Consider the following 57,671-nt stretch of genomic DNA (forward strand, 5'->3'; position numbering starts at 1 on the left):
TGATTGATTTTGATCGTGATGTTTGGGGATATATTTCTTTAAATCATTTCAAACAAAAAACTATTGCCGGTGAAATTGGTTCATCGACCATGCCTCATAAAGTCAATCCCATTGATTTTGAAAATTCTGAAGGCAATTTAGGCATTGCTAATGCAATTATGAATCACTTAGGAAGCAAATTACCTATTTCACGTTTTCAACGCGATTTAACTGATTCCACCGTTTTACGGAACCTAGGGGTTGGTATTGGCTATGCCATAATCGCTTATCAATCCACTCTAAAAGGATTGAATAAATTGGAAGTTAATCAAGAATATCTTCTTGAAGAACTTAACCGCAACTGGGAAGTACTTGCTGAACCAATACAAACTGTCATGCGTCGTTACGGTATTGAAAAACCATATGAAAAGCTCAAAGAGTTAACTCGAGGCAAACGTGTTGGTGCCGAAGATATTAAAAAGTTTATCGATTCTCTAGATCTACCTGAGCACGAAAAAACTCGCTTAAAATTATTAACACCAGCTAATTATATTGGCTATGCTGTTAGTTTTGTCGATAAATTATAATAATTGAATTGACATACCCTGAAACATTTTATACAAATGTTTCAGGGTAATTAACCCAATAATGTAAACTTTTGCAATTATTACATCACTAACAAATCATCCTTGCATAGGTAAAGTCATTAAGCTTGAGTATTAACGTAGGAAAATAGAGTGAAAATTCGCATTGCAACCCGAAAAAGCCCTTTAGCACTTTGGCAGGCTAACTATGTTAAACAAAAACTATTAGCTAGCCATGCAAATTTAGTAGTTGAGTTAATACCTATGGTGACTCAAGGTGATGTTTTGCTAGACAGCCCACTAGCCAAAATTGGTGGTAAAGGTCTGTTTGTAAAAAAACTAGAGCAAGCATTGTTAAATAACGTTGCTGATATTGCGGTTCATTCTATCAAAGATGTTCCCGCCCAATTGCCACCAGGATTAGTATTAGCCACCATTTGTCACCGTGATGAAGTGCGCGATGCCTTTATTTCCAATAAATATGAGAGCTTAGAACACCTACCATATGGAGCCGTCGTAGGTACATCAAGTTTACGTAGACAATGCCAATTACGAGCAAAATATCCCAATATTTTAATCAAAGATTTACGTGGCAATGTTGGTTCACGACTAAATAAACTCGACAACCGAGAATATGATGCCATTATTTTGGCCGCCGTAGGCTTAAAACGCTTGGGTTTAGATAACCGTATTAAACAATACATAGATACGGACATAATATTACCCGCAGTTGGTCAAGGTGCTATCGGCATAGAAACTCGATCCGATGATCAAGTAGTTAAGGATCTATTGGCGCCACTTGAAGATCCTAATAGCCGTTCATGCATTCAAGCAGAAAGAGCAATGAATGAGGCGTTACAAGGTGGTTGTCAAATTCCTATCGCTTGCTATGCTAAATTAACTAACGAAGTATTAACCTTACATGGTTTAGTTGGCCGTGTTGATGGGTCCAAAATTATTCAAGTAAAACTACAAAGTTCAGGAATAGCTGCCGAAGATTTAGGGCGTCAACTAGCAAAACGACTGCTTGAACAAGGTGCCGATGAAATATTACAGGAATTACAAGGCGAATGATTATAGTAACTAGGCCTTCTCCAGAAGGTGAAGACCTAACTAAACAACTTAATCAGGCTCACTTCCCGGCAATGCACTTACCTTTGTTTAATATTATTGCTGGTAATGATTTAGTTAATTTGCAACAACAACTCGATCAACTGTTACCATTAGATATGGTCATCATTTCGTCGCCACAAGTAGCCTATATAATTAAGAAAACTCTAGCTAATTTGTCTTTCCCCAAACACGTTCGTTATTTTGCAATTGGTGAAAAATCTGCCAACCTTTTTGGTCAATTAATTAACCTAACTATCCATTACCCGGAGCAAGAAAATAGCGAAGGCTTATTACAATTACTGGCACGTGAATCATTAAAAAATCGTAATATATTAATTTTACGCGGTAATACTGGTCGGCAATTATTGACAGAAAACCTAACTCTACAACAAGCTAAAGTTAAATTAATTGAGTGTTACCGCCGCCAACCAATTAAATATCCAAATAACATTTTAGCTGATCATATTGCTGAACAAATCATAATTGTTACAAGTGTTGAGCACCTTTTACAATTGGAAGCTTATTGCCATAATACACATAAACACCAAGTTAATTTAATCGTAACCAGTGAACGAATTTTTAATCAAGCTAAACAACTAAAATGGCAAAAAGTCCTTCAAGTTGCTAGTGCGCATAATCAGGATTTATTAACTGCTATTGAGAGACTCTATCCAAACCATATCACTAATAAAGTGTCAAAGAATACTAGTTAACAGATTAACTAATTTAAATATCCTAAACATCTCTAGCTTAATCTAGGTATTGTCTTATAATTATTAAATTAAATAGCCAATAATCTAGTAACACTTAGTAACCTGAAAATAGGTCAAGACAACCAAGTAACCGATGTTAGTTACTAAGATAAACATTAAATTTTATTTAAAACAATGATAAGTATATGTCATAATGCCGTTATTATTGTTTAAAAAATTCTAAATGAGGTAAGTTATGCCATCCCGATATTATGGTGCCAACGCAACACTTTCGACAATAAGTACCACTTCATTTAGCCAACCTTCTATATTAGATACTAAGAATGAAGCGAAAAACACAATGAAAGAGAATAAAAAAGATCCGGTAACTATACCAGCGAGTACTGAGCCAAAACAACAAGTCACTACGCCACCAGTTAAAAATAATCGCAACAAAGCACCGATTTCGAAATTATCTATTGTTGCTATCGCCTTAACAGTTTGCCTTGGTGGGTTTGTTTATTATCATGGTCACCAACAATTTAAAAATCAAAAAAAGACCATTTCAATCTTGCAAACTGAAATCGTAAACTTAAAACAAACCACCAAACAAAGTATTGTTAACGACTTACAAAATAGTATTACTGATGCTGTAAATAAACAAAATCAACAATTCTCATCACTAGAACAACAAGTTGATCGTCAACTTAATGAACAGCAAAAAAGTCAACAACAACTTACTAATCAAGTAAATGACTTATCTAAGTTAAATGAACAAAGTTTGCATAATATTAATGAACGATTAGCGGCGATGTCCACGACAGACAATAATGTTTGGTTAATTTCACAAGCTAATTATTTGGTGCACCTAGCAGGTAGGAAAATTTGGAATGATCAGGATTATACTACGGCTCGCCTACTACTAAAAAATGCTGATGAAAGTTTAGCTCAAGCTAACGATCCTAGTTTATTACCGGCAAGGCAAGCAATAAATAAAGATATTGGTTCTTTATCGCAAGTGAGTTTTATTGATACCGATGGCATTATTATGAAGTTATTAGGTTTGTCGGAATCCTTAACTGAATTACCATTGGTAGGTAATTATAAAGAAGTTGATCTGGGTATGACTCAATACAATGATGACTTACCTAATCCAACAACCAATACTAATACAAACTCAAATGCTACTCCAACTAATGCAGAGGTTACCACCAACCAAAGCAGTGATAATAATACTGGAATAACCTCATCTATTTCTGATTGGTCCAGTAATTTATTAACTAATGCTGAAGCATTTATGCAGAAATTTGTTAGTATCGAGAAACTTGATGAAACCGAAAATAATTTTAATTCTTGCTTAGCTAAAGCAGGTAATGATGAAAAACAAATTGTTCACTGTCAAATTTTAAAAGCTCCATTGTCGTTAGAACAATCACTTTACTTGCGTGAGAATATTCGCTTCCGTTTATTAATTGCCGCACAAGCGGTGCCTAGACATCAAGATCTTATTTACCAACAGGCATTGAATGATGCTTCAATTTGGATTAATGCCTATTTTGATGGCGATGCACCCAGTGTTAAGGCTTTCTTAAATGATCTGGAAAACTTACAAAGTCAATCCATAAGCAATCAATCTGTACCTGATAATTTGGCTAGTCTTGGTGAGTTAGAAAAGTTAATGCAAACCCGCGTCCGTTCAATGTTGACCAAATAGGAGAATAATAATGTTTAGAATATTAATTATTTTCTTAGTGCTTGTAGGTGGTTTTTTTCTAGGCCCTTTACTGCAAGGTCATCAAGGTTCAGCCGTATTTGTGGTTGCTAATTATCGAATCAGCATGTCATTTAATTCTTTTGTGATATTGCTGTTATTGGGGTTACTTTGTCTGTACATTATTTATTGGTTGTTTAAAAAGATTTTTAATTCCAAAACGGCATTAGGTAATTGGTTACGTTCAAAATCACCGCGTAAAGCTATGAAGCGCATTGAACAAGCTCAATTTTCATTACTTGAGGGTGACTACCAACAAGCTAGTAAATTATTTATGAAAAGCGCTAAAGGGGCCCATAATATAACCTTATCTTATCTACTTGCTGCGCAAACCCAAATTGATAATGACCAATTAATCTCAGCTAATCAATCACTAGAACAAGCGGCTAAAACTTGCCAACCTAAGGAGAAATTTGCCTTCCAATTAGTACAAATTCGTTTACAAATAAAAAATCATGAATATGAGGCGGCAAAAGTAGTGATTGAACGCCTATTAAACGAAAAACCTCGCAACCCTGAAGTACTCAGGCTTGCCGATCAAATCTACTATGAAATGAGTAACTTCCAAGCAGTGATTGATTTGATGCCAAGTATGTATAAAACAAAAGCCTATAGTGAATCACAATTAGATCAATTTAAACAAGTAGCTTATATTGGGCGAATCAAACAGTTATCAACAGATGAAGATCCTCTAGCATTAATAAAATGGTGGAAATCGCAACCGAAAGCTATTCTTAATAATCTTGCTTATCAAAAAGCGATGGCTAATTATCTTAAACAACTAGGGCAAACAGCCGAAGCAGAAAAACTTCTGGTTACTATCAATAAAATTGAATCAAAGCAAAAAGATTGAAAAACAGGGCGATGGCCCTGTTTAGCTTTAGCAACGCTCTAGGTTAGATTAAAAAATAGCGAATCATTGCCATAAAAGCCATTCCTGAAACCACAATCCACATCAAATTTCTTGTTAAAACCGCTACAATAATAGTTGGCATAGCAGCTAAACAATATTCCACATTAAAGTTTGGAAACTCACCCAGTTTGGCAACAAACAGATTTTGTACCAATAAGGCAGTTAAAATACAAATAGGCACATAGGATAAAAAACGAATCACAATATCAGGTAATTGCAACTTACGTACTAATATAAACGGAATGACTCTTGGTAACCAAGTGACTAAACCTGAGCCCAAAATAATTAATAAGCTATAAGTTGTCATGCCTTCCGCTCCATGGCTACGCCCATAAAGCAACCAGCAAAAGTACTGATTAAAATGGCCATTTCAGATGATACCCAGCGCATAAGCAGTACCACCATTACTGTCACGGTTAACATTGCAATAATTCGATTCTTAATGCTTTTGCTTTTATCACTATTTAATTGTAAATAAAGTAAACCAATAAACATTGCCACTAAAGCATAATCTAAACCAAATAATGCTGGGTTTGGCAACCATTCACCGATTAAAGCACCAACTAAACAGGCAAGAATCCAAGTAATATAAGCGGTTAAATTTAGTCCATGCATCCAAGCAGGATTAACTGGCACTTTATTGGTTATTGCACTCATCGCCACAGCAAAAGTTTCGTCAGTTAATAAACTACCAATACCGATATTGTTAAATAAAGAGAAGCGTCGAAAAGCCGGAGCTGTAGCCATACTCATTAAAAAATGCCGGGAATTAACTAAAAAAACGGTAAATATGACTGCAGAAATTGGCGTGGCGATGATCATTAATCCGGTAACAATAAATTGAGCGGCACCGGCATAAATAATCACCGCCAATAAAGTCACCTCAATAACTGACAAATTAGAAGCTTTACCGACTGCGCCGGCGGCAATGCCAATACCAATATAACCCAATAAAGTTGGTATACAAGCTTGTACACCATCTTTAAAAGTTAATTGCTCGTTACTTGCTTTCAATCCTAATATCCTCTTATTTCTCTATTTATTATTTTGGTATTTAAATATAAATAATTCATCCAGTAAAGGTGTTTCAGGGTTAACATATATTTTGGCTTTTTCTTCGGATCTAATAAATAACTAATTATATTGCCTAAAATAGCAGCAACAAACTATTATCATTTTTTGATATAATGTTTAGCTAATAATATATTAATAATCAAAATTACAATTTAAATAAAGAGTGACACACTAGCTATGTATACCGGAACGCTATTTATTATTTCTGCGCCAAGTGGAGCAGGTAAATCAAGTTTAATTCGTGCCTATTTACAACAGAAGGATCATCACCCGGCTAAAGTCTCAATTTCCCATACTACTCGGGATCCAAGACCAGGTGAACAACATGGTGAACATTATTATTTTGTCGATCACCAACAATTTGAATCCTTGATCGGTAAACAAGCTTTTGTCGAATACGCTAATGTCTTTGATCACTACTATGGCACCTCGAAATCAGAAATAGAACAGAGTTTAGCCCAAGGCATTAATGTATTTTTAGATATTGATTGGCAAGGTGCTGAACAAGTAAGAGCCAAAATGCCATTAGCTAAAAGTATTTTCATCTTACCCCCTTCCCTCGATGAACTTGAGAATCGCTTGGTAAAAAGGGGACAAGATAATACAGATGTGATTAAAAAAAGAATGTTAAAAGCGCAAGCAGAAATTTCGCATTATAATGAATACGATTATGTAATTATTAATGACGATTTTGCTACCTCATTAGCGGCTTTGAATGCAATTATCACTACAGCTAGCTTAGAACAACCAAAGCAAACTATCATCCATCAGCAATTAATTGACAGATTGTTACAGATTAATAATTAATAGGTATAGTTTTTTATTGATAAACCACAAAATTAAGCACTGTTAATATAAAAATCTCGCCGCTAAACGGCGAGATTTTTATCTAACCACAACCATCTGTTAATTACCTAATGCTTTATCCGCTTGATCGTTTTGAATGAGCTCGATTTTATATCCATCAGGATCTTCAACGAAGGCGATAATGGTAGAGCCACCTTTAACTGGCCCTGCTTCGCGGGTAACTTTACCACCTGCCTGTTTAACGCTTTCACACATTAGAGCAACATTATCCACACCAATAGCTATATGACCAAAAGCATTACCATGTTCATAATGAGTAGTGCCCCAATTGTAAGTTAATTCGATTACTGAGCTGGTAGTTTCATCACCATAGCCGACAAAAGCTAATGAATATTGGTATTCAGTATTTTCACTCGTTCTTAATACTCGCATGCCCATAACCCGAGTATAAAAATCAATTGCACGAGTTAAATCACCGACGCGAATCATAGTATGTAATATGCGCATTGCTTGGTTGTTCCTATTGTTATTAATAAATTGTTGCTATTAAGTTTATAATTTAGCTAGCTTAAAAACAAGTTGCACTTGTTTTAAATGCAAGCAAAATTAATCTAGAAATATTAATTAGAAGATTTAACTACAACAAAGGGTTATATCAGGGCAATAACATGAATTTGTTATTAGTTAATCAAAGAGAAACTAACTTTCACCGGTAATTAACCGGAGAAAGTCAATGATATTAATTACTACTGAAAATTAGAAGTTAACACTTATTTGATAGAGTCATTATTACGCGGTGAAACACTAATTTGTTTACCATTAGTTACTAAGCGTACATTTTGACCGGCATAGAAATCTTTAGTTGAACCTTTTTGGATAATGACAATATTACCGCCGTCTTCACGATTAATTTCTAATTCCACCGCATTGGCTTGGCTGGCTTTATCTTCAATTGCGCCACCGACCATGGCACCACCAATAGCACCAGTTGCTATCGCCAACACTCTACCGGTACCATTACCAATAGTATTACCCAAAACACCACCAAGTGCCGCACCACCTAGTGAACCAATAATATTGTTATTTTTACCATCAGTCGCGTTAGCTTGGATTTTTACTGGTCTAACAGATACAATTGTTCCATAACTAACTTGTTGAACTTGTTTAGCCTGATCGGTAGTATAAACATCGCCAGAATATATATCACTGTTGCTACATCCGGAAAGCAATGCAACTAATACAGCTAAAGTGACGACTTTTTTCATATTTTATTCCTCATATATCTAAATTGTGCACAAGATCACTATATGCTGTTAAGCATAATATCCTTTTGCAATAACGACAATAGTATTTTCATTATTTTATCAATTGCTAATACAATTTTAAGTAATGTTGAGTTATACTCAGCTTAATAATTTATCCACCACATAATATATATATGAAACGGTTATTTTTTCTATTAGTATTATCAGTTATGATAACTGCCTGTCATCATGATGAGCCTGAGCTAATTGCATGCCCAGATGCGAATCCAACACCTAAAACGGAAGAGGTAAAAAACGTTGAACAACCTAATGATGATTGTTTGAATGATCAAGTTGTTAATAATTCACATTCATTAAATAAAATTGCAGTTCTAGGCTGTCCCGTAAAGTAATATAATTTAATAGGTATAAGTAACAGAATGAAAACTATCGAAATCGACGAAGAACTTTATCAATTTATAGCAGGCCAAACCAAACATATAGGGGAAGATGCTTCCAGTATTTTACGGCGTTTGTTAAATATTAATGGTCCCTTACCTAGCCAACCAACTGAAACCCTCCACTCACAAAATCATTATTCGATTTTTACCAATTTATTAACTAGTGACGCTTTTACTACTGAAAAATCAGTCATTAACCGTTTTATATTGTTACTTAGTACTCTGTATAATTATAACCCAGGGCTGTTTTCTATTGCTGCCACTGCCTTACATGGTAGTAAACGGCAATACTTAGCTAAAGATAAACAATCTTTAGAATTATCCGGTAAAAATACCAAACCTCGGGAAATCGTTGGTACCCCATATTGGGTGATTAGTAACACTAATACGGCACGAAAAGTGTATATTATTGAATCTATTATGAGCGATATGGGAATATCGGAAAATATGATAGGGCAAGTTATTAGTGAGTTTTCACCTGCAACTAAATAAATAGTATCTAGACGGTACACATATAAAACAATAAAAGTATCAGTCTATTATAAAAAAAAGAATTTTATGAAAGAGGAGTAAAAAATGGTAAACCACAGCAGAGCCGGGTTATTAGCTGAAGCTTCTGATCTGATCAATATTGAGTCATTACAAAATAACTATTATCAAATCAAACCAGATACTGATAATGCTAGCCAATTAGTTATTTTCGGCACATCAGGTCACCGTGGTAGTTCCAACAAAGGAACTTTTAACGAATCCCATATTTTAGCTATTGCCCAAGCAGTGGCTGAATATCGTAAAGCAAATAACATCACAGGTCCTTGTTTTATTGGTCAAGACACCCATGCTCTGTCTGAACTTGCACTTAAAACTGTACTTGAGGTTTTTGTTGCTAACCAACAAACTATTGTTATGGCTCGTGATTGGGGCTATACCCCAACTCCGGTTATTTCACATGCAATTTTAACCTACAATCAAGGCAAACAATCACAACTGGCTGACGGTATTGTTATTACTCCTTCTCATAATCCGCCTGAAGATGGGGGGATTAAATATAACCCAACTAATGGTGGTCCGGCTGATACGGATATTACCAAACAAATTGAAAATAGAGCTAATGAGTTACTCAAGCATAACTTAAACGGCGTTAAACGCGTTACTTTAGACCAAGCGCTTAAATCTGATTACATTCATACTCGCGAATATGAAACTGATTATGTTAATGATCTGGAAAATATTTTAGATCTTAAGTTAATTAAAAATTCGGCGCTTAAAATTGGTGTTGATCCATTAGGTGGCGCTGGTATCACTTATTGGCCGCGGATTGCTGAAAAATATGGCATTAAACTCGATATTGTTAATAATAAAGTTGATCCAACATTTAGTTTTATGCACCTCGATCATGATGGTGTCATTCGCATGGATTGTTCCAGTCGCTGGGCTATGGCTGGTTTATTAAAATTAAAAGATAAATTTGATTTAGCTTTTGGTAATGATACCGATTTTGACCGTCATGGCATTGTTACACCTAAAGGCTTAATGAATCCAAATGCCTACTTATCCGCTTGTGTTAATTACTTGTTCCAGCACCGCCCACAATGGCATAAAGATATTGCTGTTGGTAAAACTTTAGTTACCAGTTCTATGATTGACCGGGTTGCCAATAGTTTAAATAAAAAATACTTAGAATTCCCTGTCGGTTTTAAATGGTATGCCGATGGTTTATTTAATGGCAGACTAGGTTTTGCTGGTGAAGAAAGTGCCGGCGCCTCATTTTTGAGAACTAACGGGAAAGTATGGGCTACCGATAAAGATGGCATTATTTTATGCTTACTTGCTGCTGAAATGACCGCCAAATTAGGTAAAAACCCACAAGAACAATACCAAGAACTTGAAGCAAAATTTGGGGTTTCTTATTACGGCAGGTTACAAGCTAATGCGACTTTTGCTGAAAAACAAAAACTTGCCAAACTTGATGCTAGCCAATTAACGACTGACCAACTTGGTGGTGAAAAAATCATCCAGTGCTTAACCAAAGCGCCTGCAAATAACGCCCCTATTGGTGGCTTAAAAGTGATCACTGAAAATGGTTGGTTTGCTGCTCGTCCTTCCGGAACTGAGGATGCATACAAAATTTATGCCGAAAGTTTTATTAGTAATGACCATTTAACTCAGTTACAACACGAAGCTCAAGAAATTGTTGCTAAAGCAATTAAATAACTTTTCTCTAAGCCGACCCTAAGGTCGGCGGCTTATACACAATAGATCTCCCTGTACTATTTTCATTTCATTTTAGTCAATTTCATGACTTGTTTAACCAACTTTTATACTGAAACGTGGGGTTCTCAGGAAACATCTTGACAAAATCATTATTAATCTAATTTAGGATGTTGATCGACTAACTTTTGTCGTTGCTGTTGTAAGGTTTCGATTTGTTGTTCAATATCTTCAACTTTTTGTTCGATTGAATCAAAATGTTCAGACAAAATTTCTTTGGCCTCTGAACGGTCTGATGCTGCCGGAGTGGCTCCCCGTAATGGTTTATTGGCAGTTTCTTTCATCTTTAAACCCGTTATTAATCCAACTAATGCGACAACCATTAGGTAATAGGCTGGCATATATAAATTGTTACTTACCTCAACCAACCAAGCAGCAACGGTCGGCGTGGCCCCAGCGATTAATACGGATACATTAAATGCAATTGCTAAGGCACTATAGCGGATACTAACTGGAAAGATAGCCGGTAAAATTGATGCCATCACCCCGGTAAAACAGTTAAGTAACACCGCTAGTATAAGTAACCCTAAAAAGATAAACACGATTACATCACTATTTATCATTACAAATGCCGGATAAGCCAGAATTAATAAGCCAATACTGCCACCGATAATAAATGGTTTGCGGCCTATTTTATCACTGATTAAGCCTATCATTGGTTGTACAAATAACATACCAATCATGATAGCAATAATAATTAATACCCCATGGTCAGGGTTATAATTTAAATTATGTGATAAATAACTTGGCATGTAAGTGAGCAGCATATAATAAGTCACATTAGTAACAATGACTAAACCAACACACACAAAAAAGCTATGCCAGTACTTAGTTATAATCTGTTTTAAGGTTGTTTTTGCAGGGTTGTCATGTGGTCCATGCGCATTTTTATCTTTTACGTCATTTTGTTGTTGGAAAGCAGGCGTTTCCTCTAATGCATGGCGTAAATACAGGCCTATCAAACCTAATGGTAAAGCAAAAAAGAAAGGAATACGCCAACCCCAAGCATGAAACGTTGTTTCCCCTAGCAAACTTGATAACAGCACCACTAAACCGGCACCGATCAAAAATCCGGCAATAGAGCCAAAATCTAACCAACTGCCCATAAAGCCGCGTTTACGGTCAGGAGAGTATTCAGCCACAAAGACAGCCGCCCCAGAATATTCACCACCAATGGAAAAACCTTGAGCTAATTTAGCAAATAATAATAAAATCGGTGCTGCAATGCCTATGCTTGCATAGGATGGAATTAAGCCGATACTGAAAGTACTTAACGACATAATGATAATAGTAATTGAAAGTACTTTTTGGCGACCAAATTTGTCCCCTAAAACCCCAAAAACTAATCCACCTAATGGACGGAATAAAAATGGTACCGAAAATGTTGCTAGCGCCGCCACCATCTGCACACTTGGTGATGCCCCCGAAAAGAATACCTGACCTAAAATATAAGCTAGAAAACCATAGACCCCAAAATCAAACCACTCCATGGCATTACCTAATGCAGCAGCGGTTATCGCTTTTTTCAATTTGCTATCATCAATTATTGTAATATCATTAATATTTAATGGCTTATTTCGGGTCTTCGTTGTTTTTCTCATAATATACCACCTGTTTTCATATAAATACGAAAATGCAATAACGCAACAACATGTTTTTATTAATTTATTTTTACTACTTATGGATAAAAACTATTCTTCAATAAGCATATAAAAATGCTAGTTAGTTAAGTAATAGTGGAGCAAAATCTGGTAAAGATAAAAAATTTGAGGACGAAAAAGTAAAGACTAATCTATTGACGTTAGCTAGCAGACTAGTTACGACAAAACTACTATTAAAAATCAGCTGGGGATTCTAGCAAAATAAGCCTGCATTGTAAAATATAACTAACCTAATTTAGATTATGTTTAGAGCATCGATAGTTAAACGTTAATAGTTTTATACAGCCAGTCATTGATTATAACTTAACCTAGAATCCTTATTTATTATCCATTAGAATAGCTAAACTAAAACTGATGAGGCAAATCCTATGCGTTGGAGAGACCAGAGAGAAAGTGATAACATTGAAGATCGCCGTTCCCAATCAGGCAGTGAAATAGGCACTCGCATCCCCCTAAGTGGCAAAGGTAGAATCGCTTTAATTATTGTGGTATTAGTCGCGGGTTATTATGGCATTGATTTAACTGGTTTAATCGATGCTAATTCAATTGATACCGATAAAAGTGTGCAACAAGCTACTGCCGAAGATGATCCCGATGCAGTCAAATTTACCTCGGTAATCCTTGCTAGTACTGAAGATTATTGGAGCCAAGAATTTCAACGTTTAGGTAAACAATATGTTGCTCCGAAATTAGTGTTATATACAGGATCAACCACAACATCATGTGGTACTGGGCAAGCTTATATGGGGCCGTTCTATTGCAATGTTGATAAAACTGTCTATCTTGATCTATCATTTTATCAAGAAATGCAGCAACAACTTGGTGGTGGCGGTGATTTTGCTCAAGGTTATGTCATTGCTCACGAAGTTGGTCATCATGTTCAAAACTTGTTAGGTACTTTCAATAAAGTCGAACAATTAAAGCTCAATCAATCTGATCTAACCGATAATCAATTGTCAGTTAAACTGGAATTACAAGCCGATTGCTATGCTGGGATGTGGGGTAATGCAATGCAAAAACAAAATATTCTTGAAGTTGGCGATATAGAACAAGCATTGAATACTGCCGAAGCCATTGGCGATGATCGTTTACAACGCCAAAGCAATGGCTATGTTGTTCCTGATAGTTTTACCCATGGTACATCTAAACAGCGTTATACTTGGTTTAAACGTGGATTTGATAGTGGCAATATTAATCAATGTAATACTTTTACCGAATAAGGAAATTATATGTCTAAAAAATTAGTAAATCGCATATTGTTAGTCAATGACGATGGTATTGATGCGCCGGGAATGGTGTTATTAAAAAATATTGCCGAAAGACTTGCCAATGAAGTGTGGATTGTTGCCCCAGCGCTAGATCAAAGTGGGGTTTCTTGTGCTGTAAGTTTGAAAGCCCCCTTTCGCATCGCTAAGCGTTCGCCTACTGAATATGCGGTGTATGGCACGCCGGCTGATTGTTCGCTATTTGCTTTAAAATATTTAATGAAGGATTGCTTGCCTGATTTAGTCCTTTCCGGGATTAATAATGGATCTAATGTCGGTTTTGAAACCATTCTGTCCGGAACTGTGGGTGCCGCGCTGATGGCTATGACTTTAGGGGTACCGGCAATGGCATTAAGTCAACTGTCATCCGAAGATAATAAACCGACAGAATGGGATTCCAGTATTCAGCATGCTGAAGCCGTAATTAGACAGTTACTTGCATTAACAACCCCTAAAAATATAATTTTCAATATTAACTTCCCGGCATGTACTGCTAAACAAGTAAAAGGCACCAAAATAACCAAACAAGGGGCGGCCGACGTAAGTAATTTCATTGTTGCTGCGACCAAAGATCCGGAAGGTGATGATTATTTTTGGTTCAGAGCTAAACGTAATCAACAAGTATTTGATGAAGAAAAAGAACTGGATGCAGCTAATAGTGGCTATATAGCTATCACACCAATTAGCTACGAAAGAACGGATTATTGTTTCTACCAAAAATTACAACAACAATTTGATCATAAATAATGTTGGTTTCGTCTTCCTAATACAGGAAGACGGAATATATTAACTGCAATAGCAGTTCAACCCGCTAATTTTTTGCCTTCTTTTACTAATGCACAAAATAACAAGGAGATGGTTACCATCACTAACGCAATCCAATAAATAATTTCATGCCCATAGTTTTCGGAGAGCACGCCTTGTAGCATTCCGGCTAAAATAATGCTACAAATTATGCCATTATTGAATAATGTTGAAGCTACTCCCATTCTGGTAGGTAGTAAGTCTTGAAAATAAATAATGCCAATATTGGCGACAATACCAATAAATAATGCATTAAAGATCTGAATTACAAATAATGCCAATTCATCAGTAAAGACAATCATGCCTATATAAAATAATATCCCACAAAATACCGCAATAAAAAATAGATTACGTTTACCAAGATAAGGTACTAAATAACCAGCAATTAGCATAGCCGGAATTTCGATCCCAGCGGCTAATCCCATTAATTTACCCGGTAGTGAACTTGAAAGGTGCAACACCGAAAAAACATAAAGCGGCATATCAATTATGTACATCATATTGGCTGTCCACATAAAAATTGTAGCTAGCAAAAGGCAAACAACATTTTTATTTTTAAAAATTGGCTGACTAAGCACTGCTACATCAGCAGGATTATTTAATACTTTAGCAGGGTTCTTTTCAACAGATGGTAAAAAGATAGCTACACTTAGCATCGCTACCATAAACATGCTCATGGCTGTGAGGTACATAGTAGTAAAACCATAATTAATCGCTAAGGCAAAAGATAAAGGTGGACCAATAACCCAAGCAAGGGACATTTGTGCACGGATTAAAGAATTAAATGTTACTACATTACGGCCAGTTTTAACCGCGTATTCCCGAGCAAGCGCAAACATTTGTGGCATAGCTGCCGAAGAAAGTGCAGCAAAAAAAACACCAAAAGTAATTAATACCAAGTATTGGCGTGAAAATGCAAATACAATACTATTGGCTATTCCCATTAAACAACAAAATATAACAATTTTCCTGCGATCGCCTTTTTTATCAGAATATTTGGCTAATAAATAACTACCAATAATACAGGCAGCGGCATTAACTGAATAAAAAACACCTACAAAAGTTGCTTCAGCATGGACTTCAAAAGTCAAAAACTGACTTAATGTGGGTGATTGTAATGCACCGGTAATGCCAATAATAAAAGTGGTAAAAAGAAAAGCAGTAAAAATTATTCCTTTTCCTTTACGAATTAAAGAAATAGTCGACATATCAAATCTCAATTAGCTAATTATTAGTAATTATATACTTAAAATCAAAGTAGAAGTATGACGCAGCCTCAATAACATTTAACAATACGTGTTATCTTTGCATCATCTTTTAGTTCCGTTAATGGTGAATTGTTACTTTTATACTAAAAATAATTCAAAATTCAGCAGATTCGATAAAAAATGATTTCATTTTAGCTATTATGGAGTACAATCAAAATCATCAACAAAACGAGGTAACGTTATGTTATATAATAACAAATCCATGCAACATCAGCATGACCATCATGACCATTGCCACGGTAATTGTCAAAATATTGCCCACAATCATGTCCATTCACCTCACGAAATCTGTTGTGCTCAAGAAACTACACCTAATTGTGGCGGTGATACACATACTACAACCCAAACCAACGAATTTGATGATCCACCTGATGACCCTGACCGGCGAACAGAAAATCAAAAATTAACATGGAAAATTCAGGGGATGGATTGTGCACATTGTGCTCAGAAAATCGAAAACGGACTTAAAACAATCCCTAATGTAAATCAAATAAAAATCACTTTTGCTACTGAGAAACTAATCGTATTAGTTCCCCATAAAGATCAAGAAATTATTAAACTAATTGAAGATAAAGTAATTGAATTGGGTTACAAACCCATCTTAGAATCCTCTCCCCAACATACTCATCAACATGAACACGCACATGGCTTTGATAAAAAAGCCCTTATACCTATTGCCGTATTGGGTGGTCTAATTATTATTAGTTATATAATTTTATTAATTAATCAAAATATTGGTGAATATGCATTCATTATTACTGCTATTATTGGATTAGTGCCTATTGTTAAAGAGGCCATTATGTTAACTCGCAGTGGCACCCCTTTTGCAATCGAAACTCTAATGAGTATTTCGGCAATTGGTGCCTTATTTATTGGCGCTGCGGAAGAAGCAACCATGGTGATTTTCCTGTTTATGATTGGTGAAATGTTAGAAGGTATTGCTACTAGCAAAGCTAAATCGGGAATATCATCATTAGTTGAATTAATGCCTGATGAAACCGTGTTAATTATTGATGGCAAAAGGCACACTGTTGATAGTCATACTTTAAAAGCGGGTGATATCATTGAAATTTCATCCGGTGGCCGATTGCCTGCCGATGTCATTTTAATTAGTGAACAAGCTAGTATTGATGAAAGTGCACTTACCGGCGAATCCATTCCCGTTAATTATGTTTGTGGTGATAAGATCCTAGCAGGCTCACTAGTTGTTGATACCACTATTCAATTTAAAGTCATCTCCGAAACTGGCCAAAATGCTGTTGATCGTATTTTACAGCTGATAGAAGATGCCGAAGAACGCAAAGCCCCAATCGAACGCTTTATTGATAAATTTAGTCGTTATTACACACCATCTATTGCAATATTTGCTTTATTTGTCATTATTATTCCACCACTATTAATGCATGCTGATTGGTACACATGGTTTTATCGTGGGCTAACCTTATTATTAATTGGTTGCCCATGTGCGCTAGTTATTTCCACTCCGGCAGTTGTTACTTCAGCACTGTCAAGTGCGGCTAAACAAGGAGTATTAATCAAAGGTGGGGCGGCATTAGAACGTATAGGTGCCGTCAAAATGATTGCCTTCGATAAAACCGGTACTCTTACTGCGGGTAAACCTCAAGTTACCGATATTATTCAACATGAAATAACCAGAGAACAATTGTTAGCTATTGTTGCCGCTATTGAAAGTGGTTCACACCATCCACTTGCTAAAACAATCATCGATTATGCCCAGCAAAACCAGATTAATTTTGTTGAAGCCAATAATCGTAAAGCGATTGCAGGGGTGGGGATTCAAGGTGATATTGAGCAACAAACGTTCTATATTGTATCTCCCAATAAAGTTACCAATGTTTCCACTGCGATAGCAGATAATGACTTACAAAGTATTCATGAACTTGAAAATGCAGGAAAAACCGTGGTAGTTGTGGTAACCAAGCAACAATTGCTGGGTATTATTGCGCTACAAGATGTGTTGCGCAGTGATGCTATTCCGGCAATTAAAGATCTTCATCACCTTGGGTTAGAAACAGTCATGCTAACCGGCGACAATCAGCGAGCAGCTAAAGCTATAGCCTCCACATTGAACATCGATTACCGTGCCGAATTATTACCGGCAGATAAATTGTTGGAAATCGAAAAAATTAATGCAGTGACACCTATTGCTATGGTGGGTGACGGTATTAATGATTCGCCAGCACTAAAAGCCGCGACGGTCGGTATTGCTATGGGGAGCGGTAGCGATGTAGCACTTGAAACAGCCGATGCTGCATTGACCAAAAACAGCTTATTGAGCTTACCTAAATTGATTCGTTTAACCCGCTTTGCTAATCGCAATATTAAACAAAATATTACTATTGCCTTAGGAATCAAACTGGTTTTTCTAGTAACCAGTTTACTAGGGATTACCGGACTTTGGTTAGCTGTTTTAGCGGATTCAGGTACTACTGCAATCGTAACGGCAAATGCCTTACGAGTGTTGAGATTTAAAAAATAGTTTAGCCAAATAACCAACCTTCTCAATGTAAAGAGGGTTGGTTATTATCAAGATTATTCATCACTTCTTAACGATATTTCACCACCAATATAGGCATTAATTTTACCTTCTTGTTCTAACAATAATGCACCTTGTTGATTAATACCTTTGGCAATACCACGAATAATTTTGTCACCTATCAATAATTTTACCGGACGATTAGCAAAATTATCTAATCGTTGCCAATCATTAATAAAAGCAGCTAAACCTTGCTGTTCAAATTCTGCTAATTTCGCTGTTAAGGTTTGTGCTACTCTAGCCACTAACAAGTTACGATCAACTGCACCCAAATTGGCCCATTTTTGATTAACAATATTAGTATCTGGATGAGTCATCATTAAATTAACGCCTATCCCAATAACTACATGGGCACAATCCCCGGTTTTACCAGCAATTTCGACTAAAATTCCAGCTAACTTCTGATCATGCAAATATAGGTCATTAGGCCATTTTACTTTAATATCTTGACCCGATAATTGCCGTAGCACATCGGCAATAACAATGCCAACTACCAAACTAAGACCCATGGCAGCAGCAATACCATGCTCTAATCGCCAATACATCGAAAAGTAAAGATTAGTGCCAAATGGTGCAAACCATTGTCGCCCTCGCCTACCCCGAGCTTTGGACTGAAATTCAGCAACACAGCAATCACCTGATTGGAGTGAATCAATTCTATCTAACAAATATTGGTTAGTGGAATCAATAACCGGTAATATTTCAATCCTATTTTTGGAATGGTTATGTTGCTCAATTTTAGTTTTATCCAGTAAATCTAATTTAGACGCTAAACAATAACCTTTACCCTGTACTGAAGATAATACCAGCCCCCATTCACGCAGTATTTTAATATATTTGTTAATACCGGCACGAGTAATACCAAATAATGCAGCCAATTCTTCCCCGGAATGGAATTGACCATCGGCTAAGATCTCAATTAATTTGAGTAGATTTTGCTTATTGCGCATCAAGTTCTCGCTTTTTGATTAATAAAATAACAAAATAAAATGAGATTATAGCAAAACTTACAAATAAATAAGCATTACTCAATTTATCCATTACCAAAGCAATAATTGCTGGGGCGATTAAACTGCCTAAAGTATTAGTAAGTAGCATGGCTTGATTCATCGCCACTATATCTTGCTTCCTAACGCTAGAGCAGGCCCAGGCCATGGAAATTGGATAAATAGTATATATGGTTGAGCCTAACAAAATAATTGCCAATATTTCAAACCAACTGCATACCAACATGACACAGGCAACCACCACTAATAACGATTCGCTTAATAAAACAATACGCCTACCGTATTTATCTGCACACCAACTGGCAGGGATCTGTGCAATCACACCTGATAAAATTAATAAAATCATCCAGTTGGCAACTTGACTGTCACTATACCCCAAATGTGAATAATAAGCTGGCATTAACGAATACAGTGAACCAATCAACATTCCGGCAATAACACAACCAATTAAACCTAATCTGGACGGTTCATGTAATATCATTGGTATAATGTTAAAACTACTTTGCTTTCTTTTCGGTAATTTATAATGCGTCAGCAAAATAAATAAAATTGCCAATCCCATCAATACTGAAACCACTAAGCCAAAATAAAGTACATCTTGTGGAAAGTACTGTAATAGTGCTTGCCCAAAAACTGTGCCTAAATAGTAAGTCGTCATATACACGGCTAGCATTTTACCGCGGGTTCGCACTGTACCAGTGACTAAAATACAACTTTCAATAACTACCCATGTCACCGCACAAGCGATACCAATAAAAAATCGCCAAATCGCCCAACTATAAAAGTCCATAGAAAAACTTAACCCAATAGTGGCAATAGCAAAAATAATACAACTATAACTGTAGGTATGTCGGGCATTAAATTTGTTAATAAACCAATTAGCCACGATGGTACCAACCAGATTACCGACAAAATAACTGGAACCAACTAAACCAATTTGCCACACGGGAAATTGGTTATGCACTAGCCATAATGGCACTTGCGTATTCAATGCTGATAGCGAGATGGTTACAAATAACAAACTCGCTAATAAAATAGGGAATGAATAAGAGTGTTTCATGGTGTAATTATAAATAATCGCTCACATTGATTTCACCAGTACTACCTATAAAACGAATTTCTGGTGACAGATTAACTGAAAATTTTTGTAATACGGTATTGCGAATATAACGCGCTAAAGCCACCACATCTTGGGCTGTAGCATTATGTTTATTAACTAAAACTAAAGCTTGCTGTTGATGCACTGCTGCACCACCCATTTGGTAACCTTTTAAGCCACATTGATCAATTAACCAACCAGCTGCTAACTTAACTTGATTATTCGCTTGAGGGTATATAGGCATAGTTGGATATTTTTCAAGTAATTGATCTGCAATTTTTTTATCGACTACCGGATTTTTGAAAAAGCTACCGCCATTGCCTAATACTTTAGGATCAGGCAATTTGCTGCGTCGAATGTCACAGACTTTATCAAAAATCATTTTGGCAGTAACCGTTTGTGGGTCAAAGTTCCTTAATTCACCGTAAGTTAATACAGGCTGCCACTGTTTAGGAAGTTTAATACCTACATAAATAACGGCATATCCCTGAGCATAGTTTTGTTTAAATATACTTTCTCGGTAACCATAATGCCCATCAGTAACTGTAATAATTTTACCCGTTGCTAATTCTAACAATTCCACGTAGTCAGCCACTTTTTGGAATTCGACTCCATAAGCACCAATGTTTTGAATCGGAGCTGAACCAACACAACCCGGTATTAAAGCTAAATTTTCTAACCCGGGAATATTGTGAGTTATTGTTTGTGCTACAACTTCATGCCAAATTTCACCTGCCCCTACTCGTAAACACCATTGGTCCTTAGTTTCCGTAATTGTTATCCCTTTAATTCGATTAACAATAATCGTTCCGGCAAAATCACAGGTAAATAAAGTATTGCTGCCTTCACCGATAATCATGACCGGCTGCTTAGGTTGTAGGTTTTTCCAAACTTCTTTTAGTTGCTCAACACTAGTAACAGTGATCACCTGCTCCGCAAAAACATCAAGCCCAAAAGTATTAGGAATTTTTGGTTTCATTAATAACGACCTTTAGTTGTATAAACAAAAATATATTTAAAATTAATTAAGGGATAATTTTACCGATAGGTTATTTAATAGTTTAAATAATAAAAACAATAACTCTACTAACTTTAAATATATATTACATATTGAGGAATATTTTATCATAATGATGAATAATATTTTACCCATTAGTCAAGAGTAGTAATTCAGTAAATTTTTAGCTATTAGTCACAATATTTAATAATCTAATGCTTTTAGGTTTTAAGTAGCAAATTATTAGCAATAGCAAAGAAACCATTTTTTATATCAATCTTTAGCAAAATTAGCACAACAATTATTGCTATAAACATTTATATTAAGTAATTACGAAGCTAAACCATGAGTAAATCTGTTTTGTTTTTATTTATCAGGTATTATAGCTCGCCGAGTAATTTACAGTTATTAAGAAGGCTAACTCCAATAAATCTAAAGCAAGTAGTGACAAAAGTACTTATAATAACTGTTAAAGTCAAAAATTGATAAACACGTGTTAGTTCACATTATTAGTAGGATTTTATTCCTAAAATTATTTAGCATTAATTTATTTAAAACAAAGAGAAGATTATGAAAAGAGTTTTTATTATGATCCTTGATTCCTTCGGAATTGGTGGTGCAGAAGATGCCCAAAAATTTGGTGATGAAGGTTCTAACACATTAGGTCATATTGCAGAAGCTTGTGCGTTGGGCAAGGCTAACAACGGGCGTAAGGGGGCATTAAAGTTACCTAATTTAGCCAGATTAGGCTTACTGGAAGCAGCCTATGAATCCACTGGTCACTATCCGCAAGGTATGATTACCGAAGGTAAAATCATTGGGGCGTATGGCTATGCAAGTGAAATATCGTCAGGAAAAGACACGCCGTCTGGTCATTGGGAAATTGCCGGTGTACCGGTATTATTTGATTGGGGGTATTTTACCAACACCACTAATAGCTTTCCTCAAGAACTATTAGACAAGATTGTCGCTCGTGCCAAACTACCCGGCTACCTTGGCAATTGCCATTCATCAGGAACGGTTATTCTTGACCAATTAGGTGAACAACATATGGCAACAGGTAAACCCATTTTCTATACCTCCGCAGACTCGGTGTTTCAAATAGCTTGCCATGAAGAAACATTTGGTTTAGATAGACTCTACGAAGTTTGTGAAATTGCCCGCGATGAACTAAACAAAGGTAATTACAACATCGGACGAGTGATCGCTAGACCTTTTATTGGTAATAAAGCTGGCGAATTTGTGCGTACCGGTAATCGCCATGACCTAGCCGTCGAACCGCCGGCACCAACAATGATGAAAAAATTAGTTGATGAAAAACACGGCAATGTCGTTTCTATCGGCAAAATAGCCGATATTTATGCCCAAGTTGGCATTACCAAAAAAGTTAAAGCTACTGGCATTGAAGACCTTTTCAATGCATCTCTGCAAGAAATTAAACAAGCCAAAGATAACACTATTGTATTTACTAATTTTGTTGATTTTGATTCCTCTTATGGTCACCGACGTGATGTAGCAGGATATGCTGCCGCTTTAGAATATTTTGATAGCAGACTCCCTGAAATGTTAGCGTTAGTTGCACCGGGTGACTTGCTAATAATCAGTGCAGATCATGGTTGCGATCCAACTTGGTCCGGCACTGATCATACCCGTGAACATATTCCTGTTTTAGTTTATGGTGACAGTGTGCCAGTTGGATCTTTAGGTCACCGTAAAACCTTCGCCGATATTGGACAAAGTGTTGCCGATTATTTTGCTTTAACCCCAATGGATTATGGTCAATCTTTTATCCAGAAATCAATAAAATAATCATGTTAAACAATCAATTACTAGGAGATTCTGATGTCAACGCCACATATTAACGCTGTTGAAAATGCCTTTGCCGAAACTGTGCTAATGCCAGGCGATCCTTTACGTGCTAAGTTCATTGCTGAAACGTTTTTAGAAAAAGCACAAGAAGTCACCAATGTCAGAGCAATGTTAGGTTTTACCGGTTACTACAAAGGGCAAAAGGTTTCTATTATGGGGCATGGGATGGGGATCCCATCTTGTTCTATTTATACCACCGAATTGATCAAGTTTTACCATGTCAAAAATATTATCCGCATTGGTTCTTGTGGTGCTATTAGTCCAAATGTCAACTTAGGTGACATAATTGTTGGCATGGGCGCTTGTACTGATTCTAAAGTTAATCGAACTCGTTTTAGAGATAACGATTTTGCCGCAATTGCCGATTTTAATTTAACTCGAAATGCCGTTGATGCAGCAAGTAAATTAGGGATCCCAGTTAAAGTTGGTAATTTATTTTCTGCCGACCTTTTTTATACTGTTGATCCAACTATTCTTGATGTAATGGAAAAATACAATATTTTAGGCGTCGAAATGGAAGCTGCTGGTATCTATGGTGTCGCAGCAGAATATGGTGCCAAAGCACTGGCTATTTGTACCGTTTCAGATCATATTCGTAAAGGTGAGGCAATGTCAGCTCAACAACGCCAAAATGGTTTCAAACAAATGATTACTGTTGCTTTAGAATCTGTTTTAATCAATCAAAACTAAATCCAACCAATTTATAAACATTATTTAAATTAGTTATAAAGATTTAGTAAAAAAGTCAATATAACTCGCTTTTACATTGGTATAGTTATTCAAGTTATTTTAGTTTTTCGTCATACTATGCCAATACTCAATGTTTTTAACCTTAATGTTTAAATGACACTCAATTTTTAAGTCTTTTAATTCATAAGATAAGTTATGAAAAGATCCCATTTGTATAGGAATCAAAATGAATATCAAGTTACAACTCAAAATTATATTGTTTATGCAATTCTTCATATGGGGAAGTTGGTTAATCACCTTAAGTTCCTATATGAGGGACATTCTATTATTTACGAATACTGAAATTGGTTTAGTTTATGGTTCAATGGGGTTTGCTTCTCTCTTTATGCCAGGTTTGCTTGGAGTGGTAGCCGATAGGTGGATACCCGCCAATCGACTGTATATGCTTTGCCATTTTATTGGCGCGGTAACACTATTTATAGCGGCATCGATAACTTCACCTTTAATGATGATGATTATCATGTTAATTCACTGTTTAACCTTTATGCCTACCATCGCTATTTCAAATTCAATTTCTTATTGTTGTTTAGAATCCCATGGATTTGATGTCATTGAACAATTTCCGGGGATTAGAATCTACGGCACCATTGGTTTTATTGTGGCCATGTGGATAGTAAGTTTCTTAAAATTAGAGTTAAGTAATCTACAACTTTACATTGCTGCCACATGTTCAATTCTACTTAGTATTTATTCATCTACTTTGCCATTAATTACCACCACAAAAGATATGACTAAAGAAAAGTCGCTTATAAGTTCCTTAGGTTTAGATGCTGTAGTGCTATTTAAACAACCGCGGATGGCGATCTTCTTTTTATTTGCGATATTACTCGGCGGTATTTTGCAAATTACCAATACCTTTGGTAATCCATTTTTACGTGACTTTGATAAAATTCCTCAATATGCCGATAGTTTAGTGGTTCAATACCCTTCAGTTTTATTGTCAATCTCGCAAATATCTGAAGTGGTATTCATTTTATTGGTACCATTCTTTATGAAACGGTTAGGCATTAAGTATGTCATGCTAATCAGTATGCTTGCTTGGGTGGCAAGGTTTGGTTTATTTGCCTATGGTGACCCATCACCAATTGGCTTTATTTTATTATTACTTTCAATGATAGTGTACGGTTGTGCCTTTGATTTTTATAATATTTCTGGTTCTATGTTTGTAGAAAAATCGGTTTCGCCAAATATTCGTAACAGTGCACAAGGGTTATTTATGATTATGACCAATGGCTTGGGTGCTTATTTAGGTTCAGTGATTAGTGGTATCGTTGTTGATCGCTATACTTCTGCTGAAAAAATCATTGATTGGCATGCAGTTTGGCTGATTTTTGCAGGTTATTCATTAATCTTAGCTATTGTATTTTTGTTTATATTTAAAAACGATAAGGATCAGCAAAACTAAATCTGCTAATTAGCATGAACGATAAATTGTAGATTTTTGAATTTAAGGTAATTTTGGCAAGAGTTACCTTAATTGAACGAAAACGCTATTGATCTAATGCTCGATAGTAATTACAACTAATAGTTACAAACTTATAGATTGAATTAAGCTAATGAAACCAGTTTTGACAACACTCGTAAAAATTTAATTTAATATAGAAAAGTGTGATATTAGTCATGTTAACTATGTTATAAATCACCCCTTAAACGTTTAAGAAATGTTATTATAATTAACAACAATAATATAAGTAAAAACGCGGCATGAATGAACCAATAATCCCCAAAGTAATTTTACATGAGCATGTGGAAGGCAGTATTACTCCTGTTATGGCCAAAAAATTAGCCGAGAAAAATCATATCCCTTTTCCGATTTGTTTATGTTATCAATCCGGTGAATATGATGCCCAAGAATATAAAAATGGACGTTATAGGTATGATGAAACGAGTTTTGAAGAGTTTATACAAACTTATGATACCGTTGCTAGTTTTTTAAAAAGCCCTGAAGACTATTATGCAATCACGTTTGATTTTTTGAAGCGGAATGCTGAGCAAGGTTTAATCTATTGCGAATTATTTCTATCCCCTTTTCACATTTGTACTACCCAAAACAATGGTGACACCATTTGGCATAAGGATAAATTTCAACAAACCTTGATACAAATGGATAAAGCCATTATGGATGTACAAAAAAATCATGATATTACCGTTAGATATCATGTGATTGGTGTGCGCCATCTTGGGGCAAAAATTGTCTATGATACCTTACGTTTTATCCAAGATAATCCCCACCATTTTATTACTGGATTTAATATCGCCGGTAATGAAAAAGCGGGGCACTTTGATGATTTCCAAGATGCGCATCAATTAGCTTCACAATTGAATTTACAAAAATCTTATCACGCTGGTGAAATTGAATCTTCTGAAAGTATTATCCAAGCACTTAAACATGGCGCGGTAAGGATTGGGCATGGTATTCGTGCTATCGAAAATCACCAACTGATTAATAAACTGGTTAAGAACAAAATCACTTTAGAAATAGCACTAACTAGTAACCGTATTTTGGTCAATGAGCTTCACGGTGATATTAATAATCATCCAGTGAAAAAACTCTATGATCAGGGCGTCAGAATCACACTCAATACTGATGATGCTGGTATTTTTGGTACCGATATCGACAAAGAATATCAAATAGCCCAAACGGTATTTCATTTTTCTAGGTTAGAATTACTGGATATCTCGTTATGTGGTATCTATGCTGCTTTTGTTGACAATAACGTAAAGCAACGATTAACCAATAAAATTTTAGCTAGTTTTACTGCAAATGATAGAACTGCACTCAAACAAGCGATCGCTAACAAAAAATATCATCCAGCTATACAAGCCCGATTGCTTGAATATCAAAAACTGTTAGCACAATAGAGTTAAACAATAACAAAATGAAGTTTATTTATTTTAAAAAGTAACGATTGGATAAATTTACAACAATGAATATTGAATTAGTCAATAGCAAATGGATAGTACCACCAAGAAGTGCTATAAATTTAGACATCCACTTTAAATCATGGCTGTTACAATCGGCAAAAGCATTTATTGAGAAACATCTACACTATCCAATAAGCTATATAGACGAGGACAAAATAGGTTTTGGTGTATATCGTCTAAACTTACTGTCATCAATAAATAAATGCAGTTAATAACCCAAAGGATTATCAATATGAAAATTGAAAAACTGATTGAATTAGCCAAAACCGCTCGAGCTAAAGCTTATGTTCCGTATTCAAAATTTCAAGTAGGAGCAGCTTTAGTTACCGCCGATGATGAAGTGATTTTAGGCTGTAATATTGAAAATGCCTCTTATGGATTAACCAATTGTGCCGAGAGAACAGCTATTTTTAAAGCGGTTTCGGAAGGGAAACGTAAATTTAAAAAATTAGTGGTTATTGGCGATACTGATGGCCCGATTTCACCTTGTGGTGCCTGCCGGCAAGTAATAAGTGAATTTTGCCCCAAAGATATGCCAGTTATTTTGACCAATTTGAATGGTAAAATACAGGAAACCACCGTTGGTGAGTTATTACCATGGTCTTTTGCTCCTAGTGATTTAGACTAATTGGCAAAATCGTGTAATCCCAATAATTAAAACAATCAGCAATGCAGTTATTGATAATAAAACCGATACACTAAGCTGATTAAGCTATTTTAAAAGAGACTTATAATAATGAGATTTGTAGATATAATTGAAAAAAAACGTGATGGTAAACCATTATCTACCGAAGAAATTCAATTTTTTATTACTAACTATACCAATGGTACTATTCCTGATTATCAAGTTAGTGCTTTACTTATGGTTATATACTTTCAAGGAATGACTTCCAAAGAATGTGCCGATTTAACACAAGCAATGATGCTTTCTGGTGATACCGTCGATCTATCTTCAATTAAAGGTATTAAAGTTGATAAGCATTCAACTGGTGGTGTAGGTGATACCACCACATTAGTGCTAGCGCCTTTGGTTGCTGCCTTAGGCGTTCCTGTGGCTAAAATGTCAGGTCGGGGATTGGGCCATACTGGTGGAACTACCGATAAATTTGAATCTATTCCTGGCTTCAAAATTGAATTAGATAAACAAGATTTTATTAATCAAGTTAATCAAAAAGGTGTTGCTGTTATTGGGCAATCAGGTAATTTAACACCAGCTGATAAAAAACTCTATTCCTTGCGTGATGTAACCGGCTCAGTTAATTCTATCCCACTTATTGCTAGCTCAATAATGAGTAAAAAATTAGCTGCGGGGGCTGATGCCATTGTACTTGACGTCAAAACTGGAGATGGCGCCTTAATGAAAGACATGGCGGACTCAGAGAAACTGGCACATGAAATGGTTAATATTGGTAACCAAATTGGGCGCCGGACAATGGCGATAATTTCTGACATGTCCCAACCACTCGGATTTGCTATCGGTAATGCGCTAGAAATTAAAGAAGCGATTGATACCTTAAAAGGCCAAGGCCCTGCTGATTTAACCGAACTAGTATTAACTCTAGGTAGCCAGATGGTAGTACTGGCTAATAAAGCCAAAACGTTAGACGAAGCGCGAGAAAAACTACAAACCGCAATAAAAGATGGTCAAGCGATTACTAAATTCAAAACTATGATTGCGGCTCAAGGCGGTGATAGTTCTATTGTAGATCATCCAGAAAAACTGGCTAATGCACCTTATCAAATTGAATTACCTGCTTTACAATCTGGTTATGTGGCCAAAATTGTTGCTGACCAAATCGGTATTGCAGCGATGCAATTAGGTGCAGGAAGAGCCACAAAAGAAGATATTATTGATCCTGCTGTTGGTATTGTATTGCACAAAAAAGTAGGAGATAAAGTAACTAAAGGAGAATCACTATTAACTATTCATGCTAACACTGACAAGTTAGAGGTAATTAAACAAAAACTGTATGACAATATTATTATCGGTGATAGCGCTAAACAACCTCAGCTTATTTATAAGGTGATTACCGAATAGTAAAAATAGTATAAGGATTTAGGAGACACCATGTATCATTTTAATCTTAATAAAAAACTGTCATTAATAGTTTGTTTGGGTTTATTTTCCATGAGTTCAATGGCTGGCGTTTCTACTAACAGCTCAGCCATATCCACTTGGGAAAAGAATAAACCCTACCAAATTACTATTTTACATACTAACGATCATCATGGTCGTTTTTGGCAAAATGATATTGGCGAATATGGACTTGCAGCCCAAAAAACTGTCGTTGATCAAATTCGTCAAGAAGTCACTGCTAAAGGCGGTAAATTGTTATTACTGTCAGGCGGTGACATTAATACTGGTGTACCTGAATCAGATGTATTACAAGCTAAACCTGATTTTATGGGTATGAATGAAATTGGCTATGATGCCATGGCGGTGGGTAATCATGAATTTGATCACCCATTACCAGTTATCCGTGAACAACAAAAATGGGCTAACTTCCCATTTTTATCCGCAAATACTTATTTCAAAAATAGTGAAAATCGGGTTTTTGATGCATATAAAATGTTTGATTTAAATGGAGTTAGAGTAGCGGTATTTGGTTTAACTACAGATGATACTATTTTTCTGGCTTCACCTAAAAATACTGATGGCGTCGAATTCCGTAAAACATTACCCGAAGCGCAAAAGATCATCAAACAAATAAAAACAACTGAACGCCCGGATATGATTATTGCTGTCACTCACATGGGCCATTATGAAAATGGTGAACATGGTACGATGGCGCCAGGCGATGTTGAATTAGCTCGCGGATTACCAGCTGGTGATTTAGATATGATTGTGGGTGGGCATTCGCAAAATCCTGTTTGTATGGCTAGCCCAAATAAACGAATTACTGAATATGTACCCGGCACACCATGTGCTCCTGACCAACAAAATGGCACGTGGATTGTACAAGCTCATGAATGGGGAAAATATGTTGGCCGAGCTGATTTTATTTTCTTAAATGGTAAATTAACGTTACAAAATTATCAATTAATCCCCATTAATTTAAAAAAAGAAGTCGATAATAATAACGGTACCAAAAAACTAGAATATTACACCAAAGAAATCCCGCAAAATAAACCGTTGTTAGATAGCTTAACTCCTTATCAAGAACAAGGTAAACAACAGTTATTGATCAAGAGTGGCCAATTAACAGGTCGTCTTGAAGGTGACCGTAACATTGTTAGGTATCAACAAAGTAATATGGGGCAATTATTACTGAGTGCCTTTATTGAAAAAACGGGTGCCGATATTGGTGTTATGTCCGGTGGCATGATTCGTGATTCTCTAATAGAAGGTAATATTACTTATCGCGATATTTTAAAAGTAGAACCTTTTGGCAATACTGTGGTTTATTTTAATTTAACTGGTGCTGAATTGATTGATTATTTAAAAGTCGCACTGAGCAAAAATCCGGGGTCAGGTGGATACGCTCATTTTAAAAATCTGATAATTACTAAAGATGGCGATAACATAATCGAGGTAAAAATTAAAAATGAACCTATCGATTTACAAAAAAGTTATCGCATTGCTAGCTTAGACTTTTTAGCTGCTGGTGGAGATGGTTATCCTGTTACTAACACATTGCCAAGTTATGTTGATACTGGCTATCGTGATGCCGATGCCGTAAAACAATACTTTGAAACTCATTCACCTATTAATGCAACTGATTATGAGCCGGTGCCATTTATTTTTAGTAAATAATTTACTCAATTAAATGATATAAATAAAACTGAGATAACCACTTTTATTTGGTTATCTCTATAATTTAATAAAAGCACTAATAGCCCAACTTTATAATTATAATACCATTGCTTACACCATAATTACTTTCAATCTATTTTTTTCATTTATTACTGCAGATCCTAATATTAAATAATTAATTCTATTTTAACCACAAACATAACTAATTGTTATTAAATGTATATTTTTACTATTTTTTGATAATCTTAAAAAAACCTTAAAATATAATTGTAAATGATTATCATTTAGTTTAGACTGCGCAAGTTTTAATCAACTCCTGAGAGGCTAAAATGTCTATTTGTCAACTAAAACTAAGTAAAATTTCAGCATTAATAATAGCAAGTATGTTTGTTATGCCCGCCATAGCAGATGAAACGGCCAACGATGATGATAAAACCGATGACGTTATGTATGTAGAAGGAAAAACAGAGTATGCCACTGGTCGTGTTAATGGTATTGTAGCTACACGAAGTATGCTAGCAACCAAAACTGATATTCCATTAATCAAAACGCCACAGTCAGTTTCTGTTATTACTCGAGATCAAATGGATTTGCAAAATGCCGCATCAGTTTCGCAAGCGTTGCGTTATTCTGCTAGTGTATTTACCGAATATCGTGGTGATTCAAACCGTTCCGATGAAGTTATTATTCGTGGATTCGGTTATGCTCCTCGTTATTTAGATGGTCTTAATTATTCCGGAACCATGAATTCACGTAATGTGGCTTTAAATCCTTGGTTACTGGAACGAGTAGAAGTCATTAGAGGTCCTTCCTCTTCTCTTTATGGGCAAAGCTCTGCTGGAGGATTAATTGGTATGACCAGTAAACGCCCTACGGCTGAAACGATTCGTCATGTACAAGTCCGCGCCGGTAATCAACGTTTACGTGAAGCTGCCTTCGATTTTGGTGGTGCCATAAGCGACAATTTATTGTTCCGCTTAAATGGTATTGGTACGGAACGTGATGCCCAACCTAAATTTGTGCGGGATGAAAGTGTAGCTATAGCACCAGCACTTACTTGGATGCCATCTGAAAACACCACTTTTACCCTATTAACTAGCTATCAAAAAGATCCTGATGCCAACGAACGTAACTTTTTACCCAAACGTGGTACCATTGATAAAAGTCATGGTAAAGTCCCTTATGACTTTGCGGTGAGTGATCCTAATTTCTTCGATTCTTGGCGTGAACAATATTCTACCGGTTATGCCTTAGAGCATGATTTTAACGATAGTCTTACTTTTAGACAAAATCTACGTTACACCAAAAATACCCAACGCTATAAATATATGGTATATACTTTTGATGATGACGATGCTAAAACAAGTATTTATCGTCGACCACAAATAGAACATATTAATAATAAAGAATTAACCGTAGATAATCGTCTTGAGTCATTATTTGATACCGGCATGGTAACTCATAATGCCACTTTAGGCTTCGATTATAAATGGAATCGCGATGATAATCAGCTAAATCGAGCTTCAAATGGTTATATAATTGATTGGAAGCATCCTAAATATCATATAACTGTTCCTAAAGCTGGCGATCCTTTAAAACCATTTGATGATAAATTACAAAGATTATCGCAATTGGGGGTTTACATTCAAGATCAACTTGAGATTAATCAATTTAATATATTATTATCAGGCCGTTACGATCATTCAAAAGTTAATATTAAAAAAAGATATGATTCAGGTGATTTAATGCATGACCGACTTTCAGTAAATGATGATGCTTTTACTACACGTGTTGGGGTTTTGTATGCGTTTGAAAATGGTATTTCTCCTTATATTAATTATAGTACCTCATTTGAACCAAATGCCGATATTGATGAAAAAGGTAAAGCATTTAAACCATCCAAAGCTAAAGAAGTTGAGGCTGGGGTAAAATATCAAATACCTAATAGTAAAACATTACTTAGCGCGGCTGTCTATCAATTAGATGAGCATGATGAAGTAACTTATGACTATAGCATTTTCCACAAACGCCAAGTTGGTAAAATTCGTTCAAAAGGTGCTGAATTTGAGGCTCATTCCGAACTAACCAAAAATATAGACTTAATTGCGACCTATAGCTATGGTGATAGTAAATACAAAAAAACCTCTATTTCTACTCTAAAAGGTAAACCAGTGGAAAGAAACCCTCGTCATCAGGCTTCATTATGGGCGGATTATAAATTTATTGATGGCATATTTGATGGTTTATCCAGCGGCTTTGGTGTGCGTTATGTTGGCACTACAAATGCTTACGATGTTCTTACTGTTAAAGATGCTGCAGGTAATAATCATTACGGAATAAGAAAACGATTTGAAGTGCCAGTTTATACTCTTTATGATTGGACTTTACGCTATGATTTATCTGCTAAAATGCCAAGCTTAAAAGGCCTAACTTTACAAGTTAATGCTAATAATTTATTTAATAAACATTATGTTTCTGCTTGTGGAACTGATACTTCTTGTTTCTATGGTTTGGAACGTCAAGTTTCAGCATCCTTAAATTATGATTGGTAAATTTTTGTTACATAAAAACAAGCAATTCTGGTTAAGTGGAATTGCTTTATTAGCATTACCTTTATGTGGTAATGCTAATTTACCTTGTTTATCTTTAGCTCCTGAAATAACGACGACTAGTCAGCAATTGGATAATACTGGCAAATTTTGTTTACAAATCTTTTTTAATCAAGGGGATCTGATCGAAGGCAATTACATGTCGATAGCTAAATTAGATCTTGTAACTGTTGACCATCAATACATCCGGCAATTGAGTGGCAATGGTAATGAATTTATTTTTACGGTGCCACAAAGTGATAATTATCAACTTATTATGAACGGTCAACCTAATCAATCGTTTACACTGACTTGGCAAACTACACCAGCCAATACACCTAAAGCCTATACATTAATTAGCCCTGAGTTAATTAAACTAGAGCAAGCCTTATTAACCAATAAAGATACTAGTGTTTTTTGGCATAAAATCGCTGAGCAAGGCACACCTTTAATCGAACCCTATGATGAAAATAATGTGATAATGACCTTTTTATGGCGGGGAGAGTTAAATAATATCAAAATATTTGGTTCACCAACTGGTGATCACGATGATTTATATCATCTGGATAATAGTGATGTTTGGTTCCGTAGTTACATCGTTCCGAAAACGACTCGTTATAGTTATCAACTAGCACCTAATATTCCAATAACCGCTAAACCAATAAAGGAACAAAGGCATGCTATTGTTGCAACTGCTCAGCAAGATCCACTAAATCCTCATTTTTACCCAAGTGATGGAGTCGATAAATTCCATCGCGAATCTTATGTTGAACTTGCTGACGCACCAGTACAATTTGGTATTAAACCAGAAATAAACTCACCGAAAGGCAGTTTAACTCAACATAAGTTTAAAAGTCATATTTTAAATAATGAACGCGATATCACGATTTACTGGCCAGCTAATATCCAAACATTGCCACCTGATGATTTAAACTTAGTTATTTTATTTGATAGTCGCCAGTATCAACAAAAAACCGCTATTATTAACATAATGGATAACTTAATCGCGCATAAAAAAATTACGCCGACTATTTTGGTTATGCTTGATACCTTGGATAGCCAAACACGTTCCCAAGAATTACCCCCTAATTCAACTAAATTAGCAGATAGCATTGCCGCCGAGTTATTACCTTGGTTAAAACAACAACAGATTAATGTTAAACCGACTAATACTGTTATTGCCGGATCTAGTTTTGGTGGATTAGCTTCGTCTTATATTGCTTTTCTATATCCACAATATTTTCCGAAGGTATTGAGTTTATCTGGTTCTTATTGGTGGGGGCCGAAAAATCACACCGGTGAATGGCTCAGTGAACAATTTGCCCAACAAGCACCTAAAGCAATTAAATTCTACCTTAATGCTGGTTTATTTGAAGGCAACTTACTAACCAGTAATCGTCATTTTAGCAATATTTTACGCGCTAAAGGCTATACTTATTTTTACCATGAAACAGCTAGTGGCCACGATTACTTACATTGGCAGGGTGAATTTGCTGAAGGATTGCAATATTTATTGAATGCGCACGATTAATATGTAAGCATATGGTATTAAGCTTTATTATATGGTTCCGTTACTATTAATTAACGGAACCATATTTTTTACGTTTTAATACACAATAATTTTATTTATTTTTGTTAAACGCAGCGGCAAAGGCATTCCCCATAGCACTATTACCTATAGAATGGTTATGTTTTTGAGGTTTAGCCGTTACTGATTTACCGTTAGCTGATTTGCTTGAATTTTGTTTAGGCATGACTGCGTCATCGAGCCGCATGGTTAACGCAATACGTTTACGAGCAATATCCACTTCCACCACTTTTACTTTAACAATATCCCCTGCTTTCACCACTGTTCTTGGGTCATCAACAAATTTATTGGATAAAGCTGAAATATGCACTAAACCATCTTGATGCACGCCAATATCAACAAATGCACCAAAGTTAGTTACATTGGTTACAGCACCTTCCATAACCATACCAACTTTTAAATCTTGCATTGTTTCAATATTGTCGGCGAACTGCGCGGTTTTAAATTCTGGTCTTGGATCGCGCCCAGGTTTATCCAATTCTTTAATAATGTCAGTTACCGTTGGCACACCAAAATGATCATCTACATAATCAACTGCTTTAAGTGATTTTAAATAATTAGTATCACCTAAAATTTCTTTTAGTGATTTATGATTCTTGTCTAAAATACGCTCAACTACTGGATAAGCTTCTGGGTGAACTGCTGAAGCATCTAATGGATTGTTGCCATTAGTAATGCGTAAAAAACCGGCACATTGCTCAAAGGCTTTTGGACCTAAGCGTGCTACTTTTAATAACTGTTTACGATCGGAAAATTGGCCATTTTCATTACGCCAGTCAATAATATTTTGAGCGATAACTTTATTTAATCCGGCAATACGCGCCAATAACATCATTGAGGCGGTATTTAAATTTACCCCAACCGCATTTACCCCATCTTCTACCACTGCATCAAGCTTTTTCGCCAATAAGGTTTGACTCACATCGTGTTGGTACTGCCCCACTCCAATTGATTTAGGATCGATTTTAACTAACTCAGCTAAAGGATCTTGTAAGCGCCGGGCAATAGATACTGCACCACGAATTGATACATCCAGATCTGGAAACTCTTGAGCAGCTAGTTCAGAGGCAGAATAAACTGATGCTCCGGCCTCACTAACAATCACTTTTTGCGCTTTTACTTCCGGGTATTTCTTTTGTACATCTAAATAAAAGCGTTCAGTTTCCCGTGAAGCGGTACCATTACCAATTGCAACCAATTCAACTTGATACTTAATACAAAGTGCCGCTATTATCATGGCTGCTTTATCAGCTTGGCCGGTATGCGGATAGATAGTTTCAGTCGCAACCAGTTTACCCGTGGCATCCACCACCGCGATTTTAACACCAGTGCGTAATCCGGGATCCATACCCATGGTAACTTTCATACCCGCTGGTGCTGCCATTAACATATCATGTAAATTAGCCGCAAATACATCGATAGCTTCTTGCTCTGCATTTTCGCGCAGAGTAGTCATTAATTCAGTTTCCATATGCAGCAAAATCTTAATGCGCCAAGTCCAATTAATCACTGCTTTACGCCATTTATCTGCTGGTTGATCATTAAAATGCACGCCTAAATATTCAGTGATAATCTGTTCGCAATAACTTTCTTTAGGCGCTTCTTCATATTGAGGATCGGCATTTAAAGAAAGTTGTAAAAAGCCTTCATTACGTCCGCGGAACATAGCTAATGCACGGTGTGAAGGAACTTTTGATATTAACTCACTTTGGGCAAAATAATCACGGAATTTAGCACCTTCTTCTTCTTTACCACTAACCACTTGTGAAACTAAATGTGCATTGTTCCACAAATAATGGCGCACTTTAGCTAATAACGCCGCATCTTCAGCGAAGCGTTCCATTAGAATATAACGAGCGCCATCTAATACAGATTTAGTATCAGCCACACCTTTATCTGCATCTAAATATTTCTCGGCTTCGGTTTCCGGATTCAATGTTGGTGTTTGCCATAAATCATCAGCAAGCGGTTCCAGACCTGCTTCAATCGCAATTTGACCACGAGTACGGCGTTTAGGTTTGTAAGGTAAATAAAGATCTTCCAGTTCGGTTTTACTGAGAGTTGAGATAATACTCTTAGATAATTCTGGTGTTAATTTACCTTGTTCTTCAATAGACTTTAAGATGGTTTGTTTACGATCTTCAAGTTCACGCAAGTAACTTAAACGGCTATCTAAAGTACGTAATTGGGTATCATCAAGCCCCCCAGTTACTTCTTTACGATAACGCGCAATAAAAGGAACGGTACTACCTTCGTCTAATAATTGAATCGCAGCTAAAACTTGTTCTGGTTTTACGGTTAACTCAGCAGCTATAATATGGCTAATTTGATTATTTATCATGATGTCTCAATATATTTTTATCGATTAACGGAATTTGTCTTTATTATGAAAAGTGCTAATTATATAACAAGAGAAGGCTACTTAACACTCGGCCGTGAATTGAAATATTTATGGAAAGAAGAAAGGCCCAAAGTTACTCAAGCAGTCTCAGATGCCGCAGCACTAGGCGATCGCAGTGAAAACGCGGAATATATATACGGTAAACGCCGTCTGCGAGAAATAGATAGGCGCGTGCGTTTTTTAAGCAAACGCTTAGAATCGCTCACCATTGTTGATCCTGATCCACGCCAAGAAGGTAAAGTCTTTTTTGGTGCCTGGGTAAAATTAGAAGATGAAAATGGTAATTTACAAGTTTATCGCATTGTAGGTGCCGATGAATTCGAACCTAAAAAGAACTGGATATCCATCAATAGCCCAGTTGCCAGAGCATTAATCGGTCACAAAGTCGATGACGAAATCTCCGTCATAACGCCCAATGGTACTGCATTTTACTATATAGTCGCCATTAGTTATCAAGTATTAACTTAAGCAAATGCTATCGCTAAATTTTAGATAAAAACATATGTAACCGTAGATTATGTCCATACATACCATTTCTTGGTATATATAAATCCTAGCCAATTAAGTATATAATCTTTACCAGTTTATTATTTACTTAACTTATTATGATCGCAGTTAGCCAGCTGTTTATTTACCCAATTAAATCCATGAAAGGGATTGCGTTAACTGAAGCAATAACCGCTAGCGGCGGTTTTGAGCATGATCGCATTTTAATGATTAGTGAACCCGATGGTACCTTTATTACCGCAAGGCAGTTCCCTGAACTTTTAAAACTTGAAACTAAAATAGTAAATAATGCAGTACATATTTCACTACCCTCTCGCGAATCCATTAGTATCAATTTTGATGATTTTTCCAATACCAATGAACCCACTGAAGTATGGGGGAATCATTTTATGTTGCATATTGCCTCAATTAGAGTCAACCAATTTTTAAGTCAATTTTTACAAAAAGATGTGCAATTACGTTGGCTTGGCAATAAATTATCTCGGCGCACTAAACGTTACCCCGAAGTGCCGGTTAGTTTTGCCGATGGTTATCCATATTTATTATTGAATGAAGCTTCGTTTGCTTATTTGCAACTACAATGCCCTGAAAAGCTCAATATTAACCAATTTCGAGGAAATATTATTATTAAGGGCGCATTACCTTTTGCCGAAGATGGCTGGAAAACGATAAAAATTGGCGATGTGATATTTGATATTGTTAAACCTTGCACTCGTTGTGTAATAACCACCATTAATGTCGACTCAACCAATTACTTAGACAACAATGAACCACTCACGACATTACGTTATTTCCGGGCGGATGAACAAGGAAAAATTGATTTTGGCATGAATATGATTGCCCGTAATTTTGGTAAGATTTCGCTTAATGACCCTGTCGAAGTATTAGAAAGGCAAAATGCCAAAAATTATATTAAATCTTTCCCACCAGAAAATAGTAATTTGGCTCAATCATGTACTATTACTTTCGAAGATAAAATCATTAAAGGGAACAATCAACAAACTATCTTAGAGCAATTAGAGCAACATCAAATAACCTTACCTAATTCGTGCCGAGCCGGAATTTGTGGGCGTTGCATGGTGATATTGCAGCAAGGAGAAGTGCAGGCACTAACACAATCAGCAATAAAAAAAAATAAGCGAATTTTAGCCTGTAGTTGTGTACCTAAAAGGGATATTGATTTGAATTTATTAAAGAAGTGATATAAAAAAGCATTTATTATCTATAGAATGTAACAATCGTTTTAGTATCAATATAACAACAATAATTAAAGTAAAAATATAAGGTTAGTGTTAATGATTCAAAAAGTATGTGTATTTACCTTTGTGTTCTTGTTTTCATCTTATGCGTTTTCGTCTAATGATTTTAGTACCGTAACAAGTAGTTTTGACAATGGTAACAATAACCAATATCAGAAGAAATCAAATAAAGGTAAAGATAAGCCTGATTTATGGTATTACCGTGCATTTGCAAAAATAGAAGAAGTCATCGAATCACCAGATGAGAGTCTTAGTAAGATTTCTTTCTTAAATGATGGAAATGAAAATAAGACTAACCATGCTGATATCATAAAACAAATCGAAGAAAATCTAGATCCTAAAGATTATCCTTCAATGTTAAAACTTAGTTTTTATTATGCTGAGGATGAAGAATTAAATAAAGCGATCGAATATTTTGATAAAGCTTGCACTTTAGAAGTATCTAGAACATGTGAATTATATAAACAACAGTTAAAACAGCCAAAGAAAAATAAGATATATTCTTTATTGCGTAAATTTGACAAGAATAATCCTGATATTAAGCTGAGTCTAGCCATTGCAAAATGGTATGAGGATTTAGAGAAAAATTTAACCGCGATCAATTACTATTCATATGCTGTTGATAAAGATCCTAAGTTATTACTTAAAATGGTGGAATTATTAAAAACTGCGAATATAGAATCTCCATCAGAATTAGAAATGGCAATAATTAAAACCTATATTAAATATGATAGCTATATTGATGATGCTGAAATTAGATATAAAATATTTTGGCTTTACTATTATTCATCAAGTTTCGATTCTATCTTAGAAAATCAAAAAATAAGTATGTACTGGTTGGAAAAAGCAGCCGAAGCAGGACATTTTGAAGCAAAATTAAAAATCGCGGAGGAATATAAATCTGGATTTTACCTTGAAAAAAACTTTGCCAAATCTCTATATTGGTATAACAGTTATTGTAATGAGTTTAAAGAAGGTGAGTATCACTTTGATTATTGTTCTCCATTTATTAATAAAGAAAAAGAGATCGCCGATTTGCTTACTGAAGCTAACAATGGCGATATGGAGGCACAATTTAACCTAGGAATAAAACTAATTAATATTCAAGCATTACATAAAATAGGTATTTATTATCTGAAACAGGCAACCGATCAAGGCCATGAAGAAGCCAAATTGTATTACCTTATACATAAGGATAGACATTGGATAAATTTTTCAGGCTAGATTATTTAATAACCAAGCTGATTAGATAGGAATTTAATTTTAGGAAATAGCCTGCAAATCGGTTATTTCTTGCATGTTATCAACAAAATTAGGTGTTGCTGGTGTTAATCTATCATTCATAACTTTAATTGCTTCAGCAAAATTGAAAGTTTTATTCATTGCGGTGAAAGTTGGTTGCGCAATGATACACAAGGATGCATTTTCGCCAGCTTCAACCACCAATAAAGTCGCTCTTTGATTACCTTCTTGTATATTAACTTCAACAATATCTGCAACCTTAGGTACAAACAATTGTGGTTGTTGACTAAAATACCAACTTTTAGGCATTTGTGGTTTAAGGAAGTTTGCAGCAACAATTGCATTGATTGACAATTCTATTTGCTGAGATTCATCCAAATTTAAAGATTGGCAACTATCACGGAATAAGTAATAAGCAGTGGCATCGCTAACCGAAAATGGAAATTCACCAAAAACATCAGGAATTAACATTTTACTTGAGTAACAAGACCGAAATAACATTTCAGGTGAAACTTCTAACATCAAATTGCCATATTCATTGTCAAAATACCAACGCCAACAATCAGTCGGTCTAAAAATCATTTTCATTGATATGTTACCCTTTTAAATTGAACTAAATTTGTACAAAAGATAACACATTTTTTAAAAAAAATAAATAAAAAGTTAAAATAAAATTTTTTTAATTATATAATTTTTAAAAGTTTTATTAGAAATTTAATTAGATCCGAATGATCTAACTTAGATCTAATTTAATCTTTTTTTAACCATTTTGATCCACTAAGATCAATTAGTTTTTTATACTGAAACGTATACTTCTCAGGAAACATCTTGACAAGATATTTTAGACATAAAAAAAGGTGCTGTTCGCACCTTTTATATTTTGATTTTAATTAACTATTAACTGGCAACATTAATACGCTTCATATCGGTCATATAACTACGTAATTTACGACCAACTTTTTCTATTGGATGATTACGGATCTCATCGTTAACGTCACGTAATTGAGCATTATCGACACTACCTTCAGGGATCGCTTTACCAAGATCACCCGGTTGTAACATTGGCATGAACTTCTTGCGTAGTAAAGGCACTGCGGTATTAGCAAATAAGTAGTTACCATATTCAGCAGTATCCGAAATAACCACATTCATTTCGTATAAACGCTTACGCGCAATAGTATTCGCAATAAGTGGTAATTCGTGTAGTGATTCGTAATAAGCTGATTCGGCTAAAATACCGGATTCCAACATGGTTTCAAAAGCAAGTTCAACCCCCGCTTTTACCATTGCAATCATTACTACACCTTGATCAAAGTATGCTTGTTCATCAATTTTACCTTGATATTCAGCGGCTTTTTCAAATGCTGAGTCACCCGTTTCTTTACGCCATTTTAGTAGATTCACATCATTGTTAGCCCAATCCTTCATCATATTAGCCGAGAATTCACCGGAGATGATATCGTCCATATGTTTACGATAAAGATCGGTCAAAATCACTTTTAATTCTTTGGCTAAAGCATTAGCTCTTAATTTAGCTGGATTGGATAAACGATCCATCATTAAGGTAATACCACCTTGTTTTAGTGATTCGGTGATCGTTTCCCAACCAAATTGTAATAGCTTACATGCATAAGCAGGATCCGCACCATCAGCGACTAGCTTGTCAAAACATAATAAAGATCCGGTTTGTAACATGCCACAAAGAATGGTTTGTTCGCCCATTAAATCTGATTTAACTTCGGCCACAAATGATGATTGTAATACACCTGCACGATGACCACCAGTTGCTGCAGCCCATGCTTTAGCGATCGCTAAACCTTCCCCTTTTGGATCATTTTCCGGGTGAACTGCAATTAGTGTTGGCACCCCAAAACCACGTTTATATTCTTCACGCACTTCGGTACCCGGGCATTTAGGTGCTGCCATAACTACGGTAATATCAGGACGAATTTTTTCACCCACTTCTACGATATTAAAACCATGAGAATAACCTAATGCGGAACCTTGTTTCATTAATGGTTGAATGGCTTGCACCACGGCTGAATGTTGCTTATCTGGAGTTAAATTAATAACTAGATCGGCTGTTGGTATTAGTTCTTCATAGCTACCGACTTTAAAACCATTTTCGGTTGCTCTTCGCCATGAAGTACGTTTTTCAGCAATGGCTTCTTTACGTAAAGTATAAGCAATATCTAATCCGGAATCGCGCATGTTAAGACCTTGGTTTAGACCTTGAGCGCCACAACCAACAATAACAATTTTTTTACCTTTTAAAAAGTTAGCTTCTGAAGCAAATTCTTCACGCGCCATAAAACGACATTTACCAAGTTGATCTAACTTTTCCCGTAAATTTAATGTATTAAAATAGTTTGACATTTTCCTCTCCATAACTTTAATTAAACTCATTGATTTATGTATAACTATATAGTAATTTTAATATTGCCAAAATTGATATATTTACAATATTATATTGCATAAATTGCAATATACTTGCTAAGTGTGACACTTTCTTTTACTCTAGACCACCATTTATTTACTACTTAACTACTTAACATGGATACACGTTACCAACAAGCTAGTAAAGAAGCTAAACTGTCATTATTACTCACTATTATTTACCTGTTAGCATGGGTACTTAGTGCTTATTTAGGCAGCGATAAACTTGGACTACTGGGGCTGCCATTATGGTTTGAACTCTCTTGTATTTTAGTCCCTATTGGTTTTATTTTATTATGTTGGGCTATTGTAAAATTTCAATTTCAAGATATTCCCCTAGAACAAACTAAGTGATTAAACATGCATTTTGATATAATTTTACCACTGGTTATCTACCTAATTTTTGTGTTTGCATTATCAATTTATGCCTATGTGAAACGGAAAAAGGTAAATCAATTTACGGATTATTTTATTGGCAACCGCACCATGGGCGGATTTTTGCTCGCCATGACTTTAGCAGCAACTTATATTAGTGCTAGCTCGTTTATTGGTGGTCCCGGAGCGGCTTATAAGTATGGCCTAGGTTGGGTATTGCTATCCATGATTCAAGTACCTACCGTACTACTTTCACTTGGAATTTTAGGCAAAAAATTTGCTATTTTAGCGCGTAAATATAATGCAATTACGCTAAGTGACATGCTGTATGCCCATTATAAAAGCCGTATGATTGTTTGGTTTGCCAGTATCACTTTGGTAGTGGCATTTATTGGTGCTATGACCGTGCAGTTTGTTGGTGGCGCACGGTTATTAGAGTCTTCGGTGGGGATTCCTTATGATGTTGGTCTATTAATTTTTGGTATAGGTACCGTTATTTATACCGCTTTTGGTGGTTTTAGAGCCAGCATTTTAAACGATGCCTTTCAAGGTCTAGTAATGATTATTGGCGCGATTCTGTTATTAACCGCCATTATTTATGCTGGCGGTGGCATAACCACCATTATTGATCGTTTAACTGCAATTGATCCTGCTTTGTTAACACCACAAGGCCCTAATAATTTTATGGATTTCCCATTTATGACTTCGTTTTGGGTCTTAGTCTGTTTTGGTGTGGTTGGTTTGCCGCATACCGCTGTACGTTGCATGGCCTATAAAGACAGTAAAGCCGTACATCAAGGCATTATTATCGGGACTATCGTTGTGACCGTAATTATGCTAACTATGCATTTATCCGGTGCTCTCGGTCGCGTTATTGTTAGTGACTTAACCATTCCCGATCAAGTGGTGCCAACATTGATAATTAAAGTGTTGCCGCCTTTAGCTGCCGGAATTTTTTTGGCCGCACCACTGGCTGCCATTATGTCAACGATCAATGCTCAGCTGTTACAAGTATCCTCGGTAATTATTAAAGATCTATTTTTAAGTATCAAACCTAATACTAACTATAGTGATAAAACCTTAACTCGTATTTCGGTTACTATTACCTTTATTTTTGGTGGCTTACTTATTTTAGCTGCATGGAATCCACCTGATATGATTATTTGGTTAAATTTATTGGCATTTGGTGGGTTAGAAGCGGTATTTTTATGGCCATTAGTTTTAGGATTATATTGGTCAAAAGCTAATGCTACCGGAGCCCTGTGCTCAATGTTTGCCGGAGCAATCAGCTATACGTTACTGGCTGCTTATAATATTAAGTTATTGTCATTCCACCCAATTGTACCTTCTTTAATTATTGGATTGGTGGTGTTTATTATAGCTAACCCTATTGGCTGTATGTATAGTAAAACAGGAAAAAAATATGCCTTGGATTCAACTCAGAATTAATACTACTAATGATTTGGCTGAGCATATCAGTGAACAATTGGAAGAATCTGGTGCTGTTTCAGTTACTTTTGAAGACACTTATGACACCCCAGTTTTCGAACCATTACCTGGTGAAACCAAATTATGGGGTAATACCGACGTTATTGGTTTGTATGATGCGCAAACTGATATTAATCGGTTAAAAGCAGTACTAAATTTAGATCAATTTTCATATAAAATTGAACAGTTAGAAGATAAAGATTGGGAACGTGAATGGATGGATAATTTTCATCCGATGCAGTTTGGTCAACGTTTATGGATCTGTCCGAGTTGGCGAGAAGTCCCTGATCCTAATGCCGTTAACGTAATGTTAGATCCCGGCTTAGCCTTTGGTACTGGTACTCATCCAACAACCGCTTTATGTTTAACTTGGCTTGATAGTTTGGATCTAAATAACAAGCTAGTCATTGATTATGGGTGTGGTTCAGGAATTTTAGCTATTGCGGCTTTAAAGTTAGGTGCCAAACAAGTAATTGGTATTGATATTGATCCGCAAGCTATCCAAGCTAGCCGCGATAATGCTGAACGTAATAATGTTAGTGAAAAATTATCGCTTTATCTAGCTAAAGACCTGCCAGATAATTTGCAAGCCGATGTGGTTGTCGCCAATATCTTAGCCGGACCACTTAAAGAGCTAGAACCACACATTAGTAAACTGGTTAAACCCAAAGGACACCTTGGTTTATCTGGAATTTTAGCTACCCAAGCACCAGCTGTTAGTTCAGCTTACCAACCCCATTTTGTGCTTGATCCAGTTGTTGAACAACAAGAATGGTGCCGTATTACTGGCAAAAAAAACTAAAAATTTGCTATTACCCCCTTTTAACTTCGAGAAAAAATGCGTAATATAGCCGGCCTTAATTTGCTAAGCATTGGTAAGGTCACTTTAAGGAACAATTTAATCGCCGCACCAATGGCCGGAATTAGCGATCAACCATTTCGTAATTTATGTTACCGATTTGGTGCTGGCATGACGGTTTCAGAAATGTTTCTAGCAAATTCAGATGTTTGGCATACTGACAAATCAGCGTTAAGAATGATTGCCACTGATGATATCGGTATTCGTGCAGTGCAAATTGTTGGATCTGATCCCGATGAAATGGCTAAAGCTGCCGAGTTCAATGTTAAACACGGGGCACAGTTGATTGATATCAACATGGGGTGCCCGGCTAAAAAAGTTAATAAAAAATTAGCCGGATCGGCTTTAATGCAAAATCCGGAACTAATTAAAACTATTTTACAAAAAGTTGTCGGTGCTGTGGAGGTACCGGTGACCTTAAAAATGCGGACTGGATGGGATAAAAATAATAGAAATTGCTTAGAAATCGCACAAATTGCTCAAGATTCTGGGATAAAGGCGATTACTATCCACGGGCGTACTCGTGCCTGTCTGTTTAATGGTGAAGCTGAATATCAGTCAATTAAAGCAGTTAAAGAGAAAATTAGTATTCCTATAATTGCTAATGGTGATATTTGTACACCAGAACAGGCAAAAGATGTTTTTAATTATACGCAAGCTGATGCTATAATGATCGGCCGAGCGGCACAAGGGCGACCTTGGATATTTGAAGAAATAGCATTCTATTTAACACATGGAAAGTTACAAAAAGAGAAAACTGTCGATGAAGTTGAGCAAGTAGTACTATTGCACCTGAATGAACTTTATCAGTTTTACGGAGAATACAAAGGATTAAGGATTGCCAGAAAGCATGTAAATTGGTATACCAAGCATTATGCTGATAGCGATCAATTTAGGCGCTTATTTAGTGTACTTAACGATACTAGTGAGCAAGTTAAAGCACTAAAAGCATTTTTTAGTAAAATTAGAAACAACCAAAAGAGTTAAAAATACTATGTCAGAACAACGCGTTACAGCTGCGGCACTTAAATTTACAACTGTAAACTCTCAAGACCAAATAACACAAAAACCTTTGCGAGATTCAGTAAAGCAAGCTTTGAAAAACTATCTTTCACAATTAAATGGTGAAGATCCTACAGATTTATATGAACTAGTGTTAGCTGAAGTTGAACACCCATTCCTTGATATGGTTATGCAATATACACGTGGAAATCAAACTCGAGCAGCAAATATGCTTGGTATTAACCGTGGTACTTTACGCAAAAAATTAAAACAGTACGGAATGAGTTAGTCGATTATCATTAATCTATTTTTACAAAAAAGCACCTTTTTGTGGTGCTTTTTATTTTTAAAAATTCATCAAATTCCAACTCCTAAATTAAGTCATCTTCGAATTTTAGCTACATATTTAAACAATAGTTAATTTGTAATTAGTTTAATCGCTAAGACTAAATTTCGTAGTCAACCAATAACTAAGCAGATAAGCGTTTAACTAGCATCGGGGTTAAAGTTAAAGTCTTAGTGGTTTGTTTAGGATTATGAAGACGATTTAATAAAGTTTGGATTGCCAGTTGACCTAATTCTTCTTTTGGTTGATGAATAGTGGTTAATGGTGGTGTCATATACTGTGCTAATTCAATATTATCATAGCCAACAATTGCCATATCTTTACCAACAACTATCCCTTTTTGATAAAGCGCCTGATAAGCCCCAATTGCCATTGCATCATTGCAACAAAAAACCGCTTGTGGTGGTTTGGCTAATTGTAATAAATTTTGCATAGCGCTAATACCCGAGGCAAATTGAAAGTCACCTTGAGCTTCATAACCTTTATAAATTGTAAGATTAGCTTGGTGCATCGCCTGACGATACCCTTGTAAACGGCATTGTGCTTGCGTATTGTTTAAAGGGCCGGTAATACAGGCAATGCGATTATAATTTTGCTCAATTAAATATTGGGTAGCCATGGTAGCACCTAATAAAGAATTATCTTGAATAGTGTCGCAAATACCATTAAATGGAGTCCAATCCATAATCACAATAGGTAAAGTGGGATAGCGAGCAAATATTTCTTGAGGAATAGAATAAGTTTCGGTACACATAGCTAATAAACCATCGACTCGCTTTTGCAACAAATGTTCGATATTATTTAGCATGCGCTTATGATCACCTTCGGTATTGCACAAAATTAAATTATAACCTAACTCATAACAACCACGCTCTACACCTTGCACCACTTCGGCAAAAAAAGGATTATTACTAGTGGTAACCAGCATACCAATAGTTTTAGTTTTATTACTTTTTAAACTTCGTGCTATGGCAGATGGTGCATAATTAAGCTGCTTGATCGCTAATTCAACCTTATCTCGTATTAGGGGGCTGACATAACGATCATTATTGATAACATGAGAAACTGTAGATGTTGATACTTGCGCTAATTTAGCGACATCTTTCATGGTAACCAAAGTAATTAATCTCTTTTATTATTATGCAATTGCATAAACTCATCCACTTGCTTGCGAGTTGGTATTGCAGTTTGCGCTCCGGATTTAGTCACGGAAAGAGCACCTGCCGCATGTGCATATTTAACCGCCAAATCAAGCGATTTACCTTCTAATAAGGCAGTAACTAACATACCATTAAACGTATCTCCTGCACCAATGGTGTCAATTGCTTTAACTATAAATCCAGTAACCAGTTTACCTTTACCGTCATAACTGACCCATGCGCCTTTGCTACCTAAGGTAATGATAACCGTTTTGATCCCTTTATTATGTAAAATTAGCGCTGCACTTTCTGCATCGTCATCAGTGAGAATTTTAATCCCGGTTAAAAATTCAGCCTCAGTCTCATTAGGGGTAATAATATCAACATGTTTGAGTAAATCATCGGATAATTGTTGTGCTGGAGCTGGATTTAAAATCACTTGGGTATTATGTCGTTTAGCTAATCTAGCAGCTTCTTCTACGGTTGCCAAAGGTGTTTCTAATTGCATTAAAATAGCATCTGCTTGCTGAACATCTTTTTCGAATTGCTGTAAATAATCAGGAGTAACTGTTGCATTGGCTCCGGCACAAATAGCTATTTGATTCTCACCTTGATGATTAACTAAAATTAAGGCTACTCCAGTATTTACACCTGAGACTATGGCTACCGAACAAGTATCAATCTGATCGTGTTGCAATTGTTGATGAAACTTTTTACCTAATTCATCTTCACCCACCGCAGCAATGAATTGAATATTTGCGCCCAAACGCCCAGCAGCAACAGCCTGATTAGCACCTTTACCACCATAAGAAATTTGATAATTTGAGCCGGTTAATGTTTGCCCTGGTTTAGGAAATTCAGGTACATTCAATATATGATCGACATTAACACTGCCAAGCACAATTAATTTATTATGATTCATGCATAATACTCCAATAATAAAGGACGCTACTAGCGTCCTAAAAAACACTTTTTATTTAGTGATTAGTTTCAAATCAACTGGTACTTTGCTATCCACTTTTTCTTGTTTAATCACTTTATCAGCGATTTCCACACCAATAGCACCAATTTGTTCCGGTTGTTGAGCAACTGTTGCAGCCATTTTACCCCGTTGAACTGATTTAATACCGTCATCAGTACCATCAAAACCAACTACCAAAATGTCAGTACGGCCTGCTGTTTGAATGGCTCTCATTGCGCCTAATGCCATCTCATCATTTTCTGCAAACACGGCTTGAGTTGCTGGATAGGCAGTTAATAGGTTTTGCATAACATTCATGCCTTTTGCTCGATCAAAATCAGCTGGTTGCGCAGTCAAAATAGTAAATTTATTAGCCTGCATTGATTTAGTAAAACCATCACCACGTTCTCGCGAAGCCGAAGTTCCAACAATACCTTGTAACTGTATTACTTTGGCACTGGCACCTAGTTTATTAAAAATAAAGTCGCCGGCCATTTTACCCCCAGCAACGTTATCTGAAGCTATATGACTAACCACCTCACCTTTATTGGCCGCACGGTCAAGGGTGATCACTGGAATTCCAGCTTTATTTGCAGCTAAAACAGCATTACCAACGGCATCGGAATCGGTAGGATTAATTAAAATAACTTTAGTACCTTTAACAATGATATCTTCAACATTGGCAAGTTCTTTCGCGGGATTATTTTGTGAATCTAATACCACTAAATTATAACCAAGATCATTCGCTTTTTTTACCGCCCCATCTTTTAAGGTGACAAAAAAAGGATTATTAAGCGTTGAAACAACTAATGCTATATTCTCTTTCGCCGAGGCTTGGAAAACAAAAGCAAAACTCAAAGTCACTACTGAAATAGTGGTGATAATTTTTTTTAATATCATAACTTACTCCTAAGGCAATATACCTTGTTCACTTACTTACTTGTTTTGTTATCAACTAATACTGCTAGTAAAATAACGGCCCCTTTTACAATCATTTGATAATAGGCATCCACGCCTAACATATTTAATCCATTATTCAAAAATCCTAAAATCAATGCCCCAATCAAGGTACCTATAATTTTGCCTCTACCACCAGACATGCTGGTACCACCAAGAACCACTGCAGCGATCGCATCCATTTCATATCCAGTACCTGCCGTTGGCTGAGCCGATGACAACCTTGCCACCTCAATGGTACTCGCTAAAGCACAAAGTAATCCGCTAATTGCATAAACAATAATTTTTACCCGGTCAACATTAATACCGGAAAGTCGAGTGGCAGTTTCATTACCCCCAAGCGCATATATATAACGGCCTAAACGGGTATATTTTAGTAGGTACCATGCTCCGGCAAAAACAATAGCCATAATCACAATAGGAACAGGGATTCCACTCACTTGACCAAACGCAAACCATTCAAAAAATTCCGAATTATCATTATTTCCAGTGGAAATTGGGCTACCTTTGGTATAAACCAGAGTTACACCACGTAAAATCAACATCATAACTAAAGTAGCAATAAACGCCTGTAATTTACCTTTTGCAATAATAACGCCGGAAAAAGCACCTAACACAGCCCCTAATGCTAATGCGGCAGTAATCGCAATAAATGGTGAAATATCCAAACCAATCATAGAAGCCGTAATCGCTCCCGCTAAAGCAAATGTAGAACCAACTGATAAATCAATACCGGAAGTTAAAATAACTAATGTCATACCGACTGCAATGATCGCATTAATTGAGGTTTGTTGTAGAATATTGAAAAAATTATTTAAGGTGAAAAAATTATCGCTTAAACATGAAACAAATATAATTAACACCAACAAAGTAATTAATGATTTTTGTTCAATTAATAGGTTTTTGAGCGTTTTATTTTGCAGCATTAGGCATTCTCCTGTGTTTTTCCAACGGCTGCGGCCATAAGTTTTTCTTGTGTTGCATCAGCAATTGCAAAATGTCCGGTTACTTTTCCTTCATACATGACTAAAATGCGATCACTCATGCCAAGAATTTCAGGCATATCAGAGGAAACCAAAATCACACTAAGTCCTTGTTGCTTAAATTGGTTAATAAGTTGATAGATCTCTTTTTTAGCCCCAACGTCAACTCCTCGTGTTGGTTCATCTAAAATCAAAATATCCGGACGAGTCATTAAACCTTTGGCTATAGCAACTTTTTGTTGATTACCGCCAGATAAAAATCCAATCGTTTGATTAATTGATGGTGTTTTAATATTAAATAATCCAACAAAATCATCTACTGCCTGTTTCTCATCTCGCAAACGTAATTTACTAAATTTATTAACGAAGTAATTCAATGCATTAAGTGACATATTGTCTTTAACAGACATTCCTAAAATTAGTCCATCTTTTTTACGATCTTCCGAAATATAAACAATCCCTTGGTTTAAACCATCTTGAGGTGAGCGGACTTTGATGCTTTTACCTTTTAAAATAATCTCTCCAGATTTGGCTGGGTTAGCACCATAAATCATTTTCATTAATTCAGTTCTGCCCGATCCCATCAAACCAGAAATACCTAATATTTCACCTTCATGCAGTTGGAAACTAACATCATTAACACCTAGTCCAGTAAGATTATTTACTGCTAAGGTAACCTCACCTCGTTGTTTAACAATCCGTGGGTATTGTTCATCTAATTTGCGCCCTACCATCATTTCAATTAGAGTATCTTCATTTAAATCTTTAACATTTTTTTCACCTATGAATTGCCCATCACGCAACACCGTTACATCATCACAGATTTCGAAGATCTCTTTTAAACGGTGAGAAATATACACAACCCCACAGTTTTGTTTTTTTAGTTTATTAATCACTTCAAATAACGATGCTGTCTCAGTATCTGTAAGTGCATCAGTTGGTTCATCCATAATAATAACTTTGGAATGGAAACTTAGTGCTTTAGCAATTTCAACCATTTGCTGTTCACCAATGGATAAATCGGCAATCAATCGACGACTATCGTAACTAAGGTGTAATTCTGCAAGTAACTTATCAGCTTCGACATAGGTTTTCTGCCAATCTATGCAACCTAATTTATTAACGAATTCTCGACCTAAAAAAATATTTTCAGCTATAGTCAGTTGAGGAATGAGATTTAATTCTTGGTGAATAATACCGATACCAGCATTTTGTGATGCTTTAGGTCCACTAAAATTAACTTTATTGCCTAAGTAAATAATTTCGCCTAAATCTTTTTTATAAATACCGGTTAACACCTTCATCAAAGTGGATTTTCCAGCACCATTTTCGCCAATTAATGCCATAACACGACCAGCTCTAACAGTTAAATTCACGCCAGAAAGAGCCTTGACACCCGGGAATGATTTGTGAATATCCGTAAGCTGCAATAACATATCGTTCATAAAGCATTTATTCCTAGTTCATTAAAGTACCTATTAAAAAATAACACCTGACTGTAAAATGATGTTAGCAAATGGACTACATTCGCCTGTTCGAATAACTGCTTTGCAGTGCTGGGTTTGCAACTTTAACTGTTCATGAGTTAGATAAAGAATTTCAATGCTATTTTTTTGAAGATTTTCGAGTTCTTTAAGGCGTTTTAGTATTTGAGCATGAATAGCAGGGTTTTTATCAATAATTTCGGATGCCAAAATTACTTTCTCGATCTGCATATCTTGTGATAAAGATTCAAATACTTGCATGAATGAAGGTATACCATATGTTAAAGCCAGATCAATTCTTAACGTGGAATCAGGAATAGGTAAACCAGCATCACCAATAGCAATCTGATCGGTATGCCCCATTTGGGATAGGATCTGACAAATATTTGAATTAAATAATTGACCTTTACGCATAATAGATTCCTATTAATTAAAAAAGAAAAAGATCTTATCGAAACGTTTCGATGATCTATATTCCATTGAATGGATCAATGTTGCAATAATTAATGGTCAAAGTTGTGATCTCGATCAATTTAATAAGACTATTCAAATTTTTTATTATTAATTATTAACCATCTCATTGATATAAAGATGATTATAGGTAAAAAATTCATATATTATTTAGTGATAGTTTTCTTCAATACTTAATATAGATAAGCTATATAACAGTTAATAGCTAATGAATAAATATATTGATAATGAATTTTCACTAAAAGTTTGTTAAAATATCACGATTTTTAAATTATTTTATACTGGAGAATTTTATGGCAGGTCATAGTAAATGGGCCAATACCAAACACCGCAAAGCCGCACAAGATGCCAAACGCGGTAAGATCTTTACTAAAATTATTCGTGAATTAGTAACTGCAGCTAAAATTGGTGGTGGCGATCCAGCGTCAAATCCACGTTTACGTGCAGCAATGGATAAAGCATTATCCAACAACATGACTCGTGACACCATGAACCGAGCGATTGCTCGAGGTGTTGGGGGTGAAGATGATAGTAATATGGAAACTATTATCTATGAAGGCTATGGACCAGCGGGTACCGCAGTAATGGTTGAATGCTTAAGTGATAATCGGAATCGTACGGTATCAGAAGTTCGTCATGCATTCACTAAAACAGGTGGTAATTTAGGTACTGATGGTTCAGTTGCATACTTGTTCACCAAAAAAGGTGTGATTTCTTACCCAATTGGTACTGACGAAGATCAAGTAATGGATGCTGCACTTGAAGCCGGAGCCGATGATGTTGTTACCTATGATGATGGTGCTATTGATGTATTTACCACCCCAGAATCATTTGGTGAAATTAAAGATGCGCTTGATGCTGCTGGATTAGTTGCTGAGGCGGCTGAAGTGTCAATGATCCCAGCTACTAAGGTTGATCTTGATATTGATTCAGCCCCAAAATTATTACGTTTAATTGATATGCTTGAAGACTGCGATGACGTTCAAGAAGTTTACCATAATGGTGAAGTTTCCGACGAGGTTGCAGCTACACTCTAATGGCCATTATTCTTGGCATCGATCCAGGCTCTCGTTTGACGGGTTACGGTGTAATTCGCCAAACGGGACGGCAATTAACCTACCTAGGTAGTGGATGTATTCGCACTGCTGTTGATGATCTACCTACCCGCTTAAAACGTGTTTATGCTGGCGTTTGTGAAATTATTTTACAATTTCAACCCGATATGTTTGCCATTGAACAAGTATTTATGGCGCGCAATGCTGATTCTGCATTAAAATTAGGGCAAGCTAGGGGTTCAGCTATTGTAGCTGCAGTCAATAACGATCTTCCTGTATTTGAATATGCGGCGCGCTTAGTTAAGCAAAGTGTTGTTGGTAATGGTGCTGCGGATAAAAAACAAGTCCAACATATGGTCAAATTACTTTTAAAATTACCTGCTAGCCCCCAAGCTGATGCCGCAGATGCTTTAGCCATTGCCATCACTCACGCCCATATGAGCCAACATTTAATCCAGTCCCGTAAATAAGGTTATTAAAAGCTAATATCTTTAGTTAGATTTTACTTTCCTATCAATAACCCTATTACTAATAACAATATTTCACCGCAAATATTGTTAATATACGCGTCGTTTTTATTTATATTTATGCTAAACGTGAATTGCTGTGGGAGCTTATAAGTTACTTTAACTATCATTTCGCCAAAGATATTTTTAATCATAAAAAAATGCGCTAAAAATAAGCGCATTTTAAATTATATAGTTCTGCCTAGCACACGCTAGGCATTATGCTTACAAGATTAGTCTTTATTTATATCTTCTTGTGGCAAGCTTCTTCCCGGTAAAACTGGTTTATTACGATGCTTAGTAAATAATTTAGTTATAAATAAGAAGAATAATGGTACATAAAAGATTGCTAAAAATGTAGCCGTTAACATACCACCAATTACACCAGTACCCACAGCATTCTGGCTTGCCGAACCAGCACCGGTATTCATGGCTAATGGTAACACACCCAAAATAAAGGCAAATGATGTCATTAAAATTGGACGTAAACGCAAACGACAAGCTTCTAGTGTAGCATCAATTAATGATTTACCTTCATTTTCAAGCGCATCTTTAGCAAATTCCACAATTAAGATGGCATTTTTTGCTGACAGCCCCATGGTAGTTAATAGACCAACGATAAAGTAAATATCATTATCAAGTCCTCTGAACATGGTTGCGATAACAGTACCAAGAATACCTAGAGGAATCACAAATAGTATCGAAATTGGCACAGTCCAACTTTCATATAATGCCGCTAATGATAAAAATACCACAATAATTGAAATAATATAAAGTGTGGTGGTTTGCGAGCCAGTTTGACGTTCTTGATAAGAGATATCTGTCCAGTCAAAGGTAAAACCTTTTGGTAACTGTTGCGATAACTCTTCCATGACTGCCATAGCTTGACCAGAACTTAGTCCGGCAGCAGCTAAACCACTAATACCCATTGCCGCAACACCATCATAACGGACTAATGATGGCGAACCATAGCTTTTTGAAGTGGTAGCAAAAGCATCATATGGCACCATTTCACCTTTATTATTTTTAACATGCCAATAACTAAAATCATCTGGCAACATTCGGTAAGGCGCATCAGATTGCAAATAGACTTTTTTAACTCGACTGTTATATACAAAGTCATCAATATAAGCAGAACCTAAAGCTGTTGATAACACGGTATTAACACTGCCAACTGAAACACCTAACGCTTGAGCAGTTTCAAAATCAACATTAATTTTATATTGTGGCACATCTAACATACTTGCCGGGCGTACTTGGCGTAAGCTAGGATGATGCGACGCTTCACCAAATAATTTAAAAAATGCTCCCATTAATGCTTCATGACCCATCCCGGCACTATCTTTGAGCATATACGAGAAACCGTTAGCCATACCTAATGATGGTACTGCCGGCACATTCATGGCAAAAATTCGTGCCTCTGTTAAAGTTGATAGGTATCCCATCCCTCGGTTTACTAGTGCTTTAACTTTCTGATCTGATCTACTTCGTTCATTCCAGTCTTTTAAACGGATAAAGCCAAGCCCCATATTTTGTCCACGACCAACCATACTAAATCCGGCAACGGTAAATACTTCTTTAGTAGAGTCTTTTTCTTGCTCGATATAGTACTTAGCCGCTTTATTTAATACCCCCATGGTTTGTTGTAACGTTGCTCCAGGAGGCAACTCGGCCATAATAATAATCACGCCTTGATCTTCTTCAGGTAAAAACCCGGTCGGTAAACGGTTAAATCCAAATATTAAACCTATTACAATTAAGATATAACAAACAAAAGTTATTAATGGATAGCGAATAACTTTTATTACACCTTTTTCATAAGCACGTAAACTCTTACCATATGCATAATTGAATAAATTAAAAAACCAGTTAATGGCAATAGAGCACCAACTAAATGGCGGAATGGTTACTAATTTTTCACCAAACGATGTTTTCTTGATTTTACCTTTGGATGGTGCTTTTAAAATTTGCGCACACAATGCCGGAGTTAAAACGATAGCCATAATTACTGACAATGACATCGCAGTCACAATAGTGATTGAGAATTGACGGTAAATCCCCCCTGCAGCACCACCATAAAATGCCATCGGCACAAACACAGCCGAAAGCACTACAGCAATCCCAACTAACGCCGAAGTAATTTGTTCCATTGATTTAACTGTTGCCGCATATGGAGTTAAACCTTCATCATGCATAATACGTTCGACATTTTCGATAACAACTATGGCATCATCGACCAATAAGCCAATCGCCAATACCATCGCAAACATGGACAAGGTATTAATAGTAAAACCACAAATATATAGAATAGCAAACGTTCCTAGTAATACCACCGGCACAGTAATGGTTGGTATTAATGTAGAACGTAGATTTTGTAAAAACACATACATTACGATAACAACTAAAATTATCGCTTCAATTAATGTATGCACCACATTACTGATCGAAAGTTTAACAAATGGCGTTGTATCGTAAGGGTATGCATATTGAATATCTTCAGGGAAGATTTTAGATAGTTCAGCTATTTCTTTATCAACCTTATCAGAAGTATCCAATTGGTTAGCACCAGTTGCAAGGTAAATTGCTAAACCAGCTGAAGCTTTACCATTGTAGCGAGAAATAAAATTATAATCAGCAGCACCAATTTCTACATTAGCAATATCTTTCAAAAGTACATTAGAACCGTCAGTATTAACTCGAACTAAAATATTTTGGAATTGTTCCGGTGTTTTTAAACGAGATTGCGCCGTAATGGTAGCATTAAGTTCTTGACCTTGAGTGGATGGTAATGCCCCTAATTGCCCCGCTGTTACTTGCGCATTCTGCGCTTGAATAGCGGCAGTAACTTCTTCAATAGATAGATTAAAATAGTTCAATTTATTAGGGTCAAGCCAAATACGCATCGCATATTCAGAACCAAATAATGTAGTATCACCTACACCTTGTACACGACGAATCGGATCTTGTACTGTTGAATAAATAAAGTCAGCGATATCTGCTTGTGTTTTTTGTGGATTTGATGAGTAAAAACCGATAACTTTAAGGAAGTTAGTGTTATTTTTTGCAACTGAAACACCATTTTTTTGCACACTTTCTGGTAACCTAGATTTTATACTTTCAACTTTATTCAACACTTGTACTTGAGCAAAGTCCGGATTG

49 protein-coding genes and 1 pseudogene (2 of these 50 cut by a window edge) are annotated in these 57,671 nt (G+C 35.9%); 31 read left to right on the top strand and 19 right to left on the bottom strand.

Features of this window, described 5'->3' with window-relative positions:
• The 5 genes from purB to A9G13_RS03170 form a co-directional block, all read left to right on the top strand.
• A protein-coding gene (purB, locus tag A9G13_RS03150) for an adenylosuccinate lyase (RefSeq protein ID WP_065556160.1) crosses the window boundary here: on the top strand, window positions 1–566 show its 3' end. 802 nt of this gene lie to the left of the window's left edge; the window shows 566 of its 1,368 coding nt (coding positions 803–1,368); the start codon falls outside the window, past its left edge; its stop codon occupies window positions 564–566.
• A 150-nt stretch (window positions 567–716) separates the two neighbouring features.
• The gene (gene hemC / locus A9G13_RS03155) at window positions 717–1,637 is read left to right on the top strand and encodes a hydroxymethylbilane synthase (RefSeq protein WP_065556161.1); all 921 of its coding nucleotides are present in this window, start codon (window positions 717–719) and stop codon (window positions 1,635–1,637) included.
• Complete coding sequence (locus tag A9G13_RS03160) at window positions 1,634–2,389, top strand: uroporphyrinogen-III synthase (protein ID WP_065556162.1); 756 nt, start codon at window positions 1,634–1,636, stop codon at window positions 2,387–2,389. Before hemC ends, A9G13_RS03160 begins: the two co-directional genes overlap by 4 nt.
• Before the next feature lie 235 nt (window positions 2,390–2,624).
• Window positions 2,625–4,082 carry a uroporphyrinogen-III C-methyltransferase gene (locus tag A9G13_RS03165; protein WP_065556163.1) on the top strand — a complete coding sequence of 486 codons (1,458 nt, stop codon included), beginning with the start codon at window positions 2,625–2,627 and terminating at the stop codon, window positions 4,080–4,082.
• 10 nt (window positions 4,083–4,092) lie between these two features.
• Window positions 4,093–4,992 carry a heme biosynthesis HemY N-terminal domain-containing protein gene (locus A9G13_RS03170; RefSeq protein WP_065556164.1) on the top strand — a complete coding sequence of 300 codons (900 nt, stop codon included), beginning with the start codon at window positions 4,093–4,095 and terminating at the stop codon, window positions 4,990–4,992.
• Between the two features lie 43 nt (window positions 4,993–5,035).
• Here A9G13_RS03170 and A9G13_RS03175 read toward each other — a convergent pair whose 3' ends face one another.
• Both A9G13_RS03175 and A9G13_RS03180 read right to left on the bottom strand, forming a co-directional pair.
• Window positions 5,036–5,359 (bottom strand): AzlD domain-containing protein, encoded by a 324-nt coding sequence (locus tag A9G13_RS03175; RefSeq protein ID WP_065556165.1) that lies wholly within the window; start codon window positions 5,357–5,359, stop codon window positions 5,036–5,038.
• On the bottom strand, window positions 5,356–6,066 hold the full coding sequence (locus A9G13_RS03180) for an AzlC family ABC transporter permease (protein ID WP_065556166.1): 711 nt from the start codon (window positions 6,064–6,066) through the stop codon (window positions 5,356–5,358). Before A9G13_RS03180 ends, A9G13_RS03175 begins: the two co-directional genes overlap by 4 nt.
• 237 nt (window positions 6,067–6,303) lie before the next feature.
• On the opposite strand from A9G13_RS03180, the gene gmk reads away from it, so the two are divergent.
• Window positions 6,304–6,933, top strand: a complete 630-nt coding sequence (gmk, locus tag A9G13_RS03185; RefSeq protein ID WP_065556167.1) for a guanylate kinase — start codon at window positions 6,304–6,306, stop codon at window positions 6,931–6,933.
• 99 nt (window positions 6,934–7,032) lie between these two features.
• On the opposite strand, the gene gloA is transcribed toward gmk, so the two are convergent.
• Together gloA and A9G13_RS03195 are read right to left on the bottom strand one after the other, a co-directional pair.
• Window positions 7,033–7,440 carry a lactoylglutathione lyase gene (gene gloA / locus A9G13_RS03190; protein WP_065556168.1) on the bottom strand — a complete coding sequence of 136 codons (408 nt, stop codon included), beginning with the start codon at window positions 7,438–7,440 and terminating at the stop codon, window positions 7,033–7,035.
• 263 nt (window positions 7,441–7,703) lie between these two features.
• Window positions 7,704–8,198, bottom strand: a complete 495-nt coding sequence (locus A9G13_RS03195) for a glycine zipper 2TM domain-containing protein (RefSeq protein ID WP_065556169.1) — start codon at window positions 8,196–8,198, stop codon at window positions 7,704–7,706.
• Between the two features lie 209 nt (window positions 8,199–8,407).
• Between A9G13_RS03195 and A9G13_RS03200 the strand changes: the two genes are divergently transcribed.
• From A9G13_RS03200 to pgm, 3 genes are all read left to right on the top strand, one after another.
• Window positions 8,408–8,590, top strand: coding sequence for a hypothetical protein (locus A9G13_RS03200; protein ID WP_141670854.1), 183 nt, complete (start codon window positions 8,408–8,410; stop codon window positions 8,588–8,590).
• 27 nt (window positions 8,591–8,617) lie between these two features.
• The gene (locus tag A9G13_RS03205) at window positions 8,618–9,130 is read left to right on the top strand and encodes a hypothetical protein (RefSeq protein WP_065556171.1); all 513 of its coding nucleotides are present in this window, start codon (window positions 8,618–8,620) and stop codon (window positions 9,128–9,130) included.
• A gap of 84 nt (window positions 9,131–9,214) precedes the next feature.
• Window positions 9,215–10,852 (top strand): phosphoglucomutase (alpha-D-glucose-1,6-bisphosphate-dependent), encoded by a 1,638-nt coding sequence (gene pgm / locus A9G13_RS03210; RefSeq protein ID WP_065556172.1) that lies wholly within the window; start codon window positions 9,215–9,217, stop codon window positions 10,850–10,852.
• A gap of 152 nt (window positions 10,853–11,004) precedes the next feature.
• On the opposite strand, the gene proP is transcribed toward pgm, so the two are convergent.
• Window positions 11,005–12,510: a glycine betaine/L-proline transporter ProP gene (gene proP, locus A9G13_RS03215; RefSeq protein WP_065556173.1), complete on the bottom strand. Its 1,506-nt coding sequence runs from the start codon at window positions 12,508–12,510 to the stop codon at window positions 11,005–11,007.
• A 428-nt stretch (window positions 12,511–12,938) separates the two neighbouring features.
• Here proP and ypfJ point away from each other — a divergent pair, with 428 nt between their 5' ends.
• Window positions 12,939–13,790 (top strand): KPN_02809 family neutral zinc metallopeptidase, encoded by an 852-nt coding sequence (gene ypfJ / locus A9G13_RS03220; protein ID WP_065556174.1) that lies wholly within the window; start codon window positions 12,939–12,941, stop codon window positions 13,788–13,790.
• 9 nt (window positions 13,791–13,799) lie between these two features.
• Window positions 13,800–14,582 carry a 5'/3'-nucleotidase SurE gene (gene surE, locus A9G13_RS03225; protein ID WP_065556175.1) on the top strand — a complete coding sequence of 261 codons (783 nt, stop codon included), beginning with the start codon at window positions 13,800–13,802 and terminating at the stop codon, window positions 14,580–14,582.
• A 56-nt stretch (window positions 14,583–14,638) separates the two neighbouring features.
• Here the strand turns inward: surE and A9G13_RS03230 are convergent, their stop codons facing one another.
• Complete coding sequence (locus A9G13_RS03230; RefSeq protein WP_065556176.1) at window positions 14,639–15,847, bottom strand: sugar efflux transporter; 1,209 nt, start codon at window positions 15,845–15,847, stop codon at window positions 14,639–14,641.
• A 241-nt stretch (window positions 15,848–16,088) separates the two neighbouring features.
• On the opposite strand from A9G13_RS03230, the gene A9G13_RS03235 reads away from it, so the two are divergent.
• Window positions 16,089–18,407, top strand: coding sequence for a zinc/cadmium/mercury/lead-transporting ATPase (locus tag A9G13_RS03235; protein WP_065556177.1), 2,319 nt, complete (start codon window positions 16,089–16,091; stop codon window positions 18,405–18,407).
• Window positions 18,408–18,460: 53 nt separating this feature from the next.
• On the opposite strand, the gene birA is transcribed toward A9G13_RS03235, so the two are convergent.
• From birA to murB, 3 genes are read right to left on the bottom strand one after another with little or no spacing between them, the layout of a single operon-like run.
• Window positions 18,461–19,414, bottom strand: coding sequence for a bifunctional biotin--[acetyl-CoA-carboxylase] ligase/biotin operon repressor BirA (gene birA / locus A9G13_RS03240; protein WP_065556178.1), 954 nt, complete (start codon window positions 19,412–19,414; stop codon window positions 18,461–18,463).
• Window positions 19,404–20,531, bottom strand: a complete 1,128-nt coding sequence (locus A9G13_RS03245) for an MFS transporter (RefSeq protein ID WP_065556179.1) — start codon at window positions 20,529–20,531, stop codon at window positions 19,404–19,406. The genes birA and A9G13_RS03245 overlap by 11 nt, the downstream gene beginning before the upstream one ends.
• Before the next feature lie 7 nt (window positions 20,532–20,538).
• Window positions 20,539–21,549, bottom strand: a complete 1,011-nt coding sequence (gene murB, locus A9G13_RS03250; RefSeq protein WP_065556180.1) for a UDP-N-acetylmuramate dehydrogenase — start codon at window positions 21,547–21,549, stop codon at window positions 20,539–20,541.
• 588 nt (window positions 21,550–22,137) lie between these two features.
• Here murB and A9G13_RS03255 point away from each other — a divergent pair.
• From A9G13_RS03255 to fes, 9 genes are all read left to right on the top strand, one after another.
• Window positions 22,138–23,376, top strand: coding sequence for a phosphopentomutase (locus A9G13_RS03255; RefSeq protein ID WP_065556181.1), 1,239 nt, complete (start codon window positions 22,138–22,140; stop codon window positions 23,374–23,376).
• A 33-nt stretch (window positions 23,377–23,409) separates the two neighbouring features.
• Window positions 23,410–24,126, top strand: a complete 717-nt coding sequence (gene deoD, locus A9G13_RS03260) for a purine-nucleoside phosphorylase (RefSeq protein ID WP_065556182.1) — start codon at window positions 23,410–23,412, stop codon at window positions 24,124–24,126.
• Window positions 24,127–24,352: 226 nt separating this feature from the next.
• Window positions 24,353–25,591, top strand: a complete 1,239-nt coding sequence (locus A9G13_RS03265; protein WP_065556183.1) for a nucleoside permease — start codon at window positions 24,353–24,355, stop codon at window positions 25,589–25,591.
• Between the two features lie 299 nt (window positions 25,592–25,890).
• Window positions 25,891–27,048 carry an adenosine deaminase gene (gene add / locus A9G13_RS03270; RefSeq protein ID WP_065556184.1) on the top strand — a complete coding sequence of 386 codons (1,158 nt, stop codon included), beginning with the start codon at window positions 25,891–25,893 and terminating at the stop codon, window positions 27,046–27,048.
• A gap of 295 nt (window positions 27,049–27,343) precedes the next feature.
• The gene (locus A9G13_RS03275) at window positions 27,344–27,739 is read left to right on the top strand and encodes a cytidine deaminase (RefSeq protein WP_065556185.1); all 396 of its coding nucleotides are present in this window, start codon (window positions 27,344–27,346) and stop codon (window positions 27,737–27,739) included.
• Between the two features lie 108 nt (window positions 27,740–27,847).
• On the top strand, window positions 27,848–29,149 hold the full coding sequence (locus A9G13_RS03280) for a pyrimidine-nucleoside phosphorylase (RefSeq protein ID WP_065556186.1): 1,302 nt from the start codon (window positions 27,848–27,850) through the stop codon (window positions 29,147–29,149).
• Window positions 29,150–29,179: 30 nt separating this feature from the next.
• On the top strand, window positions 29,180–30,865 hold the full coding sequence (gene ushA / locus A9G13_RS03285) for a bifunctional UDP-sugar hydrolase/5'-nucleotidase UshA (RefSeq protein ID WP_081301140.1): 1,686 nt from the start codon (window positions 29,180–29,182) through the stop codon (window positions 30,863–30,865).
• A 329-nt stretch (window positions 30,866–31,194) separates the two neighbouring features.
• Complete coding sequence (locus A9G13_RS03290) at window positions 31,195–33,417, top strand: TonB-dependent siderophore receptor (RefSeq protein ID WP_065556187.1); 2,223 nt, start codon at window positions 31,195–31,197, stop codon at window positions 33,415–33,417.
• Window positions 33,407–34,984 carry an enterochelin esterase gene (gene fes, locus A9G13_RS03295; protein ID WP_065556188.1) on the top strand — a complete coding sequence of 526 codons (1,578 nt, stop codon included), beginning with the start codon at window positions 33,407–33,409 and terminating at the stop codon, window positions 34,982–34,984. Before A9G13_RS03290 ends, fes begins: the two co-directional genes overlap by 11 nt.
• A 229-nt stretch (window positions 34,985–35,213) precedes the next feature.
• Here fes and A9G13_RS03300 read toward each other — a convergent pair.
• Window positions 35,214–37,382: pseudogene (locus A9G13_RS03300) on the bottom strand (Tex family protein); the annotation flags it as partial.
• A gap of 45 nt (window positions 37,383–37,427) precedes the next feature.
• On the opposite strand from A9G13_RS03300, the gene greB reads away from it, so the two are divergent.
• The 3 genes from greB to A9G13_RS03315 all read left to right on the top strand — a co-directional run bounded on the left by greB (window position 37,428) and on the right by A9G13_RS03315 (window position 40,432).
• Complete coding sequence (gene greB / locus A9G13_RS03305) at window positions 37,428–37,910, top strand: transcription elongation factor GreB (protein ID WP_065556379.1); 483 nt, start codon at window positions 37,428–37,430, stop codon at window positions 37,908–37,910.
• 137 nt (window positions 37,911–38,047) lie between these two features.
• Window positions 38,048–39,151, top strand: a complete 1,104-nt coding sequence (locus A9G13_RS03310) for a YcbX family protein (protein ID WP_065556190.1) — start codon at window positions 38,048–38,050, stop codon at window positions 39,149–39,151.
• A 93-nt stretch (window positions 39,152–39,244) separates the two neighbouring features.
• Window positions 39,245–40,432 (top strand): SEL1-like repeat protein, encoded by a 1,188-nt coding sequence (locus tag A9G13_RS03315; protein WP_065556191.1) that lies wholly within the window; start codon window positions 39,245–39,247, stop codon window positions 40,430–40,432.
• 39 nt (window positions 40,433–40,471) lie between these two features.
• On the opposite strand, the gene A9G13_RS03320 is transcribed toward A9G13_RS03315, so the two are convergent.
• Together A9G13_RS03320 and ilvC are read right to left on the bottom strand one after the other, a co-directional pair.
• Window positions 40,472–41,038 carry a cell division protein ZapC gene (locus tag A9G13_RS03320; protein ID WP_081301141.1) on the bottom strand — a complete coding sequence of 189 codons (567 nt, stop codon included), beginning with the start codon at window positions 41,036–41,038 and terminating at the stop codon, window positions 40,472–40,474.
• Between the two features lie 309 nt (window positions 41,039–41,347).
• Entirely contained in the window at window positions 41,348–42,826 is a 1,479-nt protein-coding gene (ilvC, locus tag A9G13_RS03325; protein WP_065556192.1) for a ketol-acid reductoisomerase, read from the bottom strand.
• A gap of 177 nt (window positions 42,827–43,003) precedes the next feature.
• On the opposite strand from ilvC, the gene A9G13_RS03330 reads away from it, so the two are divergent.
• The 5 genes from A9G13_RS03330 to fis are packed head-to-tail and all read left to right on the top strand — an operon-like array spanning window position 43,004 to window position 46,899.
• Entirely contained in the window at window positions 43,004–43,240 is a 237-nt protein-coding gene (locus A9G13_RS03330) for a YhdT family protein (RefSeq protein WP_065556193.1), read from the top strand.
• Between the two features lie 6 nt (window positions 43,241–43,246).
• Window positions 43,247–44,710, top strand: a complete 1,464-nt coding sequence (gene panF / locus A9G13_RS03335) for a sodium/pantothenate symporter (protein WP_065556194.1) — start codon at window positions 43,247–43,249, stop codon at window positions 44,708–44,710.
• Complete coding sequence (prmA, locus tag A9G13_RS03340) at window positions 44,685–45,551, top strand: 50S ribosomal protein L11 methyltransferase (RefSeq protein ID WP_065556195.1); 867 nt, start codon at window positions 44,685–44,687, stop codon at window positions 45,549–45,551. Before panF ends, prmA begins: the two co-directional genes overlap by 26 nt.
• A 36-nt stretch (window positions 45,552–45,587) precedes the next feature.
• Complete coding sequence (dusB, locus tag A9G13_RS03345; RefSeq protein ID WP_065556196.1) at window positions 45,588–46,595, top strand: tRNA dihydrouridine synthase DusB; 1,008 nt, start codon at window positions 45,588–45,590, stop codon at window positions 46,593–46,595.
• 7 nt (window positions 46,596–46,602) lie between these two features.
• Complete coding sequence (fis, locus tag A9G13_RS03350; RefSeq protein WP_034883623.1) at window positions 46,603–46,899, top strand: DNA-binding transcriptional regulator Fis; 297 nt, start codon at window positions 46,603–46,605, stop codon at window positions 46,897–46,899.
• A 181-nt stretch (window positions 46,900–47,080) separates the two neighbouring features.
• On the opposite strand, the gene rbsR is transcribed toward fis, so the two are convergent.
• The 6 genes from rbsR to rbsD are packed head-to-tail and all read right to left on the bottom strand — an operon-like array spanning window position 47,081 to window position 52,894.
• Window positions 47,081–48,064, bottom strand: coding sequence for a ribose operon transcriptional repressor RbsR (gene rbsR / locus A9G13_RS03355; RefSeq protein ID WP_065556197.1), 984 nt, complete (start codon window positions 48,062–48,064; stop codon window positions 47,081–47,083).
• Between the two features lie 14 nt (window positions 48,065–48,078).
• A complete protein-coding gene (gene rbsK, locus A9G13_RS03360; protein WP_065556198.1) occupies window positions 48,079–49,017 on the bottom strand; it encodes a ribokinase in 939 nt (312 codons plus the stop codon).
• A 51-nt stretch (window positions 49,018–49,068) separates the two neighbouring features.
• Window positions 49,069–49,956: a ribose ABC transporter substrate-binding protein RbsB gene (gene rbsB / locus A9G13_RS03365; RefSeq protein WP_065556199.1), complete on the bottom strand. Its 888-nt coding sequence runs from the start codon at window positions 49,954–49,956 to the stop codon at window positions 49,069–49,071.
• A gap of 32 nt (window positions 49,957–49,988) precedes the next feature.
• Window positions 49,989–50,939 carry a ribose ABC transporter permease gene (gene rbsC, locus A9G13_RS03370; RefSeq protein ID WP_065556200.1) on the bottom strand — a complete coding sequence of 317 codons (951 nt, stop codon included), beginning with the start codon at window positions 50,937–50,939 and terminating at the stop codon, window positions 49,989–49,991.
• Window positions 50,939–52,441 carry a ribose ABC transporter ATP-binding protein RbsA gene (gene rbsA, locus A9G13_RS03375; RefSeq protein WP_218059134.1) on the bottom strand — a complete coding sequence of 501 codons (1,503 nt, stop codon included), beginning with the start codon at window positions 52,439–52,441 and terminating at the stop codon, window positions 50,939–50,941. Before rbsA ends, rbsC begins: the two co-directional genes overlap by 1 nt.
• Before the next feature lie 33 nt (window positions 52,442–52,474).
• Window positions 52,475–52,894 (bottom strand): D-ribose pyranase, encoded by a 420-nt coding sequence (gene rbsD / locus A9G13_RS03380; protein ID WP_065556201.1) that lies wholly within the window; start codon window positions 52,892–52,894, stop codon window positions 52,475–52,477.
• A 350-nt stretch (window positions 52,895–53,244) separates the two neighbouring features.
• On the opposite strand from rbsD, the gene A9G13_RS03385 reads away from it, so the two are divergent.
• Together A9G13_RS03385 and ruvC are read left to right on the top strand one after the other, a co-directional pair.
• Complete coding sequence (locus tag A9G13_RS03385) at window positions 53,245–53,988, top strand: YebC/PmpR family DNA-binding transcriptional regulator (protein WP_065556202.1); 744 nt, start codon at window positions 53,245–53,247, stop codon at window positions 53,986–53,988.
• Window positions 53,988–54,476, top strand: a complete 489-nt coding sequence (gene ruvC / locus A9G13_RS03390; protein ID WP_065556203.1) for a crossover junction endodeoxyribonuclease RuvC — start codon at window positions 53,988–53,990, stop codon at window positions 54,474–54,476. Before A9G13_RS03385 ends, ruvC begins: the two co-directional genes overlap by 1 nt.
• A gap of 269 nt (window positions 54,477–54,745) precedes the next feature.
• Here the strand turns inward: ruvC and A9G13_RS03395 are convergent, their stop codons facing one another.
• Window positions 54,746–57,671 carry the 3' portion of an efflux RND transporter permease subunit gene (locus A9G13_RS03395; protein ID WP_065556204.1) on the bottom strand. 293 nt of this gene lie beyond the right edge of the window, so 2,926 of the gene's 3,219 nt are visible here — the last part of the coding sequence; the start codon falls outside the window, past its right edge; it ends in the stop codon at window positions 54,746–54,748.

This window comes from Gilliamella sp. wkB178, from assembly GCF_001690705.1.
GTDB classification, from domain to species: domain Bacteria; phylum Pseudomonadota; class Gammaproteobacteria; order Enterobacterales; family Orbaceae; genus Gilliamella; species Gilliamella apicola_K.

Bases quoted from the DNA above. Each gene is read 5' to 3' on its own strand.
- A9G13_RS03310 (WP_065556190.1), top strand. From the start codon at position 38,048: ATGATCGCAGTTAGCCAGCTGTTTATTTACCCAATTAAATCCATGAAA.
- rbsR (WP_065556197.1), bottom strand. From the start codon at position 48,064: ATGAAAGATGTCGCTAAATTAGCGCAAGTATCAACATCTACAGTTTCT.
- A9G13_RS03195 (WP_065556169.1), bottom strand. From the start codon at position 8,198: ATGAAAAAAGTCGTCACTTTAGCTGTATTAGTTGCATTGCTTTCCGGA.
- A9G13_RS03330 (WP_065556193.1), top strand. From the start codon at position 43,004: ATGGATACACGTTACCAACAAGCTAGTAAAGAAGCTAAACTGTCATTA.
- fes (WP_065556188.1), top strand. From the start codon at position 33,407: ATGATTGGTAAATTTTTGTTACATAAAAACAAGCAATTCTGGTTAAGT.
- fis (WP_034883623.1), top strand. From the start codon at position 46,603: ATGTCAGAACAACGCGTTACAGCTGCGGCACTTAAATTTACAACTGTA.
- A9G13_RS03290 (WP_065556187.1), top strand. From the start codon at position 31,195: ATGTCTATTTGTCAACTAAAACTAAGTAAAATTTCAGCATTAATAATA.
- panF (WP_065556194.1), top strand. From the start codon at position 43,247: ATGCATTTTGATATAATTTTACCACTGGTTATCTACCTAATTTTTGTG.
- rbsC (WP_065556200.1), bottom strand. From the start codon at position 50,939: ATGCTGCAAAATAAAACGCTCAAAAACCTATTAATTGAACAAAAATCA.
- A9G13_RS03245 (WP_065556179.1), bottom strand. From the start codon at position 20,531: ATGAAACACTCTTATTCATTCCCTATTTTATTAGCGAGTTTGTTATTT.
- ruvC (WP_065556203.1), top strand. From the start codon at position 53,988: ATGGCCATTATTCTTGGCATCGATCCAGGCTCTCGTTTGACGGGTTAC.
- A9G13_RS03170 (WP_065556164.1), top strand. From the start codon at position 4,093: ATGTTTAGAATATTAATTATTTTCTTAGTGCTTGTAGGTGGTTTTTTT.
- murB (WP_065556180.1), bottom strand. From the start codon at position 21,549: ATGAAACCAAAAATTCCTAATACTTTTGGGCTTGATGTTTTTGCGGAG.
- A9G13_RS03230 (WP_065556176.1), bottom strand. From the start codon at position 15,847: ATGTCGACTATTTCTTTAATTCGTAAAGGAAAAGGAATAATTTTTACT.
- A9G13_RS03320 (WP_081301141.1), bottom strand. From the start codon at position 41,038: ATGAAAATGATTTTTAGACCGACTGATTGTTGGCGTTGGTATTTTGAC.
- deoD (WP_065556182.1), top strand. From the start codon at position 23,410: ATGTCAACGCCACATATTAACGCTGTTGAAAATGCCTTTGCCGAAACT.
- birA (WP_065556178.1), bottom strand. From the start codon at position 19,414: ATGCGCAATAAGCAAAATCTACTCAAATTAATTGAGATCTTAGCCGAT.
- A9G13_RS03200 (WP_141670854.1), top strand. From the start codon at position 8,408: ATGATAACTGCCTGTCATCATGATGAGCCTGAGCTAATTGCATGCCCA.
- A9G13_RS03175 (WP_065556165.1), bottom strand. From the start codon at position 5,359: ATGACAACTTATAGCTTATTAATTATTTTGGGCTCAGGTTTAGTCACT.
- ypfJ (WP_065556174.1), top strand. From the start codon at position 12,939: ATGCGTTGGAGAGACCAGAGAGAAAGTGATAACATTGAAGATCGCCGT.
- A9G13_RS03160 (WP_065556162.1), top strand. From the start codon at position 1,634: ATGATTATAGTAACTAGGCCTTCTCCAGAAGGTGAAGACCTAACTAAA.
- rbsD (WP_065556201.1), bottom strand. From the start codon at position 52,894: ATGCGTAAAGGTCAATTATTTAATTCAAATATTTGTCAGATCCTATCC.
- gmk (WP_065556167.1), top strand. From the start codon at position 6,304: ATGTATACCGGAACGCTATTTATTATTTCTGCGCCAAGTGGAGCAGGT.
- A9G13_RS03165 (WP_065556163.1), top strand. From the start codon at position 2,625: ATGCCATCCCGATATTATGGTGCCAACGCAACACTTTCGACAATAAGT.
- A9G13_RS03265 (WP_065556183.1), top strand. From the start codon at position 24,353: ATGAATATCAAGTTACAACTCAAAATTATATTGTTTATGCAATTCTTC.
- add (WP_065556184.1), top strand. From the start codon at position 25,891: ATGAATGAACCAATAATCCCCAAAGTAATTTTACATGAGCATGTGGAA.
- rbsK (WP_065556198.1), bottom strand. From the start codon at position 49,017: ATGAATCATAATAAATTAATTGTGCTTGGCAGTGTTAATGTCGATCAT.
- ushA (WP_081301140.1), top strand. From the start codon at position 29,180: ATGTATCATTTTAATCTTAATAAAAAACTGTCATTAATAGTTTGTTTG.
- A9G13_RS03205 (WP_065556171.1), top strand. From the start codon at position 8,618: ATGAAAACTATCGAAATCGACGAAGAACTTTATCAATTTATAGCAGGC.
- dusB (WP_065556196.1), top strand. From the start codon at position 45,588: ATGCGTAATATAGCCGGCCTTAATTTGCTAAGCATTGGTAAGGTCACT.
- rbsA (WP_218059134.1), bottom strand. From the start codon at position 52,441: ATGAACGATATGTTATTGCAGCTTACGGATATTCACAAATCATTCCCG.
- proP (WP_065556173.1), bottom strand. From the start codon at position 12,510: ATGAGAAAAACAACGAAGACCCGAAATAAGCCATTAAATATTAATGAT.
- gloA (WP_065556168.1), bottom strand. From the start codon at position 7,440: ATGCGCATATTACATACTATGATTCGCGTCGGTGATTTAACTCGTGCA.
- A9G13_RS03235 (WP_065556177.1), top strand. From the start codon at position 16,089: ATGTTATATAATAACAAATCCATGCAACATCAGCATGACCATCATGAC.
- A9G13_RS03255 (WP_065556181.1), top strand. From the start codon at position 22,138: ATGAAAAGAGTTTTTATTATGATCCTTGATTCCTTCGGAATTGGTGGT.
- ilvC (WP_065556192.1), bottom strand. From the start codon at position 42,826: ATGTCAAACTATTTTAATACATTAAATTTACGGGAAAAGTTAGATCAA.
- prmA (WP_065556195.1), top strand. From the start codon at position 44,685: ATGCCTTGGATTCAACTCAGAATTAATACTACTAATGATTTGGCTGAG.
- pgm (WP_065556172.1), top strand. From the start codon at position 9,215: ATGGTAAACCACAGCAGAGCCGGGTTATTAGCTGAAGCTTCTGATCTG.
- rbsB (WP_065556199.1), bottom strand. From the start codon at position 49,956: ATGATATTAAAAAAAATTATCACCACTATTTCAGTAGTGACTTTGAGT.
- A9G13_RS03315 (WP_065556191.1), top strand. From the start codon at position 39,245: ATGATTCAAAAAGTATGTGTATTTACCTTTGTGTTCTTGTTTTCATCT.
- greB (WP_065556379.1), top strand. From the start codon at position 37,428: ATGAAAAGTGCTAATTATATAACAAGAGAAGGCTACTTAACACTCGGC.
- surE (WP_065556175.1), top strand. From the start codon at position 13,800: ATGTCTAAAAAATTAGTAAATCGCATATTGTTAGTCAATGACGATGGT.
- A9G13_RS03385 (WP_065556202.1), top strand. From the start codon at position 53,245: ATGGCAGGTCATAGTAAATGGGCCAATACCAAACACCGCAAAGCCGCA.
- A9G13_RS03280 (WP_065556186.1), top strand. From the start codon at position 27,848: ATGAGATTTGTAGATATAATTGAAAAAAAACGTGATGGTAAACCATTA.
- A9G13_RS03275 (WP_065556185.1), top strand. From the start codon at position 27,344: ATGAAAATTGAAAAACTGATTGAATTAGCCAAAACCGCTCGAGCTAAA.